This window comes from Micromonospora sp. NPDC049900 (assembly GCF_044461025.1).
In the GTDB taxonomy this organism is placed as follows: Bacteria; Actinomycetota; Actinomycetes; order Mycobacteriales; family Micromonosporaceae; genus Micromonospora.
In genome coordinates this window covers 1-55,203 of sequence record NZ_JBITKM010000023.1, presented here as the reverse complement: position 1 = coordinate 55,203, position 55,203 = coordinate 1, and the positions used below count along the sequence as shown (strand labels likewise).

Below are 55,203 nucleotides of genomic sequence, written 5' to 3'. Positions count from 1 at the left end.
CCACCAACCCAAAAGTTGGCACGGGGCATCATAAAACAATTTGGCACTGGCTTATCAAGCACCCTGTTGAGTTCTCAAAGAACAACCACACACCACCAGAACACCCGACCAGCAGGCACCCCTCCGGGGCCGAACCACACTCACCTCGCGGCGAGCACTTTTACTACGTTACCCGGTGGTTTCTACCGTGTCAAACCGGCTTCCGCTGGTTTGTCGCGCTTCAACCCATTTCCGGGCACCACGAATCCGTTTGGCTCGCGCCGCTCGTCTCGTGGCTTCGGCAGGCCGGCCGCTTGCGGTCTCCCGCCAGCTCGCCCGGTTCCCTACCGGTCGTCAACCTTACCCGGTCGGTTCCGCCTCGCCAAATCCGCCTCGCGGCGGATCCGGGGGCACCACCCGGCCTCGGTGTCGGTGAGTGTCTCCACCGTATTCGAGGGGTCGACCAGCGCTCCGGCCTCAGGTCTTTCGACCGTTTCGTCCGTTCCGCGCTGACAGAGAGAAAGTTACGCGCCCGACGGATTGATCGTCAAATCCGCCGGACGCGTCCCGCGTCACACCGCGCTCAGCTCTCCAGTTCGACCCCGGCGAAGGAGCGCTTGCCACGGCGCAGCACCAGGTACCGCCCGTGCAGCAGGTCCCGCGTCGTGGGTACGGCGTCGACCTCGGTCACCCGCTCGTTGTTGAGGTAGGCGCCGCCCTCGGTGATCACCCGTCGGGCCTCCTTCATGCTCGGCACCAGACCCGACTCCTTGAGGAGGGTGGCCACGTCCGGCAACTGGCCGAGGCGCACCAGGCCGGCCTCGGCGAGCGCGGCGCGTAGCGTCACCGGCGTCAGGTCGGCCAGCGAGCCCCGTCCGAACAGCGCCTGGCTGGCGGCGACCACCTGCGCCATCTCGCGTTCGCCGTGGACCAGGGTGGTCAGCTCCTCGGCCAGGGCCCGCTGCGCGGCCCGCGCCGCCGGGCGCTCCGCGCTCTCCTTCTCCAGCGCCTCCAACTCCTCGCGCGAGCGGAAGCTGAAGTAGCGCAGGTAACGGCCGATGTCCCGGTCGTCGACGTTGATCCAGAACTGGTAGAAGGCGTACGGGCTGGTCATCTCCGGGTCGAGCCAGACCGCGCCGCCCTCGGTCTTGCCGAACTTCGTGCCGTCCGACCTGGTGACCAGCGGGGTGGTGAAGGCATGGACGGGGCCCAACCCGCGACGGCGTACGTAGTCCACCCCGGCGGTGATGTTGCCCCACTGGTCCGAGCCGCCGAACTGGAGCCGGCAGCCGTACCGACGGTGCAGCTCGAAGAAGTCGTTGGCCTGCAGGAGCTGGTAGCTGAACTCGGTGAAGCTGATGCCGCTCTCCAGCCGGGCGCGGACCACCTCCCGGGCCAGCATCTTGTTGACCGGGAAGTGCTTGCCGACGTCGCGGAGGAACTCGACGACCGACATCTCGCCGGTCCAGTCCAGGTTGTTGACCAGTTCGGCGGCGTTGTCCCCGGTGTACGAGACGAACGGGGCGAGTTGCTCGCGGATGCGACCGACCCATCCGGCCACCACCTCGGGGGCGTTGAGGGTCCGCTCCGCGCTCTCCTTCGGGTCGCCGATCTGCCCGGTCGCGCCGCCGACCAGCAGGAGCGGTCGGTGGCCGGCGAGCTGGAGGCGGCGGGCGGTGGTGACCTGCATGAGGTGGCCGGCGTGCAGGCTCGGAGCGGTCGGGTCGAAGCCGACATAGAACGCGGCTCCGCTGCCGTCGAGCAGCGCGCGCAGCTCGTCGGGGTCGGTGGAGTCCTGGATCAGGCCGCGCCACCGCAGGTCATCGGTCAGGGAGTCCCGCCGGGGCGGCGGGAGGCTGCTGTCGGTCACGGTCACCGATTCTCCCCCATCGGCCGGGTTCGGCCCTACCGGGTCAGCGCGTGCCGGTGCTCCGGCTACGCTGACGACGCCAAGATCGAGGAGGCTGCCGTGGAGTTCCCGGACGTGTCGAGCGGCTTCGCCGGGCTGCTCGGGCTGGAGTTCGACGAGATGAGCGGCGACCGGGTGACGATCCGCTGGCGGGTACGCCCGGAGTTGCACCAGCCGTACGGGCTTCAACACGGCGGGGTGTACTGCGCGGTAGTGGAGACGGCGGCCAGCGTGGGCGGCGGCGTGTGGCTGGGTGAGCGCGGGCAGGTGGTCGGCGTCTCCAACCAGACGGACTTCCTGCGGCCGGTGCGTGACGGCGAGTTGACCGCGGTGGGCACGCCGGTGCACCGGGGACGCAGCCAGCAGCTCTGGCAGGTGGAGATCACCGACGCCGACGGGCGGCTGGTGGCCCGTGGCCAGGTGCGGTTACAGAACCTCTACCCGAACGCCTGAGCTCCGACCCGCCGCCGGTGCCGCGGCTCGGAGGCGGGGTCGACCGGACGTGGGTACGGCTGAGCCCGGCAGCGGATGCCGGTTTTGCGGAGAATTGACGCGCTAACGGCGATATCGTCGCGTCGATGACCACGCCCGCCCCGCCGCCGACGTGAGGAAGCTGCTCGCCGCCACGCTCGGCATCCTGTCCGCGGTCGGTGGCTTCGTGGACATCGGTGACCTGGTCGCCGCCGGGCAGGCCGGTGCGCGGTTCGGCATGGCGCACACCTGGGTGCTGTTGCTCGGGGTGGTGGCCATCTGCGCGTACGCCGAGATGGCCGGACGGATCGCGGCGGTGACCGGGCGGGCGGTCTTCGACCTCGTCCGGGAACGGCTCGGCGCGCGGGTGGCCCTGGTCAACCTGGTGGCGTCGTACCTGGTCACGGTGATCACGCTGGCCGCCGAACTGGGCGGGGTGGCGCTGGCGCTGCGGCTGGCCACCGGGGTGCCGTACCTGGTGTGGGTGCCGATCGCCGGGGCCGCCGTCTGGCTGGTGCTGTGGCGGATGCGCTTCCCGCTGATGGAGCGGGTGTTCGGACTCGCCGGGCTGTCCCTGGTGGTCTTCGCGGTGGCGCTGTTCTGGCTGCCCACCGACTGGACAGAGCTCGGCCGCAGCGCGATCTCGCCGAGCGACTCCGGACAGGGTTGGGGCGCCTACTGGTTCGTGGCAGTGGCGTTGTTCGCCTCCACGGTCAGCCCGTACGAGGTGTTCTTCTTCTCCTCCGGCGGGGTGGAGGAACGCTGGAGCGCGTCCGACCTGGCCGACGCCCGGTTCAGTGTGCTGGTCGGGTTCCCGATCGGCGGGTTCCTCGCGTTGTCGCTGATCGCCACCGCCGCAGTGGTGCTGCGTCCGGCCGGGGTGACGGTGAGCAGCCTGGACGAGGTCGCCCACCCGGTGGTGCTGGCCTTCGGCGCGGTCGGCCTGGCGGTCGCGGCGCTGGCGTTCTTCGCGGTCACCTTCGGCGCCGCGCTGGAGACCGGGCTGTCCGCCGCGTACGCCGCCGCGCAGTACTTCGGGTGGCAGTGGGGCAAGCGGGTCAGCCCGCGCGAGGCGGCCCGGTTCCACACCGTGCTGCTGGTCAGCGTGCTGCTCGGGGTCCTGCTGCTGCTCACCACGATCGACCCGGTGACGCTCACCGAGTACATGCTGATCATCAGCGCGGTGGCGTTGCCGCTGACGTACCTGCCGATCCTGGTGGTCGCCAACGACCGCACCTACCTCGGCGACCGGGTCAACGGGCGGGTGCTCAACCTGCTCGGCGCGGTGATCCTGCTGGTCATCGTCGCTGCGGCGATCGTCGCCGTACCGCTGGCCGTGGGCACGAGGATGGGACAGTGAGGATCGAGGTGAGTCGCCAGTTGCTGGACCGCCAGCTCGTCGACGTGGCGGGACGGCTGATCGGCAAGGTGGACGACGTGGAGTTCGCGTTCGACGTGGACGGCGTGCCGTACCTGCGGACGCTGCTCACCGGGCCCGGCGCGCTCGGCGCACGGGTGGGCGGACGGCTGGGACGGATGCTGGTGCTCGCCGCCGAACGCTTCGTCACGGACCGGCCGGTCGCGCCGCTGCGCATCCCGTACGACCTGGTCGCCCGGATCGACAGCGCGGTGTGGTTGCGGGTGTCGGCCGAGGAACTGGCCCCCGCGCCGGTGGAGGAGTGGCTACGGCGCAGGTTGATCGCGCGTATCCCCGGGTCCGGCCGTGCGAGCGGGTGAGCTGCTCGGCCGGACCGTGTACGACGAGCGGGGTCGGCGGCTGGGGCGGGTGGTGGACCTGGTGGTGCGGGGCGGTCCGGCGGGGCCGCTGCGGTTGACCGACCTGGTGGTGACCCGTCACTGGTACGGCCGGGTGAGTGGACGGCTGATCGGGCCGGAGCGGCATCCGTCCGGCCCGTGGGCGATCCGCGCGGTGGCCCGGCTACTCGGTCGCAGCACCGTCCAGGTGTCGCTGCGCCGGGTCCGGCTGGACCCGCCGCTGCCGGAACCACCGCCCGGCGACGACGCGCCGCCGCACTGACTCAGCGCGGTGTCCCGTCCAGCACGGTCCGCTCCTGCGGCGTCGGCTCGGTCCGCGCCCCACCCGCTCGGCCGGTCGCCGAGGGGCTCGTCGAGTCCACCGGGCCACCGTCGGACGGGGCCGAGTCTCCCGCCTCCGCCGGAGCGGGGTCGGCCGGGGGCTGTTCGGCGCGGTCGGTCGGGGTGTCCGCCGTCTCCGGGGAGTCCGGGCGGCACAGCCGTACGCCGTGGATGGCCCGGGTGTCGACCTCGGTGACCTCCAGCAGCCAGCCGTCGACGGTCACGTGCTCCCCCTGGGTGGGGATGCGTCCCAGGGCGGCGAGTACCAGGCCGGCGATGGTGGTGTAGTCGCCCTCCGGGCGGCTCGGCAGCTCCACGTCGATGTCCGGCAGGTCGTGCACCGGGAAGGTGCCGGGCAGCAGCAGCGACCCGTCCGGTCCGGTGCGTACCGAGTGCACGTCCCGATCGGTCTCGTCGTAGATCTCGCCGACGATCTCCTCCAGGATGTCCTCCAGCGTGACGATGCCGTCCACGGCGCCCCGCTCGTCCACCACCAGCGCCATGTGCTGACGCTCCGCCTTGAACTGCCGCAGCGCGTCGACCACCGGCACCGAGTCGGGCAGCAGCATCGGCGGGCGGACGTACTCGTCGACCGGCCGGTCGTCGCGGACGCCGACCAGGTCACGCAGGTGGATGACGCCGACCGCCTCGTCCAGCCCGCCGTGCCGCACCACCGGTGCCCGGGAGTGCCCGGACGCGGCGAGCACCAGCCGGGCGTCCTCGGCGGTGGTGCCGCTGTCCAGGCAGAAGACCCGCAGCCGGGGCACCAGTACGGCGCGCAGCCGACGATCCGCGATCTCCACCGCCCCGGCGATGATGGTCTGCTGCTCCTTGGTGAAGCCGTGGTGGCCGGAGACGATGTCCCGCAGCTCGTCGGGGCTGATCTCGTCCGGTTCCGGCTTGGGGTCGAGCCCGAACAGTCGGACCACCATGTCGCTGGTGGCGCCGAGCACCCAGACCGCCGGCCGGGTGAGGGCGGCGAGCAGGTCGAGCGGGCGGGCGACCAGCAGCGCCCAGCGCTCCGGCACCTGCATCGCGATCCGCTTCGGGGCCAGCTCGCCGAAGACCAGCGTGACGAAGGTCAGCACCAGCGTGACCAGGACGACCGCGACCATCTCGGCGGCCCGGCCGAAGACGTCGTCCAGTAGTGGCACCAACGGGCGGGCCAACGAGACCGCGGCGGCGGCCGAGGCGAGGAACCCGGCCAGGGTGATGCCGATCTGGATGGTGGCCAGGAACCGGTTCGGGTCCCGGGCCAGCCGGGCCAGCACCTGTCCGGCCCGGCCGGTACGCTCCAGCCGCTGGACCTGGCTGTCCCGCAGCGACACCAGGGCCAGTTCACTGCCGGCGAAGATCGCGTTGATCACGATCAGGACTCCGACCAGGGCCAGCTGGCTCCAGTAGCTCTGCACGCCCGGTTCTCTCCCTCACTGGACCACGCCGGGTGGCGTCGCCGACGGAGGCCCCGCGGCGTAGCGGTGCCAGTTCCCCGTCGCCCCGGCGCCGAATCCTGCTATCGGGACGAGGCCTGCGACCGGGTACGACCGTCGCGCGGACGGTCAGCCCAGCGACACCGTCGGTGCCGGCAGGTCCAGCACGAACGAGTCGCCCTCGCGGCGGAATCCGAGCCGGTGGTAGTACGCGCCGACCATCCCCGGTGGGCTCACCACCCGGCGGAAACCACGGTCGGTGAAGAGGCTGCTGCGCCGGTAGACGAACTCGCCGGGGGTGAAGTCGCGGAACGCCGGGGTGACGTAGTCGAGGTCGATCTGGGCGACGCCGTCGCCGATGTCCCGGGCCAGCACCACGCCGACCACCTCGTCGGCGCGTACCACCAGGAAGGCCGCGCGGCCGGCCACCCGCCCGGGGTGGAAGCCGGGGTTGAACCGGGCGATGTCGGCGGCGTGCACCCGCAGCGTGTGGGCCAGGAAGGCGTCGTCGGCACCCACCTCGACCACCTGGTAGGTCTGCTCGTCGTGCCGGGTGGTGAGCAGCCCGCGCAGGTACCACACGTTGATCACGGCCAGCACGACGTTGAGCCCGACCATGGGCCACACCTGCACGGCGGCGTTGTAGCCGATCAACACGAAGCAGCCGACCAGGTTGAGGGCGCGCAGCCGCAGGATGCGCGTCTGCAGCAGCGACCAGACCAGCAACGCGGAGCCGGCCCAGCCGACGAGTTCCAGCCAGTTCACCCCGCGAGGGTAGTCGCCGCCCTGGTCAGCGGCCCGGCGGGGCGGTCAGGCGGGCAGTTCCAGGACGTACTCGTCGACCTCGTGGCCCCGGGCCGGAGCGAAGGCCCGGTCGGTGCCGCGCACGACGAAGCCGCAGCGCCGCAGCACGGTCAGCGAGGCGGCGTTGTCGACCGCCGCGCGCGCGTGCAGCGGCCGTCGGGTCACCTCCGCGAGCAGCGCGCCGAGCGCGCGCGTGGCGTGGCCCCGACCCCACCGGGCCGGGTCGATCCAGTAGCTGACCTCGATGCGGTCGCCGACGGGGAAGGCGAGCACGTAGCCGACCACCGTCTCGTCGACGGTCACCGTGCGGGCCAGGGTGTCCGGGTCGGTCAGGATCCGGACCCAGCGCGCGGCGAACACGCGCGGGTCGGCCGGGTCCGCCGGACCGAAGGCGGCCATCCGGCTGGCCTCCGGGTCGAGCTGGTGGGCGTAGAACTCCGGCAGGTCGTCCTCGCCGACGGGCCGCAGCCGCAGGTCGTCCGTCACCCCCCGACTCTACGCAGCGGTGGTCGGGGTGGGCAGGGCCGTTGGTCCCGGGCCACGCGGGCGGATCGCCCCTGCCGGTGTGCGCCGGAGCGGACCAGGCTGGCATCGGGAGAGCCGTCGGCGGGACGGCCCCGGCACAGGGCGGAGCGGACGTTGGCCGGACAGGTCCAGGTCATCGGCGAGAGACAGGCGGCGCGCACCGGCGTGGTCGCGAAGGCGGCACCGGACGGCACGACGGGTGCCCGCACCGAGAGACGGTGGGCGGTACGCCACGCGGTCATCCCGGGCGGCGTCCGCCTCGACGTGACCGGCACCGGGTACGCCCCGTACGGCGGTGTCCACCGCGACGGCACACCGGTGGCCGTACCGGACGAGCTGCGTCGGCTGGCGCGGGCCGGGCTGCTCTGCTCCGACGCCGCGGTGGCCCCGCCGGACGCCCACCGGCCGGACTGGTACCCCGTCGGCGACCCGGTTCAGGCGGCGCTGGTGACCTTCGCGGCCCGCTGCGGGCTGGACCCGGTGCGCACCCGGACCGCCTGGCCCCGGATCGCCGTACACCCCTTCGACCGGCGGCTGGGCCGGACGACCACGGTGCACCGCTGCTGCGACCGCCGGTACCTGGTGGTCTGTTCCGGGGTGCCGGAGGGGGTGCTGCGGATGCCGCTGCTCGACGCCGTGGACGGGGACGTGACCGCGCTGAGCGCCGCCGCGCAGCGGATGGCGAGCACCGGACTGCGGGTGCTGGCGCTGGCGGCGGCCCTGGTCGGGACGGCACCGGTCGACACCGCCCACCCGGTCGGGTTGCGCCCGCTGGGCCTGGTCGCGGTCGGTGTGTCGGGGCCGGCCCACCGTTGACCCGGCCCCGACAATGGGCAGAGGCGAATCTGGAGGGCCGATGAACCGACCTGTCGTGGTGGGGGTGGACGGATCACCGCCGAGTCTGGTGGCCGCGGAACACGCGGCGCAGGCGGCGGTCTGGCGGTCCCGCCCCCTGCACCTGGTGCACGGTTACCTGCACCCGCTCGGCTACGGGGTGCCGATCAACCCGTACGAGGTGGGGTTGCCGGCGCCGACCGAGGACGGCCGGAAGATGCTCGAACAGACCGCCGCCGAACTGGGAGACCGGTGGCCGGGGCTCACCGTCGAGGTGCGCCAGGTGGCCGGTGGTCCGGGCGCGACGCTGGTCGAGGAGTCCCGGCGGGCGGAACTGGTCGTGGTGGGCAGCCGGGGACTCGGCGGCTTCGCGGGACTGCTGCTCGGGTCCGTCGGCACCCAGGTCGCCGCGCACGGCCACTGTCCGGTGCTGGTGGTCCGGCCGCCGGACCGTCCGCTGCCGACCGAGGGGGCGGTGCTGGTCGGGGTGGACGGCTCCGAGTCGGCCGAACTGGCCGTCGGGTACGGCGCCGAGGAGGCGGTCCGACGCGGCGGCACGTTGGTGCTGGCGCACGTCGCCGACGAACGGCACGCCGACGACGGCGGGGAGGCGGCGGCGCTGCTGGCCACGGCGGCGGCCTCGGCCCGGGGCAGCCATCCGGGGCTGACCGTCGAGGAACGGTCGATCACCTCGGCGAAGCCGGACCAGGCGCTGATCGAGGCGACCTCGGACGCGGCCCTGGTGGTGGCGGGCTCCCGGGGGCGGGGCGGCTTCGCCGGGCTGCTGCTCGGCTCGGTCAGCCAGGCGCTGGTGCAGCACGCCCGCTGCCCGGTGCTGGTCGCCCACCCGCACGAACCGGCGCTCTGAGTCGCCGACGCCCTCGCCGTGATCACGGCGAGGGCGTTCGCGTCGTACGGTCAGGCGTCGCCGCGCAGCAGCCGCTCGAAGTCGGTGCCGAGCGCGAACGGGTCGGCCGGTCCGCGCGACGGGGCGGCGCGGTGCACCTGCTCGGCGAGTTCCCGGGCGGCACGGGTGATCCGGGACCGCAGCGCCCCCTCGGCCGTACCGCCGGACCAGTCCTCGGAGGCGGCGAAGACCGCCGTCGGCGTCACCACCGACCGTAGGTAGGTGAACATCGGACGGAGCGCGTGCTCCAGGGCGAGTGAGTGCCGGGCGGTGCCGCCGGTGGCCCCGATCAGCACCGGCCGTCCGCCCAGCGCGTCGGCGTCGAGCAGGTCGAAGAACGACTTGAACAGGCCGCTGTACGAGGCGTTGAAGATCGGTGTGACCGCGATCAGTCCGTCCGCGCCGGTTACCCGGTCGAGCACCTGCCGCAGCGGGTCCGGGGCGAAGCCGGTGAGCAGGTGGTTGACGATGTCGTGGGCGTACTCGCGCAGCTCGACGTGGTGCAGCTCGACCTGCTCGCCGCGCCCGACCAGCTCGTCGCGGGTGGCCGCGGCGAGCTGGTCGGCGAGCAGTCGGGTCGACGACGGCTGGCTGAGGCCGGCCGAGACGACGGCGATCGCCCGTCCGGTCACCGCTTACCCTCCGCCGACGCCGCGCCGGCCGGCTCCGCGTCGCCGGAGGCGGCCCGCTCGGCGGCGGCACGCAGCGAGGCGTGCGTCGGTGCCGCCGGTACGTGGGCCGGACGCAGCGACTCGAACTCCTTGCGCAGCACCGGTACGACCTCCTCGCCGAGCAGGTCGAGCTGCTCCAGCACCGTCTTCAGTGGCAGCCCGGCGTGGTCGACCAGGAAGAGCTGACGCTGGTAGTCGCCCACGTAGTCCCGGAACCCGAGGGTCCGGTCGATCACCTGCTGCGGGCTGCCCACGGTCAGCGGCGTCTGCGAGGTGAACTCCTCCAGCGACGGGCCGTGCCCGTAGACCGGCGCGTTGTCGAAGTAGGGCCGGAACTCGCGGACCGCGTCCTGGGAGTTGCGCCGCACGAAGACCTGCCCGCCGAGGCCGACGATGGCCTGGTCGGCGGAGCCGTGGCCGTAGTGCGCGAAGCGCTGCCGGTAGAGGCCCACCATCCGGCGGGTGTGCTCGGCCGGCCAGAAGATGTGGTTGGCGAAGAACCCGTCGCCGTAGTACGCGGCCTGCTCGGCGATCTCCGGGCTGCGGATCGAGCCGTGCCAGACGAACGGCGGCACGCCGTCGAGCGGTCGCGGCGTCGAGGTGAAGGACTGCAACGGGGTACGGAACTTGCCCGACCAGTCGACGACGTCCTCGCGCCAGAGCCGACGCAGCAGGTCGTAGTTCTCGATGGCCAGCGGGATGCCGTTGCGGATGTCCTGCCCGAACCAGGGGTAGACCGGCCCGGTGTTGCCGCGCCCCATCATCAGGTCGACCCGGCCGTCGGCCAGGTGCTGGAGCATCGCGTAGTCCTCGGCGATCTTCACCGGGTCGTTGGTGGTGATCAGCGTGGTCGCGGTGGACAGCAGCAGCCGCTCGGTGCGGGCCGCGATGTAGCCCAGCATGGTGGTGGGCGATGAGGGCACGAACGGCGGGTTGTGGTGCTCGCCGGTGGCGAAGACGTCGAGACCGACCTCCTCGGCCTTGAGCGCGATGGCCACCATCGCCTTGATCCGCTCCGCCTCGGTCGGCTCACGACCGGTGGTCGGGTCGACCGTGACGTCGCCGACGGTGAAGACTCCGAACTGCATGACAGCTCCTCGTGTCGTCCGACCCGGGCGGTTCGTACCCGGCGTCGCGAACAACATATTTGACTCGTCAACTATTCCGTAGGCCCGGCCCCCTCCAGTGTCCCCCGTCACGCCGCGCTCATCCCCGGCCGGGGTCGCCGCCGGGAGGCCCGGGGTCGCCGCCGGAACGCTACGGAACCGTCGGGTTCGCCGTCTGGCGCCGGTGGTGCCGGGACACCCGGGCACGGTTGCCGCAGGACGGCTTGCACCACGCCCGCAGCGGTTCGGCCTGCTCCCGGAGCCAGGTTCGATCGGCAACCAGGCGGCGATCGCGCCGGTGGACGTCGCGCACCAGACCTCGACGGATCGGGCGTCCCGTACTCCTCCTGGCCGCCTGTCGAGCTGAACCAGCGGCGCTATCGCCGCACCAGGTGCGGGCTCGGGGCGAGGTCCGATCCGCTGCTGCGGTCAGCTCGACAGGGCGCCGACCAGAGTGGGGAGCCGCAGGCGCAGCAGCCGACTAGGACTTGGGACTGGGACCGAAACGGTTCGGACCGGGCTGACCGTCCTGCACGAAGAACACGATCAGCACGATCCACCCGACGATCGGGATCAGCCCGATCAGGAGCCACCAGCCGGAACGGCCCAGATCGTGCAGGCGGCGCACGGAGACCGCCGGCGACGGCAGCAGGAACGCGACGCTGATGCCAGCAGCGTACGAGGTCGTGTCACCCGATCCGGCCGACCGTCGTCACCCCGACGTGGACGGCCCGGCCGGTCTCGACCGGGCCGGGCCGTCACGCCTCAGCGGGGTACGACCTGCTCCGCCGCCCACTCCCGCCAACCGGCCAGCCGGTCGGCGGCGGTGGCGAGCTGGTCGGCGACCGGGCCGGGACCGGTCGAGCCGGGCGTGGTCCGGGCGGCCAGCGCCGAACGGACCGACAGCACGTCCCGGACGCTCGGGTCGAGGTGCTCGCTGACCGTGGCCAGGTCGTCGTCGGAGACCTCGTCCAGGGCGCAGTCCCGGGCCGCGCAGAGCGCCACCAGCTTGCCGGTGATCTCGTGCGCGTCGCGGAACGGCACGCCCTTGCGGACCAGCCAGTCGGCCACCTCGGTGGCCAGCGAGAAGCCCACCGGCGCGGCGGCGACCAGGCGGTCGACGCGTACCGTCATGGTGGAGATCATCCCGGCCAGGGCCGGCAGCAGCAGTTCCAGGGTGTCGACCGCGTCGAAGGCCGGTTCCTTGTCCTCCTGCATGTCCCGGTCGTACGTCATGGGCAGGCCCTTGAGCATGGTCAGCACCGCGACCAGCCCACCCACCAGCCGTCCCGACTTGCCCCGGGCCAGCTCGGCGATGTCCGCGTTCTTCTTCTGCGGCATGATCGAGGACCCGGTGGCGAAGGCGTCGTCCAGCTCGACCCAGCCGAACTCCTGCGACGTCCAGAGCACCACCTCCTCGCCGAGACGGGACAGGTGCACGCCGACCATCGCGGTGATGAAGAGGAACTCGGCGACGAAGTCCCGGTCCGCCACCGCGTCCATCGAGTTGGCGAACGAGGTGCGGAAACCGAGCTCCTTGGAGACCGCCACCGGGTCCAGCGGCAGCCCCGAACCGGCCAGCGCGCCCGCGCCGAGCGGGCTCACGGCGGCGCGGTGGTCCCAGTCGCGCAGTCGCTCCAGGTCCCGCAGCAGCGGCTGCACGTGGGCGAGCAGCCAGTGGCCGAAGGTGACCGGCTGGGCGTGCTGCAGGTGCGTCATCCCGGGCGCGGCGGTGTCCACGTGCCGCTCGGCCTGCTCCACCAACGCCTCGGCCAGCTCGACCAGCCGCGAGGCCACCCCCCGGGCGTGGTCGCGCAGGTACAGCCGCAGGTCGGTGGCGACCTGGTCGTTGCGGGACCGGCCGGCGCGCAGCTTGCCGCCGAGGCTGCCGAGCCGCTCCAGCAGCCCCCGTTCCAGGGCGGTGTGCACGTCCTCGTCGTCGACCGTGGGCCGGAACGCGCCCGAGGCGCAGGCCGCCTCCAGGTCGTCCAGGGCGGCGAGGATACGGCCCAGTTCGTCCGGGTCGAGCAGGCCGGCGCCGGCCAGCACCCGGGCGTGGGCCCGGGAACCGGCGATGTCGTACGGGGCCAGCCGCCAGTCGAACTGGACGCTCACCGACAGCCGGGCGAGCGCCTCCGACGGGCCACCGGCGAACCGGCCACCCCACAGGCTCGTACGGTTGGCGGGCGCGCTGTTCTCGGTCAGGCTCTTGTCGTCCACCTGGTCCATTCTGGTGGTCACCACCGCGCCGCTCCGCACCGGGCGTCCCGCCCGAGGTTCCGCTCGGTCATGGTGCTGTGTTCCCTTCGGTGTACTCGTCGCGGCGGGCCCAGCCGGCGAGCCGTTCGCCGAGCGCGGCACCGCCGTCGGATTCCCGGGCCACCACGAGGATGGTGTCGTCACCGGCGATGGTGCCGACCACCTCCGGCAGGCCCGCCCGGTCCAACGCGCTGGCCAGGTACTGTGCCGCCCCCGGTGGGGTGCGCAGCACGGCGATGTTGCCGCTGGAGTCGACCTCGTTGAGCAGTTCCCGCAGCAGCCGTACCAGCCGGGCCGGTGCCGCCTCGGCGTCGCGCAGCGGCCGGTGGCCGTCCTCCGGGATGACGTACACGGCCCGGCCGTCACCGCCCCGGGCGGTGACCGCACCGAGTTCCTTCAGGTCCCGCGAGAGCGTCGCCTGGGTGACCTGGACGCCCTCGTCGCCGAGGAACTCGGCCAGCTCGGTCTGCGAGCGGACGGCCCGGTCGCGGATCAGCTCGACGATGCGGGCGTGCCGGGCGGCACGGGTCAACGGTGCGCTCACGTCTCCTCCCCCAGCAGGAACGCCAGCAACGCCTTCTGGGCGTGCAACCGATTCTCCGCCTGGTCGAAGACGGCGCTGCGCGGGCCGTCCAGCACCTCGTCGGTGATCTCCTCGCCGCGGTGCGCCGGCAGGCAGTGCAGCACGATCACCGTCGGTGCGGCGTGCCCGAGCAGATCCTCGTTGACCTGGTAGGGCAGGAACGGGGTGGCGCGGTCCAGCCCGTCGCCCTCCTGCCCCATCGAGACCCAGGTGTCGGTGGCGACCACGTCGGCGTCCCGGACCGCGGCGACCGGGTCGACGAACACCTGGACGCTGCCGCCGGTCTGCGCGGCGATCGCCTCGGCGCGGGCCACCACGTCGGCGTCGGGCGCGAACCCCTCCGGGCCGGCGACGCGGACGTGCATCCCGGCGGTCGCGCCGGCCAGCAGGTACGAGTGGGACATGTTGTTCGCCGCGTCGCCGACGTACGCCAGGATGCGCCCGGCGGTGTCGCCGAAGCGTTCCCGCACGGTCAGCAGGTCGGCCAGGAGCTGGCAGGGGTGGAAGCCGTCGGTCAGCGCGTTGACGACCGGCACGGTCGCCCCCTCGGCCACCTCGGCGATGCGGTCGTCGCCGTGCGTGCGCAGCACGATCGCGGCCACGTAGCGGGACAACACCCGCCCCGCGTCGGCCAGCGTCTCCCCCCGCCCGAAGTGGGTGACCTGGGTGTCCACCACCAGCGGATGCCCACCGAGCTCGGCGATGCCGGCGTCGAACGAGATCCGGGTCCGCAGGCTCTGCTTGTCGAACAGCACCGCCACCGACCGGGGCCCGGCGAGCGGCGCGTACGCGAACCGGTCGGCCTTCATCCGGGCGGCCAGGTCGAGCACGGCGGCCTGCTCGGCGGGCGACAGGTCGTCGTCACGCAGGAAGTGCCGGGTCATGCGTTGGCCTCCGTCGGGTCGAGGTCACCGGCCGGGCCGGGGGCGGGCGTCACCGCGTCGAGGGCGACGGGCAGTGCGGCCAGGAACGCGTCGGCCTGGTCGGCGGTGAGGATGAGCGGCGGGGCCAACCGGAGCACGTCCGGCTGGATCGGGTTGACCAGGAAACCGGCGGTACGCAGCGTCTCGGCGGCGGCGGCCGACACCGGCGCGGTCAGTGTCACGCCGAGCAGCAGCCCGGCGCCCCGCACCCCGCCGACCAGCGGGTGCCCGAGCCCCTCGACGCCCCGGCGCAGCCGTTCCCCGATCCGCTTCACGTGGTCGAGCAGCCCCTCGTGGGCGATGGTGGAGATCACCGCGAGCGCGGCGGCGCAGCTCACCGGGTTGCCGCCGAAGGTGCTGCCGTGCGAGCCGGCGCCCAGCAGGTCGGCGGCCGGGCCGAAGGCCAGGGTGGCACCGATCGGCAGTCCACCGCCGAGCCCCTTGGCCAGGGTCACCACGTCCGGCTCGACGCCCTCGGCCTGGTGCGCGTACCAGTGCCCGGTGCGACCGACGCCGGTCTGCACCTCGTCGATCACCAGCAGCGCGCCGTGCCGGGCGGTGATCCGGCGGGCCGCGGCGAGGTAGCCGGCCGGTGGCACCACCACGCCGTTCTCGCCCTGGATCGGCTCCAGGATCACCATCGCGGTCGCGTCGGTCACCGCCGCCTCCAGCGCGGCGACGTCACCGTACGGGACGTGGTCGACCTCGCCGGGCAGTGGACGGAACGGGTCGGCCTTGGCCGGCTGACCGGTCAACGCCAGCGCGCCCATGGTCCGGCCGTGGAAGCCACCGACGGTGGCGACGGCGTGGGTGCGGCCGGTCCGCCGGGACAGCTTGAACGCCGCCTCGTTCGCCTCCGCGCCGGAGTTGGCGAAGAACACCCGACCCGGGCGTCCGGCCAGGGCCAGCAACAGCTCCGCCAGGGCCACCGGGGGTTCGGCGACGTACAGGTTGGAGACGTGCCCGAGCGTGGCGACCTGCTTCGACACGGCGGCCACCACGGCCGGGTGCGCGTGACCGAGGGAGTTGACGGCGATGCCACCGAGCAGGTCCACGTACTCCCGGCCGGCCTCGTCGGTCACCACCGCGCCGGAACCGGACACCAGGGCCAACGGTGGCGTGCCGTAGTTGTCCATCATCGACTGCCGCCACCGCTCGATGAGCGTACTCATGAGGGGATCACCATCGTTCCGAAGCCTTCCGAGGTGAAAACTTCCAACAGGGTGGAGTGCGCGACCCGGCCGTCGACCACGTGGGCCGCGGGTACGCCGCCGGTGACCGCACGCAGGCAGGCCTCCATCTTGGGCACCATGCCCGACTCCAGCGACGGCAGCAGCTCGGCCAGCTCGGCGGTGCCGATCTCGCTGACCAGGCTGGAGGTGTCCGGCCAGTTGGCGTACAGGCCGGGCACGTCGGTGAGCACGACCAGCTTGCGGGCGCGCAGCGCCACCGCCAGCGCGGCGGCGGCGGTGTCCGCGTTGAGGTTGTGCAGCACCCCGTCCACGTCCGGGGCCACCGTCGAGATCACCGGGATCCGACCGGCCCCGATCAGGTCGTCGACCGCCGAGACGTCCACCGACTCGACGTCGCCGACCTGACCCACGTCGACGGCTTCCCCGTCCACGTACGCGTGCCGACGCACCGCGGTGAACAGCCCGGCGTCCTCACCGGAGAGCCCGACCGCGAACGGACCGTGCGCGTTGATCAGCCCGACCAGTTCCCGGCCGACCTGCCCGACCAGCACCATCCGGACCACGTCCATCGCCTCCGGGGTGGTCACCCGCAGGCCGCCCCGGAACTCGCTGTCGATGCCGAGCCGACCGAGCATCGCCGAGATCTGCGGTCCCCCGCCGTGCACCACCACCGGCTTGAGCCCGACGTAGCGCAGGAACACCATGTCGGCGGCGAAGGCGCGCTGCAACTCGGGGTCGACCATGGCGTTGCCGCCGTACTTGACCACGACCGTGGAGCCGGAGAAACGGGCCAGCCACGGCAGCGCCTCGATCAGGGTGGCGGCCTTCTCCTGGGCGCGGGTCAGATCCGAGGTCAGGGTCACCGGACCGGCCTTCCGTGAAAGATCATGCTGCTGACCTTCTGTTCGCGACTGCGGGACTCCGCTTCGCTGCGTTCCTCGCGCTCACGTCGAATATGCCGAGTTCTCGTGCACGTACCCGTGCGACAGGTCGTTGGTCCACACCGTCGCCTCGGCGGCACCGGCGTGCAGGTCGATCCGGATGGTGACGTCCCGTCCGGTCAGGTCGACCCGGGACCGGTCCTCGGCGGCGGCACCGGACCGGCAGATCCAGACGCCGTTGACCGCCACGTCGATCTCGTCCGGCTCGAACGCGGCGGTGGTGGTGCCGACGGCGGCGAGGATCCGCCCCCAGTTCGGGTCGTTGCCGAACAGCGCGGTCTTCACCAGGTTGTTGCGGGCCACCGAACGGCCCACCTCGACCGCCTCGTCCTCGCCTGCCGCGCCGACCACCTCGATGGCGATCTCCTTCGTGGCGCCCTCGGCGTCGGCCAGCAACTGCTGCGCCAGGTCGTGGCAGGCGGCGGTGACCGCGCCGGTCAGCTCCGCCTCGCTCGGCGTGACCCCGGAGGCGCCGCTGGCCAGCAGCAGCACGGTGTCGTTCGTCGACATGCAGCCGTCCGAGTCGACCCGGTCGAAGGTGACCCGGGTGGCGGCCCGCAGCGCGACGCCGAGCGTCTCCGGCGTGGCCACCGCATCGGTGGTCAGGACGCAGAGCATGGTGGCCATGCCGGGGGCCAGCATGCCGGCGCCCTTGGCCATGCCGCCGACGGTCCAGCCGTCGCCGCGCGTCACGGCGGTCTTCGGGCGACTGTCGGTGGTCATGATCGCCTCGGCGGCGGCGTCACCGCCGTCACCGGTCAGGGCCCGCACCGCCGCGCCCACTCCCGGCAGGAGCTTGTCCATCGGCAGCCGTTCACCGATCAGGCCGGTGGAGCAGACGGCCACCTCACCGGCGCCGTACTCCCGGCCGGTGACCGCGCTGAGTTCGGCGGCGGTGTGTTCGGCGGTGGCGTGGGTGTCCTGAAAGCCGGCCGGGCCGGTGCAGGCGTTCGCGCCGCCGGAGTTGAGCACCACCACCCGGACCCGGCCGCCGTGGACCACCTGCTGGGTCCAGATCACCGGCGCGGCCTTGACCCGGTTGCTGGTGAAGACCGCGGCGACCCCGGCGTCCGGGCCGTCGTTGACCACCAGGGCCACGTCGGAGGCGCCGCTGGTCTTGAGGCCGGCGGCGACCCCGGCCGCCCGGAACCCCGCCGGGGTGGTGACGGTCATGGCGCGACTCCGAAGCAGGACAGGCCCGTGGTCTCGGGCAGACCGAACATCAGGTTGGCGTTCTGCACCGCCTGGCCGGCGGCACCCTTGCCGAGGTTGTCCAGGGCGGCGACCACGATCAGCCGACCGGAGTCGACGTCGACGGTGGCCTGGAGGTGGCAGGCGTTGCCGCCGAGGGTGGCGGCGGTGTGCGGCCACCGCCCCTCGGGCAGCAGGTGCACGAAGGGCGCGTCCGCGTACGCCGGTGCCAGCACCGCGCGGGGGTCCACCTCTCCGGTCGGCCGCGCGGTGACGGTGGCCAGGATGCCGCGCGGCATCGGCGCCAGCACCGGCGTGAACGACAGCCCGGTCGCGCCGGTGGCCTGCTTGATCTCGGGCACGTGCTGGTGCGCGCCGACCTTGTACGGCGACAGGTCGCCTGCCACCTCGCTGGCCAGCAGGTGGGTCTTGGCGGCCCGGCCCGCGCCGGAGGTGCCGCTGGCGGCGACGACCACCACGTCGGCCGGGTCGGCGGCTCCGGCGGCGATCAGCGGTGCCAGCGCCAGCACGATGGTGGCCGCGTAACAGCCGGTGTTGGCCACCCGCGTGGCGGTGGCGATGCGCTCCCGTTGGCCGGGCAGCTCGGGCAGCCCGTAGGTCCACGCCCCGGCGTGGGTGCCGCCGTAGTAGCGCGTCCAGGCGTCCCCGTCGACCAGGCGGTGGTCCGCGCCGAGGTCCACCACCCGCACCTGCGCGGGCAGCCGGGCCGCGAGCGCCGCCGACTCACCGTGCGGCAGGGCGAGGAACACCAGGTCGGCGTCGGCCAGGACGTCCACGGTGGTCGCCGCGAAGGTCAGGTCCAGACCGGTGAGCTGCGGGTGCACGCTGTCCAGCGGCTGTCCCGCCTGGCGGTGCGCGGTGGCGGCGACCAGGTCGAACTCGGGGTGCCCGGTCAGCAGGCGCAGCAGCTCACCTCCGGCGTATCCACTCGCCCCGGCGACTGCGACCCGAATTCCCATACCTACCTCCGCATGACTATGCAGAAGAGGTTAGCAGCGGCCGGTGACTGACCGCAAGGTCATGCATACCACTGCATGGTGATGTCACCGGGCTCTCGTCGGGGACGGTCAGAGCCGCCCCTCGGCCACCGCCCGGGTCACCCACGGGATCACCTCGTCGAGCATCTCGTCCAAGGAGGTGGTGGCCGTGAAGCCGAGCACCTCGGCGGCCTTGGTGATGTCCGGCACACGCTTGCGCACGTCGTACTCGAAGGGATCGTCGCTGACGTGCCGGAACGGCACGTCCGGCCCCTTGATCTTGTGCCAGATCAGCTCGGCCAACTCCAGGACCGTCGTCGACCGCGCGGTGGAGAGGTTGAAGTCCTCGTTGCGCGCGGCCGGATGCTCGACGGCGAGCGCGATGCCCCGCGCCAGGTCACCGCCGTAGGTGTAGTGCCGCACCTGGTCGCCCTCGCCGAGGATGTGCAGCGGGTCCTGGCCCTTGACGATCTTCTGCACCAGGTCGGGCACCACGTGCGACATGGCCAGCTTCACGTTGCCGGAGAGCACCTCGGCCTGGCCGAGGGCCCGCCCCTCCCCCACCCCCACGCAGTTGAACGGCCGCACGATCGTGTACGGCAACCGGTACTGCTCCCAGGCGGCCCGGGCGTAGTACTCCACCGCCAGCTTCTGGAAGCCGTACGAGGACAGCGGCGGTGGGATACGTCGCTCGTCGCCCTCCCGGCTCGGCCAGTGCGCGGTCGACTCGTACACCATCGAGGAGGAGAGGTAGGTGACCTTGGCGAGCCCACCCTCGCGATGGGCCCGGATCGCCGCGTCGCAGGTGGCCGCCATGATCCGTTCGTTGGTGGCGAGCAGGTCGTAGGCGTACGCGTGGAAGTAGGAGATCCCGCCGATCATCGCCGCACCGGCGACCAGATGGTCACAGCCGTCGAGCAGGTCGGTGAGCAGGTCGACGTCGCGCGCGTCGCCCTCGACGAACCGGAAGCGCGGGTGCGCGTCGTAGCTGTGCGTGACCGGCCCGTACTTCGAGAAGTCGTCGACCCCGACCACCTCGTGCCCGCGATCGAGCAACTCGGCGACCAGGTAGCCGCCGATGAAGCCGGCCGATCCGGTTACCAGGACCTTCGCCACGTGCGCTCCTCAGCCGTCTTCTCGTACTCGGGGCCGCGCTTGTCGTACCCGGGGGCGCACGGGACCGTCACGACCGCCGGACCACGCCGGGCGGCCAGCTTCTCCCGGCTCAGCCGTCGACCGTAGGAGAAGAAGTACCACCGCAGGTAGCCCGGCAGGAACCGCCCGAGGTCGAAGTGGGACTCGCCGAGCGGCCGGTCCAGCCAGATCGTCGGGATCTCCGCCACCGGCAGCCGCAGCCGGGTCGCCTTGGCGGTCAACTCCAACCCGATCTCGAAGCCGGTCCGCGACTCGATGCCGACCTCCCGCACGAACGCCGTGTCGTACGCCTTGAAGCTGTTGGTGGCGTCCCGGGTGCCGACCCGGGCGAAGGTGTAGAGGCTCCGGCCCGCCCAACGGGACATGATCCGCTTCAACCGTGGACCGCCGACCTGCTGGCCGCCCGGCATGTAGCGGGACGCCGCCGCGACCACCACCCCCCGGTCCACCAGCCGGGCCAGCTCGTCGATCTGCCGGGGATCGTCACAGCCGTCGGCCATCGTCACCACCGCGACCGGCGCCCGGGCCGCGTCGATGCCGAACCGGATCGCGTTGGCCGGGCCCCGGCCGTAGGTGTTCAACACCGCCCGCACCCGGGGATCGGTCCGCGCGACCTGCTCGACGTACGGCACCGTGGTGTCCTCGGGCTGGTCGTGCACGACGAGCACCTCGGCGGGGAGCATCAACTCCCGCAGCATCCGTTCCAGGCAGCGGACGACCGCCTCGCCCTCGTCGTAGACCGGCACGATCACCGAGACGCGCGGGTTCACACCCGCACCCCCTGCCCGGTCAGGCCCCACATGTCGATCACCGGCCGGTCGGTGTCGAGGCGGGCGTACTGCTCGTGCGGTGCCGCGATCACCAGGAGATCCGACCGGCGCAGCACCTCGTCCAGGTCGAGAAACCGCTCGTCGACCACGTACGGGTCGGTGCAGAGCGTCTCCCGGGTCTTCAACGCCAGGATCTTGCGCAGCTTGTACGCCAGGCTCTCCCGGGGGTCGTCGCTGCCGCCCTTGAACGCCATGCCGAGAATGCCCACGGTAGAGGAGGCCAGGTCGAAGCGGTCCTCCAACCGGGACACCAGGTACAGCGGCAGCCCCTCGTTGATCAGCATGGCCGAGTGGCCGAGCACGAAGTTGTTCCGGTTGAACGCGGCCAACTGCATGGTGTCCTTGAACAGGCACGGCCCGGCGGCGAACCCCGGCATCGGCAGATCCGCCGCGCGCGGGTAGTCGTACGCCACCGCGTGCCGGATCCGGGCGAAGTCGAGCCCGACGTCGTTGGCCATCATCCAGAACTGGTTGGCGGTGGCGAACTTGACGTAGCGCCACGTGTTGGTGAACAACTTCGCCAGCTCCGCCTCCTCCGGCTGCAACGGCACGATCCGGTCGGTGAGGTGCCGGAACAGCCGCTCCGCCCGAGCCTGTGCCTCCGGCGTACGCGCGGCCACGATCTGCGGCAGCGCGAACAGTTCGGTCATCGCGTGGCCCTCGGCGATACGCTCCGGACAGAAGGCGACGTCGGCGTGCACCCCCTTGGCCGCCAGCAGCTTCTCGGTCAGCGCGGTCACGCCCGGATAGACGGTGCTGCGCAGCACCACGAGCTGACCGTCCCGCAGGTACTCGGCGCACCGCTCCAGAGCCCGGGGCACGGCACCGAGATCCGGGTTGAGGTGCTCGTCGACCGGGGTCCCCACGACGACCACCAGATGCGCGGAGACGCCCACCGCCGCCGGGTCGGTGGTGGCCCGGAGACGACCGGTGGCGACCGCCTCGGCCAGCGGTGCGGCGGCACCCGCCTCGACGAACGGCAACGTGGCGGCGTTGACGGTGTCCACCGCGTCGGCGTTGATGTCGTACAGCACGACGGAGAGCCCACGGGCGGCGAAGGCGATGCCCAGCGGCAGGCCGACCCGGCCACAACCACCGACGATGCAGACGTCGACCGCGGAGGGGGGCTCGTCGGACATGAGGGGACTCCCGTGGGGTGGCGGGGTGCGATCGGCGGCGGTGCGCGGGATCCCAGCAGGCTAACCGCTCGGACGTGACTCGCGGGTAACCAAACAGCTATCGATGCCAGCCTTTCGGCCGATCTCCGCCCGGAGGTAAGGAAGGGTCCCCTGCTATGCACGAGGCGTTAGCAGGGGACCCTTCCTTACATCCGCGTCAGGCGCCGCGCAGGGTCGCCTGGAAGCGCTCGGCGGCACGGGCCACCGCGGCGTCGCGGGCGGCCACCGCCTCCTCGACGGTCAGCGTCCGGTCGGGTGCGCGGAAGGTCAGCTTGTACGCCAACGACTTGCGGCCCGCGCCCAACTGGTCGGAGGCGTACACGTCGAACAGCCGCACCGACTCCAGCAGGTCACCGGCGCCCTCGGTGAGGGCCTGCCGCACCGACTCCGCCGGGACCGACTCGTCCACCACCAGCGCCACGTCGATCAGTGCCGGCGGGAAGCCGGACACCGTCGGCGCGAGCGCCACCGGCGCCTCCGGCAACGCGTCCAGGTCCAGCTCCATGGCACTGGTCCGACGGGGCAGTTCCAGCGTGGCGAGCACCGTCGGGTGCAGTTCACCGGCGTGGCCGACCACCGTGCCGTCCACCAGCAACGCGGCGCACCGGCCGGGATGCCAGGGGGCGTACTCGGCGGCCCGCACCTCGACGGAACCCTGCGGCACCCCGGCGGCGGCGAGCACCGCCCGACCCGCCTCGACGGCGTCGGCCCAGCCGGCGGCCCGACCCGCGCCCCACCAGCCGGCCGGCTCGACGTCGCCGGTCAGTACGACCGCGACGTGCCGGGGCTGGTCCGGGACGACCGCGTCGGCGGCGGCGAACTCCTCGTCGGTGGGACGCCGGTCGACGCCCATGACCGGCGGCCGTCCGGCACCCGGACGCGCGCGGAAGACCGTGCCGGTCTCGAAGATCGCCAGGTCGCGCAGGCCACGGCCGAGATTGCGGCGGACGATGCCGAGCAGCGGACCGAGCAGCGAGGTCCGCAGCAGCGGCTCCTCCTCGGACAGCGGGTTGGCCAGCCGGACCGCCTGGCGACGCGGGTCGTCGTCGGGCAGCCCGAGCTGGTCGGCCAGCTCGGTGGAGACGAACGGGTGCGCCAGCACCTCGACGAAGCCGCGTTCGGCGAGCGAGCGGCACACGGCGCGGTGGCGGCGCTGCCGCGCGGTCAACCCTCGCCCGGGCGGCGCGGTCGGCAGCACCGACGGCACCTTGTCGTACCCGTCGAGGCGCGCCACCTCCTCGACCAGGTCGGCCGGATCGGTCAGGTCGGGTCGCCAGGTGGGCGGGACGACGCTGAGCGCCTCGGCACCGGCGACGGTCCCCACCTCGCCCGCGTCCTCGGCGAGCCGGTCGGCGCCCCGGGCCACGGTGCACCCGACCTGCTCCAGCAGGGCCACCACCCGGGCCGGTGGATACTCCACGCCGACCCGTCGGGTGGGCAGGTCCACCGGCAGCACGATCGGCGTACGCGGTGCGACGTGGTCGATGTCCAACACCTCGTCGGCGACGGTGCCGCCCGCGTACTCGGTGAGCAGCCGTACCGCCCGCTCCAGCGCGACCAGCGGCAGGGCCGGGTCCACGCCCCGCTCCCAGCGCTTCGCGGCCTCGCTGAACAGCTTGTGCCGGCGGGCGGTGCGCCCGACCATCACCGGGTCCCAGTGCGCGGCCTCGAACAGCACGTTGACGGTGCCGGGCACCACCTCGCTGGTCTCGCCGCCCATCACGGCCGCGAGCGAGATCGGCACGCCCTCACCGCCGACCGGGTTCGGCGCTCCGGTGTCGCAGATGACCATGTCCTCCGGGGCCAGCGCCCGGGTCACCCCGTCGAGCGTGGTCAGCTTCTCGCCCACCTCGGCCCGTCGGACCACCAGCGCGCCGGTGATCCGGTCCGCGTCGAAGGCGTGCATCGGCTGGCCGAGTTCCAGCATCACGTAGTTGGTGATGTCGACCGGCAGCGAGATGGTGCGGATGCCGGCGACGGTGAGCCGCCGCTGCATCCACTCGGGGCTCGGTGCGGTCGGGTCCACGCCGCGCACCAGCCGGGCCGCGAACCGGTCGCAGCCGACCGTGTCCCGGACCTCGACCGGGTACGCCGGTACGTCGGTGCCGGTCGGCGCGGGGGCCAGACCGGGGTCCCGGAAGCCGACCCCGAGGGCGAGCGCCAACTCGCGGGCCAGCCCCCGCAGCGACATCTGGTAGCCCCGGTCCGGGGTGATCTCCACCTCCACCACGACGTCGTCGAGGCCGACCACCGGTCGGGCGTCGTCGCCGGGTTTGGCGGCGGTGCCCTCGGGCAGCACCACGATGCCGTCGTGGTCGTCGCCGAGGCCCAGCTCGCGCTCCGAGCAGATCATGCCGTTGGAGTTGCGCCCGTACGTCTTGCGGGCACCGATGGCGAAGCCACCCGGCAGGACACCGCCGGGCAGGATCACCACCACCCGGTCGCCCGGGGCGAAGTTGCGCGCCCCGCAGACGATCTCCTGCGGCTCGCCGGTGCCGTTGGCGGCGCCGACGTCGACCCGGCAGAACCGGATCGGCTTCTTGAAACCGGTCAGTTCCTCGATCTCGAGGACCTCACCGACCACCAGCGCCCCCTGGACCGTGTCGGCCAGGTCCACGATCGACTCGACCTCGATTCCGAGGTCGACCAGGGCCCGCTCCAGGTCGGCGGCGGGCAGGTCGGCCGGGAGGTCGACGTACTCCCGCAGCCAACTGACAGAAACTCGCATGACTTGTGACCACCGTCTCCGTGACTCGTACCCGTCGCCCTACACCCCGGCCCCGAAGGCGCGGGTGAACCGCACGTCGCCTTCGGCCATGTCCCGCATGTCGCTGACCCCGTGCCGGAACATCACCGTGCGGTCGATGCCCATGCCGAAGGCGAACCCCGAGTAGACCTCCGGGTCGATGCCGCAGGCGCGCAGCACCCGCGGGTTGACCATGCCGCAGCCGCCCCACTCCACCCAGCGAGGTCCGTCGCGGTGCTCCGGGAACCAGACGTCGAACTCGGCCGACGGCTCGGTGAACGGGAAGTAGTGCGGCCGGAAGCGGGTCCGCGCCCCCGCCCCGAACATCGCCCGGGCGAAGTGGTCGAGGGTGCCGCGCAGGTGCGCCATGGTGATGCCCTTGTCCACCACCAGGCCCTCGACCTGGTGGAAGACGGGCGCGTGGGTGGCGTCCAGTTCGTCGGTGCGGTAGACCCGGCCGGGCACGACCACATAGATCGGCGGCTTGCGGGTCAGCATGGTCCGCGCCTGCACCGGCGAGGTGTGGGTCCGCAGGACCAGCCCGGACTCCTCGGCGGGTGCGATGTGGAAGGTGTCCATCAGGCCGCGCGCCGGGTGGTCCGGCCCGATGTTCAGCGCGTCGAAGTTGGTCCACTCCAACTCGACCTCGGGTCCCTCGGCCACCTCGTAGCCCATCCCGACGAACAGATCGCTGATCTGCTCGGTCAGCACGCTGATCGGGTGCCGGGAGCCGCGCGGCCGCCGGTCGTAGGGCAACGTCACGTCGACGCGCTCCTCCACCAGCACCCGCTCGGCCTGTTCGCGCTCCAGCACCTCGGCGCGGGCGGCGTGGGCCTGCTCGATGGCGCGGCGGGCCTCGTTGACCCGCTTACCGGCGTCGGACTTGGCGGCCGGCGGCAGCGCGCCGATCTCCCGGCGGGCCAGCGAGACTGGGGCGCGGTCCCCGAGGTGCGCCGGTCGCACCACGGCCAGCGCGTCGGGGTCACCGGCGGCGGCGAACGCCTTCTCGGCCTCGGACACGGCCTCGGCCAGGGCGGCCGGGTCGAGCAGGGCGACCTGCTTCGGGTCGTACGGATCGTTGCGGTAGCTCATGGCGTACGGGCACTCCCTCACGGCGGTGCCGGCCCTCACGGGCGGCGAAGCGAGTCTACGGACGCGCGGCTGCGCCGCAGCCCGCCGGTGGGAGTCGCGTGGGGAGCAGGTCAGGCCCGCCGCCCGCCGACACCGGCGGGCTGGCTAAAGGAACGCCGTATCGCGTTCACCATGGGGGCCGCTCTCCCTGTGGGGTGTGAGGTCAGCGCTGCGCTTTCGCTGAAGCGTACAGGCAGACCGCCGCAGCCGCAGCCAGGTTGAGGCTCTCGGCACGCCCGTGCAGCGGCACCCGGACCCGGGCGTCGGCGGCCTCGACCAGTTCGGTGGGCAGGCCGTGCGCCTCGGAGCCGAACAGCCAGGCGGTGGGCGCGGCGAGCCGGCCGGCGTCGGCCAGGTCGTCGAGGTCGTCGGCGCCGTGCCCGGTGGCGGCGAGCACGGTCAGCCCGGCGGACCGGGCCGCGACGAGCACCTCGGCGGGGTCGGGTTCGCGAACCACGTCGACGTGGAACAGGCTGCCGGCCGAGGACCGGACACACTTGCCGTTGTACGGGTCGACGGCCTCGCCGGCGAAGACCACCGTGGCGGCCCCGGCCGCGTCGGCGGTCCGCAGCACGGTGCCGGCGTTGCCCGGGTCACGGATGCCGGCGAGTACGGCGACCAGGCGCGGGCGGCGGGCCAGTGCGGTCTCCAGCGGTACGTCGACGTGCTCGCAGACGGCGACCAGTCCCTGCGGTGCGACGGTCTCGGCGAGCGCGGCGAGCGCCTCCCCGGTCACCTCGGAGACGGGTACGTCGTCCCGGGCGGCGGCTGCCGCGAGGTCGGCGTACCGGTCGAGGGCGGCCGGCGTGCCGAACAGCTCCCGCACCGTACGCGGGCGGGCCAGGGCCTCGCGGACCGCCTGCGGCCCCTCGGCCAGGAACCGGCCGGTGGCCTCGCGCTCCCGGCGGCGGTGGAGCCGACGGGCGGCGACCACCCGGGGCGTACGCGGAGTGAAGGTCATGTCGTCCTCACCACACACGCGCGAGGCGCCCCCGGTCGTGGGGACGCCTCACTGCGTTGTGCGGGGATCAGGCGGCCTGAGCCGGCGCGCCGCCGGTGCCCTCGGCCTTGACCGCGGCCCGGGCCAGCTCGACGATCGCCGCGAACGCCGGAGCGTCGTGGACCGCCATGTCGGCCAGGATCTTGCGGTCGACCTCGATGCCGGCCAGGCGCAGGCCCTGGATCAGGCGGTTGTAGGTCATCCCGTTGGCACGGGCACCCGCGTTGATCCGCTGGATCCACAGCTGCCGGAAGTCGCCCTTGCGGTCGCGACGGTCCCGGTAGGCGTACTGCATCGAGTGCAGCACCTGCTCCTTGGCCTTGCGGTACAGCCGGGAGCGCTGACCGCGGTAGCCACTCGCGGTCTCCAGCAGGGTACGACGCTTCTTCTGGGCGTTCACAGCCCGCTTGACGCGTGCCATCTCAACTCCTTCTTGGACTCAGGTTGGCGCGCGTCAGCGGCCGAGCAGCTTCTTGAGGCGCTTGACGTCGGACTTGGCGACCTCGACCAGGCCCGTCAGCCGCCGGGTACGGGTGGAGGGCTTCTTCTCCAGGTTGTGGCGCAGACCGGCCTGCTGCTTCACGATCTTGCCCTTACCGGTCACGCGGACCCGCTTGCCCGTCCCCGTGTGGCTCTTCATCTTCGGCATGTGGAACGTCTTCTCCCCTGTTACTCGCCGCTGTTGTCGGCGACGGTGCCGGTGTCACCGGCTGCTGCGGTCTCGCCGGCCTCCGGCGCGGCGGAATCCTCCGCTGCCCGGTCCCGGGGCGCCCCGCCCCGGGAGGCGACCGCGGCGACTGCGGCGGCCTTGGTGGCGCGGTGCGGCGCGAGCACCATGATCATGTTTCGACCGTCCTGCTTCGGAGCGGCCTCGACGTACCCCAGCTCCGAGATCTCGCTCTCCAGCCGACGCAGGAGCCGGTAACCCAGCTCCGGGCGACTCTGCTCGCGACCGCGGAACATGATCGTCACCTTGACCTTGTCGCCGGCCTTGAGGAACCGCACCACGTGACCCTTCTTGGTCTCGTAGTCGTGCGGATCGATCTTCGGCCGGAGCTTCATCTCCTTGATGACGGTCTGCTGCTGGTTACGCCGCGCTTCGCGCGCCTTGAGTGCGCTCTCGTACTTGAACTTGCCGAAGTCCATGAGCTTGCACACCGGCGGGCGCGCCATCGGCGCAACCTCGACCAGGTCCAGATCGACGTCCGCGGCCAGCTGAAGGGCGCGCTCCAGCGGGACGATGCCCACCTGCTCACCCTCGGGGCCGACCAGTCGGACCTCACGTGCCCGGATCTGCTCGTTCACGCGTGGTTCGACGCTGATGGGGCCTCCTCGAGTCGGATCTTCATAGGCGGCCGACCCTGCGGCTCCCGGTTGGGAGCCGACCCGGAAAGCAGAAGGCCCCGGCGCATGCCAGGGCCCGCTCGACCGGTCGGCACGATCACAGGATCGCGCATCCCGACCCGGGACATGCCCGGAACCGGAGACCGGACCCGGCCGCCGCAGTCGGCGACTCGGGTGGGAGCAGGCGCCCCACTTTCATGGCCGCCCGCTCAACGCGGACAGCCTGGTCGACTCGACCACACTACACCCTCGGTAACCACCGCCCCAAACCGACCCGCCCTATCCCGGTCCGCCCGCGCTGATCCACCCGCCCGCACCGGGTCTGTCGTCCGGTGCGACGGGTCTGTCGTCCGGGTGCGACGGGTGGTGGTTCGGGCCGGGCCCTGTCGATTCGGGCCGGGCCCTGTCGAGCTGAACCGTCGGCGCCATCACCGAGGGCCGAACCCGTGGCGATCCATTCGTGCCGTCAGCTCGACAGGCCGCCGACCACACGGTGGAGTGCAGCGGCGAAGGCGACTGAGCGTGACGACCGGTCGCGCGGGAGATTCCAGTGCGGGAAGTACCCCGTGCGCCACGGACGCTCAGCGCCACGGGCAGTGAGCCGGCCCGGACGAAGTGCCCGGGTGAGGGCGCTCAGCGGGTGGCGCGCTCGGAGACGGCGGTCAGGTGCGCCTGGTGCAGGCGGCGCAGGGCACGGACGCCGTCGACGGCGAGCTGCTTGTCGGCGGCCTGGAGGGCGACCACCGGCAGCAGGTCGTCGTCGTACAGCTCCAGGGCGGCCCACGGCGCGCCGCGGTCGAAGCGGACGCCGCGGACGACCTCCCAGGGCAACTCGTACGAGCCGATGATGTTGCGGACCCGGATGCGGTGGGCGTCCGCCTCGACCCGGGGACGGGTGAACAACAGCGTGCCGAGGGCGAACAGGACACCGAGCCCGATCATGGCGAACTGGTCGCCGCGCTGGAAGGTGCCGTAGCCGTTGCCGGTGGGGCCGGTCAGGGTGGTGGCGATCAGGGCGAACACGACGACCAGCACGGCCGCCGAGATCCAGCAGACCAGCCGGATGCGGCGCGGTCGCAGGTGGATCCGGTCGGTGCCGTTCACCGGCTCGCGTTCGCCCGTGCCGGCACTGGCCTGCGTCGCGTCCCGCCGCTCACTCATGCGCCCAGTTTGCCATCCGACCCCGGCACGTCGTCCGGCGCCACACGGACCGCACCGTCGTCCCCACCGGTCCCGACCTCGGCGACCGGGGGCGTGCGTGGGACCGGGGGTGGGGTGCCGGTGGCCGGGGCGGTGGCGGCGCGCGGTCCACGACCGGCGACCAGCACGGCGAGCAGGGTGAGCACGGCGCCGGCCAGGACCGGCAGCCGGGCGCCGGGGCCCTGCGGCAGCAGCGCGTCCAGCAACAGCGCGCCGACGAGTTGGCCGCCGACCAGGGCCAGGCCGGTACGCAGGACGCCGGCCGCCCGGACGCCGATCACCAGGGCGGCGACGATGCCGACGCCGAGCAGCCCGCCGGTGTAGAGGTGCCACCCGCTCGGCCAACTGATGGACGGGCCGGAGAAGGCGCCCGCCAGCGCGGCGACGAGCAGCACCACCGGCGTACTGACGACGAAGTTGACCGCGACCCCGGCGGCGGCCGAACCGGCGGCGGAGATCCGGCCGTTGAGCGCGGCCTGCAACGCCACGGCGACACCGCCGAGCACGGCCAGCAGGAGCACACCCACGGCCAGGTCACCGATCGGTCGGCCGGTCTGGGCCAGGGCCACCGCAGCCACCCCGAGCAGCGCCCCGGCGATGCGGGGCGCGGTGAGCGGCAGCCGACCCACCGGGGCCAGGCCGGAGCGGTCCGAGGCCAGCCCACCGAGGCTGCTGCCGGCGACCTGGGCGATGGTGAAGACCGCGACGCCGAGCACCGGCACGGCGTAGGCGGCGAGCACCACGATGGCCGCGCCGCCCAGCCCGCCGAGGTACGACCACCAGGGCAGCCGGGCCCGCCGCAACGCGACGAGCCCGGTCCGCATGGACGGCAGCGCCAGCAGCCCGAGCAGGACCAGCAGGCAGCCGCCGAGGTTGTTGACGACCGCGCCCACGGTGGCGTTGCCGGTCCGCTGGCCCAGCTCGGCGTTGACCGCGCCCTGCGCCGCCGACGCGACACCGCCGAGGGTGACCAGAGCCAGCGCGAGCGCCGCCGGGCGCGGCCTCACAGCCGGCAGGCGTGGATGTTGGTGACCAGGATCGCCCGGGCGCCGAGGTCGTAGAGCTCGTCCATGATCTGGTGCACGTCGTCGCGCAGCACCATGGCCTGCACCGCCACCCAGCCCTCGCGGTGCAGTGGGGAGACGGTCGGCGACTCGATGCCGGGGGTCAGCGAGCTGGCCCGGTCCAGCAGTCCGGCCGGTACGTCGTAGGCGAGCATCACGTAGCGGCGGGCCACCAGCACCCCGTGCAGCCGGCGCAGCAACTGCTCGGCCTGCGGGTGGGCGTCGGCACCGACGCGGCGGACCAGCACCGCCGACGAGCGCAGCAGCGGCTCACCGAAGACCACCAGCCCGGCCTGGCGCAGCGTGGCACCGGTCTCGACCACGTCGGCGACCACGTCGGCGACACCGAGCCGGATGGCGTTCTCCACCGCGCCGTCGAGCCGGATCACGTCGGCCTTGACGCCCAGCTCGGTCAGGTGCCGCTCGACCAGCCCCGGGTACGCGGTGGCGATCCGGTGCCCGCCGAGTTCCCGGACGTCGTCGACGTCGTCCGCGCGGGCGGCGAAGCGGAAGGTGGCCCGGCCGAAGTTCAGGTCGACGATCTCCTCGGCCGGCGCGCCGGAGTCGATCAGCAGGTCCCGGCCGGTGATGCCGACGTCCAGGTCACCGGAGCCGACGTAGGTGGCGATGTCCTTCGGGCGCAGGTAGAAGAACTCGATGTCGTTGGGTTCGTCCCGGCAGACCAGGTCCTTCGGGTCGGTGCGCTGGCGGTAGCCCGCCTCGCGCAGCATCTTGGCGGCCGATTCGGCCAGGGCGCCCTTGTTGGGTACGGCGACACGCAGCATGACGGAGTGCTCCTTCGATCGGGTTGAGGTCGACGGCGGGGCACTCACAGATGTCGGTAGACGTCCTTCAGGTCGAGACCACTGGCCAGCATCAGCACCTGGACCTGGTAGAGCAGTTGGGAGATCTCCTCGGCGGTGCGCTCGGGCCCCTCGTGCTCGGCGGCCATCCACGACTCGGCCGCCTCCTCGACGACCTTCTTGCCGATGAAGTGCACGCCCTTCTCCAGCGCGGCGACCGTGCCGGAGCCCGGGGTGCCGGCGGCGGCCTTGGCCTGCAGCTCGGCGAACAACTCCTCGAACGTCTTCACGGAATCGGATTCTTTCAGTCGCCCTCGGTCGCCGTGAGCACGGGGCCGGTGTCGACCGCTGGGCGGGACCGGAATTCCCTACCGACATGGTGGGACACCCCTTCGACGTCCGCCGATGCAGGTCGTACGCTGTGCGCCATGGTCAGCACTCCTCGCATCCTCGCGCTCGCGGCCGCCGGCTCGGTCCTGCTCGCGGTCAGCGCCTGCGCGCCCGAATCCGCACCCGCCCCCCAGCCCACCGCGTCCGCCGCGTGCGACAAGGAGAGCCTGGTCACCCGTACGCCGGGCAAGCTCACCATCGCCACCGACGAGCCCGCGTACCAGCCGTGGTTCGTCGACGACAAGCCGGACAACGGGGAGGGCTTCGAGTCCGCCGTGGCGTACGCGGTGGCCGAGAAGCTCGGGTACGCCCGCGCGGACGTGGTCTGGACCCGGGTCAAGTTCGAGACCGCCGTCGCGCCCGGGCCGAAGGAGTTCGACTTCGACATCAACCAGTTCTCCATCACCGACGAGCGCAAGCGGGCGGTGGACTTCTCCGCGCCGTACTACCTGGTGCGGCAGTCGGTCATCGCGCTGAAGTCCTCCAAGATCGCGGGGAGGACGTCGCTGGCCGACCTGCGCGACGCCAAGCTCGGCGCCCAGGTCGGCACGACCAGCTACCAGGCGATCACCGACCTGGTGAAGCCGACGGTCGAGCCGCAGGTCTACAACAGCAACGACGACGCCAAGAAGGCGCTGCAGAACGGGCAGATCGACGGGCTGGTGGTGGACCTGCCCACCGCGTTCTACATCACCTCGGCCGAGATCGACGACGCGGTGATCGTCGGGCAGTTCCCCCAGGTGGGTTCGCCGGAGGCGTTCGGGCTGCTGCTGGACAAGGACTCGCCGCTGACCGGCTGCGTCAGCGGTGCGGTCGGTCAGCTCGCCGGTGACGGTGTGCTGAAGCAGTTGGAGCAGCAGTGGCTCGCCCAGGTGGCGGGTGCACCCGAACTCACGTGAGCACCCTCACCCACCATGATCCGTCGCCCGCACAGCGGGCCCGGGACGCGTACCGCCGTCGGCAGACCGTGCTGAGCGTGCTGATCGCCGCCGCCTCCACGGCGGTGATCGGCACGCTGCTGGCGGTCGCGGTGACCGGGGCGCCGGGCTGGGACCGGGTACGCGAGTCGTTCCTCGACCCGGAGATCGCCCGGGACGCGCTGCCCCGGGTGCTCGCCGGGCTCTGGCTCAACGTCCGGCTGCTGGTCTGCTGCGCGATCGGCGCGCTGCTGCTCGGGTTGCTGATCGCCGTCCTGCGGACGCTGCGCGGTCCGGTGTTCTTCCCGATCCGGGCGCTCGCGGCCGGGTACACGTACACGTTCCGCGGCCTGCCGTTGATCATCGTGCTGTACGTGCTCACCCTCGGCGTGCCGGGGCTGCGGTTGCAGGGCATGCCGCCGGTGCTGGTGCTGGGCGGGTTGGCGCTGGTGCTCACCTACGGCGGGTACCTGGCCGAGGTGTTCCGCGCCGGCATCGAGTCGGTGCATCCCAGCCAGCTCGCGGCGGCCCGCTCGCTGGGGCTCACCTATCGGCAGACCATGCGGCACGTGGTGCTGCCGCAGGCGGTCCGGCGGGTGGCGCCGCCGCTGCTCAACGACGTGGTGGCGTTGCAGAAGGACGTCGGGCTGGTCTCCCTGGCCGGCCCCATCGACGCGGTACGGGCCGCGCAGATCGCCACCGCCCAGACGTTCAACTACACGCCGTACATCGTGGCCGGGGTGCTCTTCGTCCTGCTCGCCATCCCGCTGATCGCGGTCACCGACCAGGTGACGTTGCGGGCGGCCCGACGCCAGTCCGGAGGCTGACCGTGGACGTGTTGCGGTGTCGGGGGCTGCGCAAGGAGTTCGGTGGCCGGGTGGTGCTGGACTCGCTCGACCTGACCGTGGCCGAGCACCGGGTGGTGGCGTTGATCGGGGCCTCCGGCTCCGGCAAGTCGACGCTGCTGCGCTGCGTCAACCTGCTGGAGGAGCTGCACGACGGGACGATCGAGCTGGACGGCGAGGAGATCACCGCCCCCGGCGTGGACCCGGACCGGGTACGCCGCCGCATCGGCATGGTCTTCCAGGCGTACAACCTCTTCCCGCATCTGAGCGTGCTGGACAACGTGACGCTGGCTCCGCGTCGAGTGCACGGGCGGTCCCGGGCCGACGCCGAGGCGCACGCCCGGGAGCTGTTGGACCGGGTGGGGCTCGCGGACCGGGCCGACGCGTACCCGGATCGGCTCTCCGGCGGCCAGCAGCAGCGGGTGGCGATCGTGCGGGCGCTGGCCAACTCGCCCCGGCTGCTGCTGCTCGACGAGGTCACCTCGGCGCTCGACCCGGAGCTGGTCGGCGAGGTGCTCACGATGATCCGTGACCTCAAGGCCGACGGCATGACCATGGTGCTGGCCACCCACGAGATGGGCTTCGCCCGGGACGTGGCCGACCAGGTCTGCTTCCTCGACGGCGGCCGGGTGGTCGAGTCCGGCCCGCCGGCCCAGGTGTTCGGCGCGCCCACGCAGCCGCGTACCCGGCAGTTCCTGGCCCGGATCATCGAGGCCGGTCGCCTACCGGGTGCGGTGGGGGGCGATCGTGACGACGGTCACCGTCGCTGACCGGCAGGTTTGTACCCTTGATTGGGTACAAACCGACCATGACGACGTCTGTTGAGGTAGCCGTGCCCCGTTCCGCATCCGACCCGGTCGACGTCGCCCACCTGCGGAAGGTCCTCGACGGGCCGTGGGCCGAGGTCCGCGACGCGCACCGGGACAAACTCGACGACCGTTTCCTCCCCGTCTACGGGGAGAGCGGCCACCAGGCCCGGGAGCGGATCAGTCGACTGCTCACCGAGCTCCCCGCCGAGCTGGGCATGGCGGCGTCCTTCCCCACCGAGTACGGCGGCCGTGCCGACGTCGGTGCCTCGATCGTGGCCAGCGAGATGCTGGCGCAGGTCGACCTCTCGCTGATGGTCAAGGCGGGCGTGCAGTGGGGCCTGTTCGGCGGGGCGGTCCTGGCGCTCGGCACCCGTCGGCACCACGACGCGTACCTGCGCGACATCGTCGCGGGCGATCTGCTCGGCTGCTTCGCGATGACCGAGACCGGGCACGGCTCGGACGTCCAGCAACTCCGCACCACCTGCACGTACGACCCGCAGACGCAGACCTTCGACCTGCACACCCCCCATCAGGCCGCCCGCAAGGACTACATCGGCAACGCCGCCCGGGACGGTCGCATGGCGGTGGTCTTCGCGCAGCTCGTGACCGGCGGGCAGCGGCACGGCGTCCACGCCTGGTTGGTGCCGATCCGCGACGCGGACGGCACCCCGATGCCCGGCGTGACCATCGGCGACGCCGGTCCCAAGGCCGGGCTGCTCGGCGTGGACAACGGGCGGCTCAGCTTCGACCACGTCCGCGTGCCCCGCGACATGCTGCTGGACCGCTACGGCCAGGTCGCCGCGGACGGCACCTACGCCAGCCCGATCGCCGACGACTCCCGGCGCTTCTTCACCATGCTCGGCACCCTGGTCCGGGGCCGGGTCAGCGTGGGTGGCGCGGCGGCGGCGGCGACCAAGTCGGCGCTGACCATCGCGGTCCGCTACGGCGACGTGCGCCGCCAGTTCGGCGCGCCCGACGCCGACCGTGAGGTGCTGCTCAACGACTACCTGGCCCACCAGCGCAAGCTGCTGCCCGCCCTGGCCACCACGTACGCGCTGCACTTCGCCCAGGCCGAGCTGGTCGCCGCGATCCACGAGGTGCAGGGCGGCGACGAGCCGGTCGACGAGCACCGGCAACGGGAGCTGGAGTCGCGGGCCGCCGGCCTCAAGGCCGCGCAGACCTGGCACGCGACCCGGACCATCCAGACCTGCCGCGAGGCGTGCGGCGGTGCCGGCTACCTGGCCGAGAACCGGCTGCCCAGCCTCAAGGCCGACACCGACGTGTTCACCACCTTCGAGGGCGACAACACGGTCCTGCTGCAACTGGTGGCCAAGGGGCTGCTCACCGGCTACAAGGACGAGTTCGGTTCGCTGGACGGCTGGGGGCGGGCGTCCTTCGTCGCCGAGCAGGTCCGCGAGATGGTGTTGGAGCGTACGGCCGCGCGGGCGCTCATCGAACGGCTCGTCAGCGCCGTACCCGGTCGGGGCGAGGAGGTCGCCGTCACCGACCGGGGCTGGCAGCTCAGCGTATTCGAGGACCGCGAGAGGCACCTGCTCGACGGTGCCGTCCGGCGGCTGCGCAACGGCGCGAACACCAAGCGGGACCGACCCTTCGACATCTTCAACGACGTGCAGGACCACGTCCTCACCGTCGCCTCCGCGCACATCGACCGGGTGACGCTGGAAGCGTTCGTCGCCGGCATCGAACGCACCACCGACCCGGCCGTCGCGGCCCTGCTCTCCCGCGTCTGCGACCTGTACGCGCTCAGCGTCATCGAGGCCCACAAGGGATGGTTCCTGGAGCACGGCCGGCTCACCCCGGCCCGCGCCAAGGCGATCACCGCCGTGGTGAACAGCCTGCTCAAGGAGCTGCGCCCGCAGATGCGCACGCTGGTCGACGGCTTCGCCATCCCGGAGGCGTGGCTGCACTGCGCCATCCTGCGCGAGGAGGCCGACCGGCAGGAGGCGATGGCCACTCACGACCGGTACCCGACTGATCGGTAACGGATCGCGGACAGGACGGTCACCGAGGGTGCCCCATCCTGGGGCGACACGCCTCACCGACGGGAGACCTCCTGGTGATCTGGATCATCGAAAGCGAGAGCAAGCTGAGCCGCGAGTTCGCGGCCGACCTCAAGCGCCTGCGGGGCAACGAGGCGGTCGCGGTACACACCGGCCGATCCGTGCTGAACAGCAAGATCGCCGAGATGCGGACCCGGCTCGCGCCCCCGCTCGCGCCCGGCGAGCCGGTGCTGGTCCTCGCCCACTCCGGCTACGCGCTCGACGACCGGCACCACGAGGAGCGGCCCTGGGTCGGCGGGCGCTGGCTGGACGAGTTCGTGCAGGACGTCACGGCGAAGTTCACCCCCGCCGGCATCAGCGGCCGTACGCTCTGGTTCCTCGTCTGCCACACCGGGCACGACGTCGCCACGCTGGGTAACCTGCTGGCCGCCGCCGGGGTGAACGACGTGACGATCTACATGCCGACCGACTTCATGTACATCAGCAAGCAGGGAATCCCGCACGTCCTCATCAGCGAGGCCGACCTCGAATCCGTGAACAAGGACGTCGCGAAGTGGGACGGCGACTACATGAGCATCTCGGGCTCGCAGCCCACCGGGGCCTACTGGGCCGGCTGCACGGTCCGCAACCAGGTGGTCACCACGCTCGGCGCGCGGACGGTCGAGGAGGCCGTCCGGGAGCAGTTCGACCCGGAGGAGGACGAAGCCTGAGCCGCCGACGCCGGGGACCCGGACACGGTCCCCGGCGATCAGGCGACGGCTGGTCTCTGCGAGGGCCGGGTCCCGATTCACGGCGTTCGTCGCGTCACGCCGACAAGCGTCGCCAGTCGCGCGACGTCGGCCGCTGCTGGTGAGCCCCGGGCGATCTCGGCGATCAGCGTACGAGCCAGCGGACGGCACCGGACCTCTGCCGGTGCCGTCCGATGCGCCTCGACCAGCGTGCGGCCGGCCCCCCGCAGGTCACCCGCTTGGAGGTACGCCCGCGTGGCGTCGAGGAGGTAGGCCGCCTGATACTCCCCGGGCAACCGCCGCAGCAACCCCCGTCGCAGGATGTTCTCGTGCCGAAACAGAGCGTCGCCGATATCGCCAAGTTCAGTCGCCACGACCACCCGGGCCATCTCCACTGCCGTCATCCCGAAGGTGACGTGGCAATCCGCACCCCCGTCTCTGATCCGGTTGGCGATTCCAGCAGCCTGCTCGATCGACGCCACCGCACCAGACGTGTCCGAGGCGGCGGCAGCAGCCATCGCGGCTTGCAGCAACAGCGTGCCCCGCACGGACAGATCTCCCGCTCCCGCCTGCCTCTGGTCGACACAGCGTGCCGCAGCGATCGTTGCCGTCATCGCAAGCTGATTCCGGCCTGCGGCCCGCAAGGCTTGACCGAGTGGGATCGCAGCGGTTGCCGCCAGCAACGGATCGAGGTTCGCGACGGTCACTGCCCAGTCTGCCACCAGCCATGCCAGAGCGACCTCGCCGATCTTCACCGACACCAACGAGGTGATCCGGTACGCCTGCACCAGGAGTTCGACTCCTGCCCGGACATCGGACCGATGTGTGTGCTGCACGGACACCAACAGCTCCGGAAGTGTCCGCAACACCTGCGGGTAATGAGCATGGTGATAGGTCAACCAGGCATGCGTGACCTGTCGCCGAACCTCTTCGACACTCCCCGACCGACTCGAAGGGCTGGGCCGGAACACGTCATGGCAGGCGATGACGGCATAGACCTTGTCCAACCCGTCGGCCCTGTCGCTGACCGTCGATGAGAGCCCGTCGACGTTGCGACCAAGCAGCACTGCTGGATCAACCCGCAGGACCCGCGCGATCTCCTCGATCAGGGGGTACCGGTCGAGAGCACGGGCACCTCGCTCCACCTTGTCGACCCAACTCTTCGACTTTCCCAGCCGATCGGCCAGCATCTGCTGGGTCATCCGCCGCCGTACCCGCCACTGCGCCATCCGACGCCCTATCGGCACCTCACTCCGCACGACGACCCCGGCCGACCCGACGCGCGCGGGTCGTCTCCTCGGCCGGTATCCGCTCCGCCTCGGCGAGATCGAGAATCCGCTGCTTTGCGGCCTCCCGCTCGGCCGCCTCGATCTGTTCGCCACGGCTCGCTGATGCCTGATGGTCTCTGCTGCCCATTTTCCCGACCCTTCGACGAGGGCGCGGCGACAAGACGATGGAGGATGAACCCTGCCGCCGTCACCCTCGATCATCCTGGGATCACAGAGAGCAAGTCGAGCGAGTCGCCTCGTCCGCTACGGCATGCCGGACAGGGCGAGTTGGCGGACAGCCGCAATGACCTCGTTGGTCAGCCGTCGAGACGCGGAGGCAACGGCTATCTGATCCGCCGCTGCCAACGTCTCGCCGGCCACTGTCAGGTCGCCAGCCTGCCCCTGCGCGATGGCAAGGTGCACGAGGTTGCGCCCGTGCCAATCCGCTCCGGCCGCCTCCTCGCTCACCCCTGCGACACCCGCCATCAGCAGTTCCAGCGCCCGGTCGTTCGCACGGCTGTCGGTCGCGCCGAGGTAGCGCCACGCGATGCCGTGCTGCACGGCGAAGAACGACGGCGTGTACCAGTAGCCCCACGGGGACAACGGCCCCTCCGCAGCCTGGTCTGCCAACTCGGACGCCTCGGCCAGACAGCTACTCACTTCCGCGGCAGCCGCGCCCGCCATAGCCAATCCTCTAGCCTCCTGACCTGCGCAGTAGGCACGCAGCGCGGCATCGACGCTGTCGTCCCGTCGAGCGGCGCGGGACAGTCCGACCATTGCCGGCAGGTCACCCTGCCACTCCGCTTGGTGGCCCTGAAACGACAGCACAGTGGCGACTAGATTCTTGTTGCCGGCCTCGTTCGCCCATTGCAGAGCCCGCGCGTGCCAGCTAGTCGCCGCACGCGCGTCCCCTCGGGCGATACCCAGCCATCCCGCGAACTGTGCCCACTGAGCAGCCATGTCCACCATCTCGGCTCTCGCCCCCACAGGTGCGTCGCGCAGCAGGGACACCACCGTGTCGAGTTGCACACGGACCGCTCCCATCACGGGTCCGGACCCGATGGCGTCCTCCAGGCGGCGGTAACCCGCGAGGAGATTGCCGAGAGCGTTGACCGCAGCGGAATCGACGCAGTGGGGCCGCAGCGCCGCAAATGCCAGCCGCTCCCCCACTTCCGGAGCCGTCGACACCATTCCGGCCAATGCTCCCTGCGCCTGGAGCGCGCGGTCCAGCCGGGCCGCGATCTCCACCGTGGGTTTGGTCTGCCCCGACTCGAACTGGTGAATCAGGCTCTTGCCGTGGTTGACAACGGCGGCCAACTGTCGCAGGGACAGCCCTCGGTCCTCACGTAGCCGCCGCAGTTCAACGGCGAAACGCGGATCCACAATCGTGCTCGCGCGCGGAGGCATATCCCGGTCCCCTTGTCGTCCGGACCTGTCCTAGGACTTGGCGTCGGGATCCGCCACTTCACCCTGAGACAATTCGCCTCTGCTGGCCGATCTCGAAAGGCCACGTTCCGATCCGCGTAGGTACTCACGAAAGAGAGGAGGAAGCAGTTCCCACCGACATCCTCCACCGATTCATTGATCAATTGAAGCGGCGGCTCGCACTTCTCCACTGCCCGCGTACACCCCTCCGTCGCCGGAGGGGTGCCGGGCGGGTCAGACGCCGAAGCCGACGCGTTGGTTGCCGACGGTGGCGACCTGCCGGACGGCCAGCGCCGCGTCGAGCGCGGCGACGGTGGCCGCCCAGCCCTTGTCCTCGGCGGAGCCGGGCAGACCGGCCCGGTCGCGGGCCTGCTCGATGGTGTCGACGGTGAGCACACCGTGCGCCACCGGTTTGCCCTCGTCCAGCGCGATCCGGGTCAGCCCGTCGGTGACCGAGCGGCAGACGTAGTCGAAGTGCGCGGTCGCGCCACGGATCACCACGCCGAGCGCCACCACCACGTCGCAGCGGCGGGCCAACGCCTGCGCCACCACCGGCAGCTCCACCGAGCCGGCCACCCGGGCCGTCACGGCCCGCGCGCCGCACGCCTGCGCGGCGGCGACCGCCCGCTCCAGCATGTGGTCGGTCAGCTCACCGTGCCACCGTGCGGCGACCACTCCCACGGTCATCCCGGACGCGTCGACCGGGGTCGTGCCCGGCTCGCCGAAACCCGCCATCTCGCCTACGCTCCGATCTCTTTGCCGGCGACCGGGCGGCCCATCGGGGCCTCCGACACCTCGTCCAGGTCCAGCAGGTGCCCCATCCGGTCCCGCTTGGTGCGCAGGTAGCGCACGTTCTCCGGGTGCGGGCGCACCGGCAGGCCCTCGCGGCCGGTCACGGTGAGCCCGTAGCCCTCCAGTCCAGCCCGCTTGGCCGGGTTGTTGGTCAGCAGCCGCATCGTGCGGACCCCGAGGTCGTAGAGGATCTGCGCGCCGGTGCCGTAGTCCCGGGCGTCGGCCGGCAGGCCCAGGTCCAGGTTCGCGTCGACGGTGTCCCGGCCCTGGTCCTGCAACTGGTACGCCTGGAGCTTGTGCAACAGGCCGATGCCGCGCCCCTCGTGACCACGGACGTAGAGGACCACGCCCCGGCCCTCCCGGGCGACCCGCTCCAGCGCGGCGTTGAGCTGCGGCCCGCAGTCGCAGCGCACCGAGGCGAAGACGTCGCCGGTCAGGCACTCGGAGTGCACCCGCACCAGCACGTCGCGCCCGTCGCCGATGTCGCCGATCACCAGCGCCACGTGCTCGGCCGTGTCGTACTCGCTGCGGTAGCCCAACGCCCGGAACACCCCGTGCTCGGTGGGCATCCGCGCGTCGGCGACCAGTTCCACCTGCTTCTCGGTACGCCGCCGGTAGGCGATCAGGTCGGCGATGGTGATCAGGGCCAGCGAGTGCTCGGCGCGGAACTTCTCCAGGTCCGGCAGCCGCATCATGGTGCCGTCGTCGTTGACCAGCTCGCAGAGCACACCGGCCGGACGCAGCCCGGCCAGCCGGGTCAGGTCCACGGCCGCCTCGGTGTGCCCCGGCCGACGCAGCACCCCGCCGGTGCGGGCCCGCAGCGGCACCACGTGCCCGGGTCGGGCCAGGTCGGTCGGGTCGGTGGCCGGGTCGGCGAGCAGCCGGATGGTGTGCGCCCGGTCGGCGGCGGAGATGCCGGTGCTCACGCCCTCGCGGGCGTCCACGGTCACCGTGTACGCGGTCTGCCGCCGGTCCTGGTTGGTGTGGTGCATGGGCGGCAGGTCGAGCCGGTCGCACTCGTCCTCGGTGAGCGGTACGCAGATGAAGCCGGAGGTGTGCCGCACGGTGAACGCGAGCAGCTCCGGGGTGGCCAGTTCGGCGGCGAAGATCAGGTCGCCCTCGTTCTCCCGGTCGGCGTCGTCGACCACGACGACCGGTCGGCCGGCGGCGATCTCCGCCAGCGCGTCCTCCACACTGTCGAAGGTCATGCCGTCACTCCGCTCCGCTCCGTGCCGCCATGAGGCAGCGCCACACCGCACCGATGATTCGCTCGCTGACGCTCGCTCATGCCGTCACCTCCTTGGCGGCGAGCAGGCGCTCGACGTACTTGGCCAGGACGTCGGTCTCCAGGTTGACCGGGTCGCCGACGGTCCGGCCGCCGAGCGTGGTCAGCGACAGCGTGGTGGGGATCAGGCCGACGGAGAACCAGTCGGCACCGACCTCGGCCACGGTCAGCGACACCCCGTCCACGGTGATCGACCCCTTCTCCACCACATACCTGGAGAGCGTGGCGGGCAACCGGAACCGGACCGTCTCCCAGCGCGGCGCCGCTTCCCGGGAGAGCACCTCGCCCACCCCGTCGACGTGCCCCTGCACCAGGTGACCGCCGAGGCGGCTGTTGAGTGCGGCGGCGCGTTCCAGGTTGACCGGGTCACCGGCGCGCAGCGCGCCCAACGCCGTGCGCCGCAGCGTCTCGCCCATCACGTCGGCGGTGAACACCCCGCCGTCGACCTCCACCACGGTCAGGCAGACGCCGTTGACCGCGATCGAGTCGCCGTGTCGGGCGTCGGAGGTGACCAGTGGGCCGCGTACGGCGACCGTGGCCGAGTCCTGTGCCGTCGGGGTGATCCCGACGACCTCGCCCAGTTCCTCGACGATGCCGGTGAACATGCCTAGCCCTCCCTCTTTCGGGGCAGCGCGGTGATCCGCAGGTCGGGACCGATCTGCGTAACGTCGGTGAGTTCCAGGTCGATGGCCTCGGCGATGGTGCTCACCCCGGCGTCGACCAGGGCGGCGGGTCCGGCGCCGAGCAGCCGGGGCGCGAGGTAGCCGACGACCCGGTCGACCAGGCCGGCGGCGAGGAACGCCCCGGCCAGTCGCGGGCCGCCCTCCAGCAGCACGGCGCGTACCCCGCGTCCGTGCAGCGCGGCCATCAGCGCGAACAGGTCCACGCGGCCGTCCGGGCCGGCGCCCACCTCGGCGGTGGTGGCGATCCAGGTCCGGGCCGCGCCGTCGCGGACCGTGGCGTCGGCCGGGGTACGCCCCGACGAGTCCACCACCACCCGCAGCGGCTGTCGGATGGCGAGGGTGCCGTCGCGCAGGTTGCGGACGGTGAGCCGGGGGTCGTCGGCGAGCACGGTGCCGACGCCGACGACCACCGCGTCGACGGTGGCGCGCAACGCGTGCACGTCCATCCGGGCCGCCTCGGAGGTGATCCACATGCTGGTGCCGTCGGCCGCCGCGGAGCGGCCGTCGAGCGTCGCGGCATACTTCCAGATCACGTAGGGCAGGCCCCGGCGCATGGCGGTCAGCCAGGCGATGTTGCCGTTCTCCGCCTCGGTGCCGCGTACCCCCAGGTCGACCCGGACCCCGGCGGCCCGCAGGGTGGCCGCGCCGCCGGTGGCGACCGGGTTGGGGTCCGGTACCGCGATCACCACCCGGGCGACCCCGGCCTGGACCAGGGCGGCGCTACAGGGGCCGGTGCGGCCGGTGTGGTCACAGGGTTCCAGGGTGACGACCGCGGTGCCGCCCTTGGCCCGCCGCCCGGCCTGCGCCAACGCGACGATCTCGGCGTGCGGACCGCCGGCGTACGCGTGGAAGCCCTCGCCGACCACCTCGCCGTCGGCGTCGAGCAGGACACAGCCGACGACCGGGTTCGGACTGGTCGTGCCGAGCCCGCGCGCCGCGAGCTCGATCGCACGACGCATCGCCTCGTCGACGGAGACGCTCGCCATCACCTGGCCCTGCCCTCTCGCTCTGCTCGCGCGGGCAGGAAGATCGACTCGCGAGCAGGCGGCGCACGTCCGGGTACGGCACAGCCGCCCCCGGCAGACGGTGAACACGCCGGGAACCCGGCGAACCACACGCCCGTGCCGTCCCGCGCGCTGTCTCCCATCCGGACTGTCTGGGTGCGGACCTGCCGCCCCCAACCGTCGGCCCCGGATTCTCACCAGGTCCACCGGGCGGACGAACCGCTCCCGGGTCGCGGGCTTACCACGGTCGGACCGTGGATCACCGCCGGTTCGGAATCTCACCGAGTCCCGCCAGCGCGTGGTGGGTACTGAGGGAAGTCTTACACGCTCGGGCGGGTTCTGCGCCACCCCGGCGAGCTACTTCACATGTCGGTGACCGGGATCGGCGACGCCCCGACGGCGGTCCACCGCCACGTACGAGCCGGGTTGGCTCTTGGCCACGGTCTTCATCTCCGAGGCGATGGTCATCGCCTCCAGGGGGTCGGTGAGGCGTTTGTCCCGGTCCGAGACGGAGACCCCGATGGAGAGCGTGACCAGCGCGGCCCGGCGGACGTTGCCGCGTCGGTCCTTCAGCTCCACGTAGCCGCGTTCCCGGTCGGTCGGGTCGTAGAGCGCGTCGGCGGCCTTCTCGAAGTCCGCCGACACCCGGGAGGTGAGCGGCAGAACCTGCTCCGGGGTGCAGACGAAGACGAAGTCGTCGCCGCCGACGTGCCCGAGGAAGGCCGGGGGCAACGCGACCGAGACCACCGCCCGGTGCAGGCTGCGGGCCAACGCGGAGATGAACCCGTCGCCCCGGGAGAAGCCGTACCGGTCGTTGACGCTCTTGAACCGGTCGATGTCGATGTAGCCGACGGCGTAGTCCGAGCCGACCCGGATCCGGTCGGCGATCTCCCGCCGGATGCGGCTGTTGCCGGGCAGCCCGGTCAGCGGGGAGACCTCGCGGAACTCCTTGTTGCGCCGCAGCGTGGAACTGACCCGGGCCACCAGCTCGGCGGTGTCGAACGGCTTGACCAGGTAGTCGTCGGCCCCGGCGCTGAGCCCGTGGACCTTGTCCACGGTCATCCCCTTGGCGGTCAGCATGATCACCGGCAGGGCGGCGGTCATCGGGTCGGCGCGCAACCGGCGGGTCAGCTCCAGCCCGTCCACCCGGGGCATCATCAGGTCCACCACGGCCAGGTCGGGCCGCTGCCGCTCGATCACCTCGAGCGCCTCCTGACCGTCACCGGCGAGCACCACCTCGAAGCCGTGCAGGCGCAGGTTCACCTCGACGAAACGGGCGATGTCCCGGTCGTCGTCGACGACCAGGATCACGTCCTTGTGTTCCCCGGCCGGCTCCACCTCAGGCCCCGGGCGCCGCGCGCTCCGCGAGGGCGCGCAGTCGGCGTACCGCCTCGGCCGGGTCGACGGCGCCGTAGACCGCGGTGCCCGCGACGAAGGCGTCGGCACCGGCCGCGGCGGCCTGCTCGATGGTGTCGGCGGCGATCCCCCCGTCCACCTCGATCCGCAGTTCGAGATGGCCGGCGTCCACGTGCCGCCGCGCGAGCCGGACCTTCTCCAGCAACTGCGGCAGGAACCGCTGTCCCCCGAAGCCGGCCTTGATGGTCATCACCAGCAGCGTGTCGAAGCTCGGCAGCAGGTCGAGATACGGCTCGATCGGGGTGTCCCGGTCGATCGCCAGCCCGGCTTTGGCACCGGCGGCGCGCAGGTCCTTGGCCAGGGCCGCCGGGTCGTCGCACGCCTCGGCGTGGAAGGTCACGTTGTACGCGCCGGCGTCGGCGTAGCCGGGGGCCCACCGCTGCGGGTCCTCGATCATCAGGTGCACGTCGAAGGGCAGCCGGGTGGCGGCCCGCAGGCTCTGCACCACGGGCAGCCCGATCGTCAGGTTCGGCACGAAGTGGTTGTCCATCACGTCGACGTGCAACCAGTCCGCGGCGTCCTCGACGGCGCGGACCTCTTCGGCGAGACGGGCGAAATCGGCGGCGAGGATACTGGGCGCGACGATCGGCGGCGGTACGGTCACTGGGCCAGTGTACGAACGCGGCCGGCGGTCGCGGCAGCGCGCCACCAACGGGGACGCCCGGTGACTCGGGCGTGACCATTGGTGCAGAATGACCCCCTTCGGACTAGTGGAACCGGACGAAGCGGGGACTCGACTGGCCATTAGTCCGAATCGCGGCAACACTCCATCGGGGACGGTGACGGTAACGTGCAGGCCGGTGGGCACGGGATCCGACAGCCGGGCGACGGTTCCCGGAAAGGGCGGACGATGCGACGGTGGCTCGCGGCGCTGGCGCTGGCCGGCGCGGCTGCGATGGTGCTCAGCGGCTGCGTGCGGCCGGGTGGCACGGACGGCGACATCACCAACGGTTGGCCCGCCCTGCGGGCGCCGACGATGTTCGTCCCGGCCACCGACGCCTGCCTGCCCCGGATCACCGCGATCGTGCAGGCGAGCACGTACGAGACGGTGGACTGCGCCCGCAACCACCTCGCCGAGGCGGTCCACGTCGGTGCGTTCACCGGATCGGCGGCGCGGGGACGGCGACCGGAGCCGGGCTCGGCGGCGCTGCGGACCGCGCGGGCCGAGTGCGACCAGCGGGCCCGCCTGGTGCTCGGCGGCGACTGGCACACCGCACGGCTGACGATGAACATCGCGCTGCCCTCGGTCTCCGCCTGGAACAGCGGGGCCCGGTGGTTCCGCTGCGACCTGAGCGAGACCGACAGCATCGACAACACCCGCCCGGTCAACCGCACCGGCAGCCTGCGCGGCGCCCTGATCGGCGACTCGCCGCTGGTGCACCGCTGCTTCGACCCGAAGCTGATCGGCGACAACCTCAACTACATGGCCCCGGTGCTGTGCACCGAACCGCACCGCGCCGAGTTCGTCGGTGTCTACGTCGAGCAGGACATGAGCTGGGAGAAGTTCGTCGCCTCCTCGGCCCAGGCGCACCAGCGGTGCATGGAGCTGATCGCCTCCTTCGCCGACGTGCCGAACAACGCCGACCTGCCGTACCGGGCCGGCTCGATCTTCTACCCGCCGTCGCAACGCGAGTGGGAGGAGGGCGACCGGGGGGTGCGGTGTTTCCTGTGGAGCGACGACCGCAAGCTGACCGGTTCGATGCGCGGCGTCGGCCCACAGGGACTACCCGTCACCTGACCACGGTGCCGTATGCTCCCGCACCGTGGCGTGCCGTGTCCGCGGTCACGCGCGGCAGGAGGTCGACGGGGGATGCGACGGTGGTGGATCGGAGTCGCGCTGGGCGCGGTGACGCTGGCGCTGGCCGCGTGCAGCACCAGACCGGCCGGCGTCGACGGTGACCTGGTCGACGACTGGCCGGTGATGGCCGCGCCGGAGGTCTTCACCCCGGCGGCGCAGACCTGCCACCCGCAGCCGCAGGACGTCGGCTACCTCAGCGGGTACGCGCCGGTGGACTGCGCGCAGCCACACCGGGCCGAGACGCTGCACGTGGGCCGGCTGACCGAGGCGGGTGGGACGACGCCGCCCGAGGAGGGCAGCACCGCGATGCGGACCGCGTACCGCGAGTGCGACCGGGCCGTCCGCGGCGTGCTGGGCGGCGACTGGCGGACCGCCCGGATCGGGCTGACCGTCGTCCTCCCGTCGCCCCGCGCCTGGACCGGCGGGGCGCGCTGGTTCCGCTGCGACGCGCACGAGACGGATGCCCTGGACACCCCGACCCCGGTCCGCCGCACCGCCAGCCTGGCGGGCACGCTGGCCGGGTCGTCGCCGCTGCGGCACCGCTGCTTCCGGGCCGAGACCAAGGGCGACGAGGTCACCGAGATGGTCGCCGTGAAGTGCAGCGCCCGGCACCACGCCGAGTTCGTCGGGGTGTGGAAGTCCCCGGCCAAGAGCTACGCCGCGTTCGAGAAGGACACCGCGCGGGCGCACCGCGGCTGCCTCAGCCTGATCGCCACGTACGCCAAGGTGCCCGACGACGGCAACATGCAGTACCGCGCCGGCACGGTCTACTACCACCCCTCCGAAGCGGAGTGGCGCAACGGCGAGCGTGGGGTGCAGTGCTTCCTGTGGCTCAACGACCGCACCCTGACCAAGTCGGTCAAGGGCGGCGGCAGCCGAGCCCTGCCGATCGGCTGACCGGCGGGCCCGGCGCGCTCAGGTACGGCGCAGCAGCGCCAGGAACATCGCGTCGGTGCCGTGCCGGTGCGGCCAGAGCTGCACGGTCGGCCCGTCACCGAGGCCGGGCATGCCGGCCGGCAGCAGCGGTCGGGCGTCCACGAAGTCCACCGGCGCCCCGCAGCGGCGGGCCGCCTCGGTGACCGTCACGTGTGTCTCCACCACGTGCGGCGAGCAGGTCACGTACGCCACCAGGCCGCCCGGCCGGACCGCCCGGAGCCCGGCGGTGAGCAGCTCGCGCTGCAACCGGGTCAGGGCCGGCAGGTCCGAGGGCTGGCGTCGCCAGCGCGACTCGGGACGGCGGCGCAACGAGCCCAGGCCGGTGCAGGGCGCGTCGACCAGCACCCGGTCGAAGTGCTCCTCCGCAAGTTTCGGCTCGCTGCCCACCAGCCGACCGTCGGTGTTCAGCACGGTCACCGGCAGCCCTCGGGTCGCGTTCTCGACCAGCCGGGCCCGGTGCTCGGCCACCTCCACCGCGGTCACTCGCGCGTTGCGCTGCGCGGCGATCGCGCCGAGCAGCCCCGACTTGCCGCCGGGACCGGCGCACAGGTCGAGCCAGCGGCCGTCCGGCCCGTCCAGCGGCGCGGCGGCCAACGCGTCGGCCACCAACTGGGAGCCCTCGTCCTGGACGTGCGCCCGGCCGTCGGCCACCGCCGCCAGGTCGCCGGGGGCACCGCCGCCCAGATAGACCGCGTACGGCGAGAAGGCACCCGGTGCGCCACCGACCTCGTCGGCGAGGTCGACGGGGTCGGCCAGTCCGGGCCGCGCGCACAGGTGCACCGGCGGACGCTCGTTGTCCTCGATCAGCAGTCGGGTGGTCTCGCCGAGATCGCCGTCGAGCGCCTCGGAGAACGCCCGGACGATCCACTGTGGATGACTGTAGGCGAGGGCGAGGTGACCGATCGGGTCGGTCTCCAGCGGCGGCGCCAACCGGGCCACCCAGGCGTCGCTGTCGCGTGCGGCGACCTCGCGCAGCACGGCGTTGGCGAAGCCGGTGGCCCCGGGACCGACCACCCGGACCAGGTCGACGGTGGACGAGACCGCCGCGTGCGCGGGCACCCGGGTGTGCAGGAGTTGGTAGGCGCCGATCCGCAACGCGTCCCGCACCGGCGGATCGATCCGCTGCACGTCCCGCCCGGCGGCGGCGGTGAGGATCGCGTCGAGCGTGCCGACGTGCCGCAGCGTGCCGTAGGTCAGCTCGGTGGCGAAGGCGGCGTCCCGACCGATCAGTCCCTCGTCGCGCAGGATCGCCGGCAGCACCAGGTTGGCGTACGCGTCGTCCCGGTGCACCGCCGCGACCGCCTCGTACGCGGCGTGGCGGGGCCGGTCCGCGGCGTTGCGCCCGCTGCGGGGCCCTCGGCGCTCGGGCCCCCGACGGGTGCTGGTCTCCCTCACGCCAACTCCTCCCCGGTGGCGACCCGGACACCCCGTGCCCAGTCGGTCGCCGGCATGGCCCGCTTGCCCGCCGCCCGCACCTCGCCGAGGCGGACCGGGACGGTGGCCGTGCCGGCCAGCACCCGCGCCTTCTCCACCAGCAGCTCACCGGGCTTGAGATCGGGCCCGTCGGGTGCCGGGGTGACCGGACCGAGCTTCACCCGCTCGTCCCGGAAGGTCGTCCACGGGCCGGGGGCCGGGGTGCAGGCGCGGATCCGGCGGTCCACCGCGAAGGCCGGATCGGCCCAGCGCACCCGGGCGTCCTCGACGGTCAGCTTCGGGGCCAGCGAGACACCGTCGGCGGGCTGCGGCTCGGCCCGGGCGGTGCCGTCCTCCAGCGCGTCCAGCACCGCCACCAGCAGCCCGGAGCCGCTGTCGGCCAGCCGCTCCAACAGGTCGCCGGAGGTGTCGACGGGTCGGATCTCGTCGGTCAGGGTGCCGTACACCGGCCCGGTGTCCAGCCCCTCCTCCAACTGGAAGACGCTGGCGCCGGTCAGCTCGTCGCCGTGCAGCACGGCGTGCTGCACCGGCGCGGCGCCCCGCCACGCCGGCAGCAGCGAGAAGTGCAGGTTCACCCAGCCGTGCCGGGGGATCTCCAGCGCCACCGGAGGCACCAGCGCGCCGTAGGCGACCACCGGCACGCAGTCCGGGGCCAGCTCGCGGAGCCGGTCCAGGAACTCCGGCTCGCGGGGACGGGCCGGGGTCAGCACCTCGACGCCGTGCTCGTCGGCCCAGGCGCCGACCGGTGAGCGTTGCAGGCCACGACCGCGTCCGGCCGGGGCGTCCGGGCGGGTCACCACGGCCACCAGCTCGTGCCGCGAGGCGGCCACGGCGGCCAGGGCGGGGACGGCGACGGCCGGCGTACCGGCGAAGATCACGCGCACCGGATCACCGACCCAGACCGAAGGGGCTGCCGCCGCCGTGCGGGCTCAGCTTGACGGTGGGCGGGGCGGCGGCGTCGTACCACTCGGCCTGCCGGATCGCCTTCATCGCCTCCTTGCGGCCGGCCTGGTCGAGCCGGTCGATGAAGAGCACCCCGTCCAGGTGGTCCGTCTCGTGCTGCACGCACCGCGACATCAGACCGGTGCCGACGATCTGCATCGGGTCGCCGTGCCCGTTGAAGCCCTTGGCGATCACGTTCTGCCGCCGCTTGGTGTCGAAGTACAGACCGGGGATGGACAGGCAGCCCTCCGGGCCGTCCTGCTCCTCCTCGTCGGGGAACTCCAGCACCGGGTTGACCAGGTGGCCGAGCACGTCGTCGACGTCGAAGGTGAACACCCGCAGGCCCACCCCGAGCTGCGGGGCGGCGAGGCCGGCGCCGTTGCGCTCACGCATGGTGTCGGTCAGGTCGGCGATGAGCGTACGCAGCTCGACGTCGAAGTCGACCACCGGATCGGCCGGCGTGCGCAGCACCGGGTCCCCGAACAGACGGATGGGCTGAACGGTCACGCGGGTCGGCTCCTTAACGGTGGGACGGGAGTGCCGTACCAGTCTACGGAGTGCCCGCGGAGGCACCGGTCGGCGCACCACGATCGGCGTACGGCGCCAGCTCAGGCGACGGTGACCGGCAGGGTGTCGTACCCGCGCAGGGTCAACCGGGTGCGGTGCCGGGGCGTGCCGGCGGGGGCCAGCTTGGGCAGCCGCCGCAGCACGGCGGGGAAGGCCACCTGCGCCTCCAGCCGGGCCAGTCCGGCGCCGAGGCAGTAGTGCGGGCCGGCCCCGAAGGAGAGCGGGCCGAGCTGTGCCCGCCACGGGTCGAACCGCGCCGGGTCCGGATACCTCCGGGGGTCGCGGTTGGCCGCGCCGAGCAGCACCAGCGTCCAGCCTCCGGCAGGCACCTCGACGCCACCGAGGCGGACGGTCGCGGTGCTCGTCCGGGTGGTCAACTGCACCGGCGAGTCGTAACGGAGCAGCTCGTCGACGTAGGCCGGGGCGTGCTCCGGGTGGCGGCGCAGCACCTCGGCCTCCCGCTCGTGCGCCAGCAGCACCGCCAGACCGTTGCCGAGCAGGTTGGTGGTGGTCTCGAAGCCCGCCACGAGCAGCACCACCAGGTTGGCCAGCAGCTCCTCGCCGGAGAGCCGGTCACCGGCATCGTGCGCCTGCACCAGCGCGGTGGTCAGGTCGTCGGCCGGCTGCCGGCGGCGGGCCGCCACCAGCGCGGTGAAGTAGTCGCGCAGTTCGGTGGCGCCCGCGTCGGCCACGGCCAGTTCGGCCGGGGTGATCTCGGGTTCCAGCACCCCGGTCAGGTCCGCCGCCCAGCGCCGGAACAGCGGGCGGTCGGCGGCCGGTACGCCGAGCAGCTCGCAGATCACCGCGACCGGCAGCGGGTAGGCGAACTCGGCCATGAAGTCGACGGCTGCCCCGTCCCGGCCGACCGTCGCCATCGCCGTGATCAGCTCGTCGGCCTGGGCGGCCACCACGTCGCGCATACCCGCGATCCGGCGTGGGGTGAACGCGCCCGCCGCCAGCCGCCGCATCCGGCTGTGGTCCGGCGGGTTGGTCCGCAGCATCGACCGGGCGATCGACGACAGCGCCGGACTCTCCCGCCACTGCGGCAGGACCTGGTCGCGCAGGTCGCCGTCGAGCACCTGGAACCGCGAGTCCCGGAGCAGTTCGTCGGCCTCGGCGTACCCGGTCACCACGTACAGGCCCGGACCGGCCGGGACGACGTGCCCGAAGGCGCGCATCCGCTCGTACGTCGGATAGGGATCGACCCGCCCGGTGGGCGACATGAGTAGCGCGAGCGTGCCGGCGGCGTCCATGGCGGCCTCCTCGGGGTCGGGAGGCTCCATCATGCCCGCGCCGTCACTGCGGTGGTTCAGACCGTGGTGCCGGACTCCCCCGCCAGCACCGCGTCCCCGCCGAGCAGCGCGTGCTCCGGCAGCGGCAGGTGGATGTCGTGGGCGGCCTCCCAGTCGTGGATCAGGCTGGGCCGGACCTGCGCGGCGAAGTAGTCGATCGCACTCATCCCGCCCACCACGGGCTCGTCGACCTCGGCGACCAGTCGGCCGGGCACCAGCCGGAACCCGCCGCGCAGCGCGGCGCTGAGCCGACGGTGCCCGTTGACCACGAAGAAGTACTCACCGGTGTAGCCGATCTCCAACGGCTCCAGGGCGGTCTCACCGGCGGCGACGACCTCGTCGACGGCCGTGGAGTCCCAGAGCCCGCGCAGCTCCGTGACCTCCTCGGTCGGATAGACCCGGCCCGGGTCCAGCAGCAGCAGCGGCGGCGCGGCGCGCAGCACCGCCGGGGCGAGTCGGCCCTCGTACGCGTCGATGATCCGCTCGATCACCTCGTCGGCGGGTGCCCGGGTGGTGTCGCAGACCAGGTCGTAGTTGCGCAGCCGGGCCTTGTCCACGCCGTAGCGGACCACGAACCGGTTGCGCTCGCTCTCGCTGCGTTCCCGCAGCTTGAGCTTTGCCTCCTCCATGGAGGTGTAGCTCTCGGCCGGGCCGGAGGGCCGCAGCAGCACCCGGCGGGCCGCCTCACCCGGCTCGGTGATCATGTGCACCTTGAGCGCGTCGGTGAAGAAGTGCCAGGCCAGCCGGGAGTCCATCACCAGGCTCTCGCCGGAGGCGGCGATGTCGCGCTGGAGTTGGTCGACGTAGCCGTCGACCGCCTGGTCGAGTTCGGCGTGCAGGTTGAGCTGGAGCGCGGTCATCTGACGCTCCTGGGCCATCTGCCGGTACAGGTCACCGACGCTGACCCGGCGCAGGCCGAGCCGCTCGGCGATCACCACCGACACGGTGCTCTTACCGCTGCCGAGGTCACCGTTGAAGACGATCGACTGACGAACGGTCACGACTGGTCCACCCCTGATCACCGGCTGTACTGGATCGTCATCGTTATCGCGCCGGACCGACCCGGTCCCGCCGTCACCACGCCCACCGCGACCGCTCCGGCTCGACGTGCCTGACGCCGCGTCACGACCTGGACTCGTCGTGCGCCCCGGCATGACGGGCGATGCTACCACCTTGACCACGGGACTCCCGCGCGCGCAACTCGGGGACGGCGCGTCGACACCCACCGCGAAGGGCACATCACATGCGGCGACCGGCAGTCACGTAGAGTGATCGGGCGGCGTCAGAACAGCGCGAGCGGGTCGACCTGGAGGCGTACCGGCTCGGCGGCCTTGCGCGCGGTCCGCACCCCCGCCGCCGTATGCAACGCCTCGGCCATCGCCGCCGCCCGTGCCCGGGGCACCCGGACCAGCATCCGTTCCCGGTCGTCGTCGGCCGGCACCGGGCCGAGCACCTCCGCCCCGTCCGGCAGGCGCGCCTGGGCCAGCAGGTCGGCCACCGCCACCGGCAGCCCGGTCACACTGGCCATCCGCACGGCGGGTGGGAACCCCAGCTCCCGCCGTTCGGCCAACTCCCGGGCGGCGAACCAGCCCGGGTCCCAGCGCAGCAGCGCCTGCACCGGCGCGAGCCCGCCGTCGGCGACCACCACCACCCGACCGCCTGCCGCCGCCGGCCGGGCCAGCGCCGCCGCCGCCGTCCAGCGCCGCAGCGCCTCCTCCCCCGCCCGCAGGTCGGCCCGGGTGAGCATGGCCCAGGTGTCCAGCAGCAGCACCGCGCCGTAGCCGCCCTCGGCCACCGGTTCGGCGCCCGGCGTGGCGATCACCAGCCCGGCGCCGCCGGGCACGTCGGCCAGCACCTCCTCCCGCCCGGACGTGCGTACCGGCACTCCCGGGAAGGCCCGACCCAACTCCTCGGCGGTACGCCGGGCACCGGTGACCGAGGCGCGCAGGCGCCGTCCCCCGCAGTGCGGGCAGGCGTACGCGGCGGCGACCCGGCCGCACCAGCGGCAGGCCGGCGGCCGACCGGCGGAGGCCAACGCCAGCGGCCCGGCACAGTGCGGGCAGCGGGCCGGGGTCCGGCAGTCCTGGCAGGCCACCGAGGGCAGATAGCCCCGTCGGGGCACCTGCACCAGCACCGGCAGATCCGCCCGCAACGCCTCCCGGGCGGCCGTCCAGGCCAGGCTCGGCAGCCGCGCGGTCGCCGCGCCCGGATCGCGGGCCAACTGCGGGTCGTCGCCGGTCGGCGCCACCGCCGGGGTACGCGCCCGCAACACCGCCCGGTCCGCGACGACCTCCCGGGCCCAGCCGGTCTCCACCAGCAGTTGCGCCTCGGCGGTACGCGCGAAGCCGCCCACCAGTGCCGCCGCGTCGTCGAGCTGGGCCCGGGTGAGCAGCACCTCCCGGGCGTGCGGGTACGGCGCACGAGGCTCGGCGTGCAGGTCGTCGCCGTCGTCCCAGACGGCGACCAGGCCCAGCCGGGCCACCGGGGCGAACATGGCCGCGCGGGTGCCGATCACCACCGGGGCGGCGGACCGGCGGGCGGTCAGGAAGGCCCGGTAGCGACGGGCCGGACCCAACGCGGCCGACAGGCACACATGCCGCCCGACGCCCAGCGTGGCAGTGAGCGCGGCGTCGAGCCGGTCCAGGTCCCGGCCGTCGGCGACCACCACCAGCGCACCTCGGCCGGAGGCCACGGTGGCGGCGACGGCGGTGGCGTAGCGGGCGGCCCACTCCTCCCCCGGCAACGCCGACCACACCGCCCGGGGAGAGCGCCCCTCGGCCAGGGCGCGCAGCAGCGCCGGTCCGGCCGGGTAGTCCCGCCATCCGCCCGGGTCGGGCGCTCCTTTGCCCGGGGAGGCCTCGGCGGCGCGGGTCGCTTCGGTGGCCGTCGCCGCCACACCGTCGGTCGGTGTCTCGGCAGGTGGAGGCGGCTCGGCAGCCGTCGCTGGCTCGGCGGGCGGAGTGAGGATCTCCTTCTCGACCCGGGCGTGGCGGGGTGGCACGGCGAGGCGCAGCACGTCGGCGAGGCTGCCGGCGTACCGGTCGGCGACGGCACGGGCCAGCCGGGCCACCTCGGGGGCCAGCACCGGCACCGGCGAGACCACCTTGGTCAGGTACAGCGGCTTCGGGTGGTCGGAGCGGTCGGCCCGCGCCAGCACCCAGCCGTCGACGAGTTGACCGGCGAAGCGGACCTTCACCCGGGCGCCGGGGACCGCGTCGTCGGCGAGGTCCGCCGGGACCAGGTAGTCGAAGAGGCGGTCCAGGTGGGGCAGCGGCACGTCGACGCAGACGCGAGCGACCGGCGACCCGTCAGCGGGCCGCCGGTCGTCACTGCCGCCGCCGGTCAGGCTCCCGCAGCCGACTTGAGATCAGCAGCCCGA

At 72.6% G+C, this 55,203-nt stretch carries 55 protein-coding genes and 1 pseudogene; 13 read left to right on the top strand and 43 right to left on the bottom strand.

Going from position 1 to position 55,203, the window contains the following annotated elements; genetic code table 11:
• Window positions 1-562 precede the first annotated feature (562 nt).
• Window positions 563-1,849, bottom strand: coding sequence for a tyrosine--tRNA ligase (tyrS, locus tag ACIBMZ_RS28890; RefSeq protein ID WP_396699195.1), 1,287 nt, complete (start codon window positions 1,847-1,849; stop codon window positions 563-565).
• Window positions 1,850-1,948: 99 nt separating this feature from the next.
• On the opposite strand from tyrS, the gene ACIBMZ_RS28885 reads away from it, so the two are divergent.
• The 4 genes from ACIBMZ_RS28885 (at window position 1,949) to ACIBMZ_RS28870 (ending at window position 4,397) form a co-directional block, all read left to right on the top strand.
• Window positions 1,949-2,341 (top strand): PaaI family thioesterase, encoded by a 393-nt coding sequence (locus ACIBMZ_RS28885; RefSeq protein ID WP_396699184.1) that lies wholly within the window; start codon window positions 1,949-1,951, stop codon window positions 2,339-2,341.
• Between the two features lie 151 nt (window positions 2,342-2,492).
• Window positions 2,493-3,719 (top strand): NRAMP family divalent metal transporter, encoded by a 1,227-nt coding sequence (locus ACIBMZ_RS28880; RefSeq protein WP_396699182.1) that lies wholly within the window; start codon window positions 2,493-2,495, stop codon window positions 3,717-3,719.
• Entirely contained in the window at window positions 3,716-4,096 is a 381-nt protein-coding gene (locus tag ACIBMZ_RS28875) for a hypothetical protein (RefSeq protein WP_396699180.1), read from the top strand. Before ACIBMZ_RS28880 ends, ACIBMZ_RS28875 begins: the two co-directional genes overlap by 4 nt.
• Window positions 4,083-4,397 (top strand): PRC-barrel domain-containing protein, encoded by a 315-nt coding sequence (locus tag ACIBMZ_RS28870; RefSeq protein WP_396699178.1) that lies wholly within the window; start codon window positions 4,083-4,085, stop codon window positions 4,395-4,397. The genes ACIBMZ_RS28875 and ACIBMZ_RS28870 overlap by 14 nt, the downstream gene beginning before the upstream one ends.
• Window position 4,398: 1 nt before the next feature.
• Here ACIBMZ_RS28870 and ACIBMZ_RS28865 read toward each other — a convergent pair whose 3' ends face one another.
• From ACIBMZ_RS28865 to ACIBMZ_RS28855, 3 genes are all read right to left on the bottom strand, one after another.
• Window positions 4,399-5,868 carry a hemolysin family protein gene (locus ACIBMZ_RS28865; protein ID WP_396699176.1) on the bottom strand — a complete coding sequence of 490 codons (1,470 nt, stop codon included), beginning with the start codon at window positions 5,866-5,868 and terminating at the stop codon, window positions 4,399-4,401.
• A 147-nt stretch (window positions 5,869-6,015) separates the two neighbouring features.
• Window positions 6,016-6,651, bottom strand: coding sequence for a hypothetical protein (locus ACIBMZ_RS28860; RefSeq protein WP_396699174.1), 636 nt, complete (start codon window positions 6,649-6,651; stop codon window positions 6,016-6,018).
• Between the two features lie 45 nt (window positions 6,652-6,696).
• Window positions 6,697-7,176: a GNAT family N-acetyltransferase gene (locus tag ACIBMZ_RS28855; protein ID WP_396699171.1), complete on the bottom strand. Its 480-nt coding sequence runs from the start codon at window positions 7,174-7,176 to the stop codon at window positions 6,697-6,699.
• Between the two features lie 153 nt (window positions 7,177-7,329).
• On the opposite strand from ACIBMZ_RS28855, the gene ACIBMZ_RS28850 reads away from it, so the two are divergent.
• Entirely contained in the window at window positions 7,330-8,031 is a 702-nt protein-coding gene (locus tag ACIBMZ_RS28850) for a hypothetical protein (RefSeq protein WP_396699169.1), read from the top strand.
• Between the two features lie 40 nt (window positions 8,032-8,071).
• Window positions 8,072-8,917 (top strand): universal stress protein, encoded by an 846-nt coding sequence (locus ACIBMZ_RS28845; RefSeq protein WP_396699167.1) that lies wholly within the window; start codon window positions 8,072-8,074, stop codon window positions 8,915-8,917.
• A gap of 50 nt (window positions 8,918-8,967) precedes the next feature.
• On the opposite strand, the gene ACIBMZ_RS28840 is transcribed toward ACIBMZ_RS28845, so the two are convergent.
• The 24 genes from ACIBMZ_RS28840 to ACIBMZ_RS28725 all read right to left on the bottom strand — a co-directional run bounded on the left by ACIBMZ_RS28840 (window position 8,968) and on the right by ACIBMZ_RS28725 (window position 31,580).
• A complete protein-coding gene (locus tag ACIBMZ_RS28840; RefSeq protein WP_396699165.1) occupies window positions 8,968-9,588 on the bottom strand; it encodes an FMN reductase in 621 nt (206 codons plus the stop codon).
• Window positions 9,585-10,715, bottom strand: a complete 1,131-nt coding sequence (locus ACIBMZ_RS28835) for an LLM class flavin-dependent oxidoreductase (protein ID WP_396699163.1) — start codon at window positions 10,713-10,715, stop codon at window positions 9,585-9,587. Before ACIBMZ_RS28835 ends, ACIBMZ_RS28840 begins: the two co-directional genes overlap by 4 nt.
• Window positions 10,716-10,884: 169 nt before the next feature.
• Complete coding sequence (locus ACIBMZ_RS28830; protein WP_396699161.1) at window positions 10,885-11,046, bottom strand: hypothetical protein; 162 nt, start codon at window positions 11,044-11,046, stop codon at window positions 10,885-10,887.
• A 168-nt stretch (window positions 11,047-11,214) separates the two neighbouring features.
• On the bottom strand, window positions 11,215-11,400 hold the full coding sequence (locus ACIBMZ_RS28825) for a DUF805 domain-containing protein (protein WP_396699193.1): 186 nt from the start codon (window positions 11,398-11,400) through the stop codon (window positions 11,215-11,217).
• 98 nt (window positions 11,401-11,498) lie between these two features.
• Window positions 11,499-12,962: an argininosuccinate lyase gene (gene argH, locus ACIBMZ_RS28820; RefSeq protein ID WP_396699191.1), complete on the bottom strand. Its 1,464-nt coding sequence runs from the start codon at window positions 12,960-12,962 to the stop codon at window positions 11,499-11,501.
• 58 nt (window positions 12,963-13,020) lie between these two features.
• Window positions 13,021-13,536: an arginine repressor gene (locus tag ACIBMZ_RS28815; protein WP_117230175.1), complete on the bottom strand. Its 516-nt coding sequence runs from the start codon at window positions 13,534-13,536 to the stop codon at window positions 13,021-13,023.
• Window positions 13,533-14,459, bottom strand: coding sequence for an ornithine carbamoyltransferase (argF, locus tag ACIBMZ_RS28810; RefSeq protein ID WP_396699159.1), 927 nt, complete (start codon window positions 14,457-14,459; stop codon window positions 13,533-13,535). The genes ACIBMZ_RS28815 and argF overlap by 4 nt, the downstream gene beginning before the upstream one ends.
• On the bottom strand, window positions 14,456-15,670 hold the full coding sequence (locus ACIBMZ_RS28805; RefSeq protein ID WP_396699157.1) for an acetylornithine transaminase: 1,215 nt from the start codon (window positions 15,668-15,670) through the stop codon (window positions 14,456-14,458). The genes argF and ACIBMZ_RS28805 overlap by 4 nt, the downstream gene beginning before the upstream one ends.
• Window positions 15,667-16,554 (bottom strand): acetylglutamate kinase, encoded by an 888-nt coding sequence (gene argB, locus ACIBMZ_RS28800; protein WP_396699155.1) that lies wholly within the window; start codon window positions 16,552-16,554, stop codon window positions 15,667-15,669. Before argB ends, ACIBMZ_RS28805 begins: the two co-directional genes overlap by 4 nt.
• An 81-nt stretch (window positions 16,555-16,635) precedes the next feature.
• Window positions 16,636-17,805, bottom strand: a complete 1,170-nt coding sequence (argJ, locus tag ACIBMZ_RS28795; RefSeq protein WP_396699153.1) for a bifunctional glutamate N-acetyltransferase/amino-acid acetyltransferase ArgJ — start codon at window positions 17,803-17,805, stop codon at window positions 16,636-16,638.
• Window positions 17,802-18,803 carry an N-acetyl-gamma-glutamyl-phosphate reductase gene (argC, locus tag ACIBMZ_RS28790; protein WP_396699151.1) on the bottom strand — a complete coding sequence of 334 codons (1,002 nt, stop codon included), beginning with the start codon at window positions 18,801-18,803 and terminating at the stop codon, window positions 17,802-17,804. Before argC ends, argJ begins: the two co-directional genes overlap by 4 nt.
• A gap of 108 nt (window positions 18,804-18,911) precedes the next feature.
• The gene (locus ACIBMZ_RS28785; protein WP_396699149.1) at window positions 18,912-19,937 is read right to left on the bottom strand and encodes an NAD-dependent epimerase/dehydratase family protein; all 1,026 of its coding nucleotides are present in this window, start codon (window positions 19,935-19,937) and stop codon (window positions 18,912-18,914) included.
• On the bottom strand, window positions 19,919-20,746 hold the full coding sequence (locus tag ACIBMZ_RS28780) for a glycosyltransferase family 2 protein (protein ID WP_396699147.1): 828 nt from the start codon (window positions 20,744-20,746) through the stop codon (window positions 19,919-19,921). Before ACIBMZ_RS28780 ends, ACIBMZ_RS28785 begins: the two co-directional genes overlap by 19 nt.
• Entirely contained in the window at window positions 20,743-21,945 is a 1,203-nt protein-coding gene (locus ACIBMZ_RS28775) for a nucleotide sugar dehydrogenase (RefSeq protein ID WP_396699145.1), read from the bottom strand. Before ACIBMZ_RS28775 ends, ACIBMZ_RS28780 begins: the two co-directional genes overlap by 4 nt.
• A gap of 196 nt (window positions 21,946-22,141) precedes the next feature.
• Window positions 22,142-24,712, bottom strand: coding sequence for a phenylalanine--tRNA ligase subunit beta (gene pheT, locus ACIBMZ_RS28770; RefSeq protein ID WP_396699143.1), 2,571 nt, complete (start codon window positions 24,710-24,712; stop codon window positions 22,142-22,144).
• Between the two features lie 39 nt (window positions 24,713-24,751).
• Complete coding sequence (pheS, locus tag ACIBMZ_RS28765) at window positions 24,752-25,822, bottom strand: phenylalanine--tRNA ligase subunit alpha (protein ID WP_396699141.1); 1,071 nt, start codon at window positions 25,820-25,822, stop codon at window positions 24,752-24,754.
• Between the two features lie 202 nt (window positions 25,823-26,024).
• The gene (locus ACIBMZ_RS28760) at window positions 26,025-26,822 is read right to left on the bottom strand and encodes a TrmH family RNA methyltransferase (RefSeq protein ID WP_396699139.1); all 798 of its coding nucleotides are present in this window, start codon (window positions 26,820-26,822) and stop codon (window positions 26,025-26,027) included.
• A gap of 67 nt (window positions 26,823-26,889) precedes the next feature.
• Entirely contained in the window at window positions 26,890-27,282 is a 393-nt protein-coding gene (rplT, locus tag ACIBMZ_RS28755) for a 50S ribosomal protein L20 (protein WP_117230164.1), read from the bottom strand.
• 33 nt (window positions 27,283-27,315) lie between these two features.
• Complete coding sequence (rpmI, locus tag ACIBMZ_RS28750; protein ID WP_396699136.1) at window positions 27,316-27,510, bottom strand: 50S ribosomal protein L35; 195 nt, start codon at window positions 27,508-27,510, stop codon at window positions 27,316-27,318.
• A 20-nt stretch (window positions 27,511-27,530) separates the two neighbouring features.
• Window positions 27,531-28,166: a translation initiation factor IF-3 gene (gene infC / locus ACIBMZ_RS28745; protein ID WP_350700095.1), complete on the bottom strand. Its 636-nt coding sequence runs from the start codon at window positions 28,164-28,166 to the stop codon at window positions 27,531-27,533.
• Window positions 28,167-28,838: 672 nt separating this feature from the next.
• Window positions 28,839-29,366 (bottom strand): PH domain-containing protein, encoded by a 528-nt coding sequence (locus ACIBMZ_RS28740; RefSeq protein ID WP_396699134.1) that lies wholly within the window; start codon window positions 29,364-29,366, stop codon window positions 28,839-28,841.
• Window positions 29,363-30,412, bottom strand: coding sequence for a DMT family transporter (locus ACIBMZ_RS28735; protein WP_396699132.1), 1,050 nt, complete (start codon window positions 30,410-30,412; stop codon window positions 29,363-29,365). The genes ACIBMZ_RS28740 and ACIBMZ_RS28735 overlap by 4 nt, the downstream gene beginning before the upstream one ends.
• Window positions 30,409-31,254, bottom strand: coding sequence for an ATP phosphoribosyltransferase (gene hisG / locus ACIBMZ_RS28730; RefSeq protein WP_396699130.1), 846 nt, complete (start codon window positions 31,252-31,254; stop codon window positions 30,409-30,411). The genes ACIBMZ_RS28735 and hisG overlap by 4 nt, the downstream gene beginning before the upstream one ends.
• A gap of 44 nt (window positions 31,255-31,298) precedes the next feature.
• On the bottom strand, window positions 31,299-31,580 hold the full coding sequence (locus tag ACIBMZ_RS28725) for a phosphoribosyl-ATP diphosphatase (RefSeq protein ID WP_396699188.1): 282 nt from the start codon (window positions 31,578-31,580) through the stop codon (window positions 31,299-31,301).
• 120 nt (window positions 31,581-31,700) lie between these two features.
• On the opposite strand from ACIBMZ_RS28725, the gene ACIBMZ_RS28720 reads away from it, so the two are divergent.
• The 5 genes from ACIBMZ_RS28720 to ACIBMZ_RS28700 all read left to right on the top strand — a co-directional run bounded on the left by ACIBMZ_RS28720 (window position 31,701) and on the right by ACIBMZ_RS28700 (window position 36,964).
• Window positions 31,701-32,561: an ABC transporter substrate-binding protein gene (locus ACIBMZ_RS28720; RefSeq protein ID WP_396699128.1), complete on the top strand. Its 861-nt coding sequence runs from the start codon at window positions 31,701-31,703 to the stop codon at window positions 32,559-32,561.
• On the top strand, window positions 32,558-33,406 hold the full coding sequence (locus tag ACIBMZ_RS28715) for an amino acid ABC transporter permease (protein ID WP_396699126.1): 849 nt from the start codon (window positions 32,558-32,560) through the stop codon (window positions 33,404-33,406). Before ACIBMZ_RS28720 ends, ACIBMZ_RS28715 begins: the two co-directional genes overlap by 4 nt.
• Window positions 33,407-33,408: 2 nt before the next feature.
• Window positions 33,409-34,194 carry an amino acid ABC transporter ATP-binding protein gene (locus ACIBMZ_RS28710; protein ID WP_396699124.1) on the top strand — a complete coding sequence of 262 codons (786 nt, stop codon included), beginning with the start codon at window positions 33,409-33,411 and terminating at the stop codon, window positions 34,192-34,194.
• 38 nt (window positions 34,195-34,232) lie between these two features.
• Window positions 34,233-36,236 (top strand): acyl-CoA dehydrogenase, encoded by a 2,004-nt coding sequence (locus tag ACIBMZ_RS28705; protein WP_396699122.1) that lies wholly within the window; start codon window positions 34,233-34,235, stop codon window positions 36,234-36,236.
• Window positions 36,237-36,310: 74 nt separating this feature from the next.
• Window positions 36,311-36,964, top strand: a complete 654-nt coding sequence (locus ACIBMZ_RS28700) for a hypothetical protein (protein WP_396699120.1) — start codon at window positions 36,311-36,313, stop codon at window positions 36,962-36,964.
• Window positions 36,965-37,041: 77 nt separating this feature from the next.
• Here ACIBMZ_RS28700 and ACIBMZ_RS28695 read toward each other — a convergent pair whose 3' ends face one another.
• The 9 genes from ACIBMZ_RS28695 to rpe form a co-directional block, all read right to left on the bottom strand.
• Entirely contained in the window at window positions 37,042-38,211 is a 1,170-nt protein-coding gene (locus ACIBMZ_RS28695) for a helix-turn-helix domain-containing protein (RefSeq protein WP_396699118.1), read from the bottom strand.
• A gap of 19 nt (window positions 38,212-38,230) precedes the next feature.
• Complete coding sequence (locus ACIBMZ_RS28690) at window positions 38,231-38,398, bottom strand: hypothetical protein (RefSeq protein WP_396699116.1); 168 nt, start codon at window positions 38,396-38,398, stop codon at window positions 38,231-38,233.
• A gap of 116 nt (window positions 38,399-38,514) precedes the next feature.
• Window positions 38,515-39,657 carry a multiprotein-bridging factor 1 family protein gene (locus tag ACIBMZ_RS28685; protein ID WP_396699114.1) on the bottom strand — a complete coding sequence of 381 codons (1,143 nt, stop codon included), beginning with the start codon at window positions 39,655-39,657 and terminating at the stop codon, window positions 38,515-38,517.
• 252 nt (window positions 39,658-39,909) lie between these two features.
• Window positions 39,910-40,410, bottom strand: coding sequence for a 6,7-dimethyl-8-ribityllumazine synthase (ribH, locus tag ACIBMZ_RS28680; RefSeq protein WP_396699112.1), 501 nt, complete (start codon window positions 40,408-40,410; stop codon window positions 39,910-39,912).
• A gap of 5 nt (window positions 40,411-40,415) precedes the next feature.
• Complete coding sequence (locus ACIBMZ_RS28675; RefSeq protein WP_396699110.1) at window positions 40,416-41,675, bottom strand: bifunctional 3,4-dihydroxy-2-butanone-4-phosphate synthase/GTP cyclohydrolase II; 1,260 nt, start codon at window positions 41,673-41,675, stop codon at window positions 40,416-40,418.
• A 76-nt stretch (window positions 41,676-41,751) separates the two neighbouring features.
• Window positions 41,752-42,357 carry a riboflavin synthase gene (locus tag ACIBMZ_RS28670; protein ID WP_396699108.1) on the bottom strand — a complete coding sequence of 202 codons (606 nt, stop codon included), beginning with the start codon at window positions 42,355-42,357 and terminating at the stop codon, window positions 41,752-41,754.
• A gap of 2 nt (window positions 42,358-42,359) precedes the next feature.
• Window positions 42,360-43,421 (bottom strand): bifunctional diaminohydroxyphosphoribosylaminopyrimidine deaminase/5-amino-6-(5-phosphoribosylamino)uracil reductase RibD, encoded by a 1,062-nt coding sequence (ribD, locus tag ACIBMZ_RS28665; RefSeq protein WP_396699106.1) that lies wholly within the window; start codon window positions 43,419-43,421, stop codon window positions 42,360-42,362.
• Window positions 43,422-43,796: 375 nt separating this feature from the next.
• The gene (locus ACIBMZ_RS28660; RefSeq protein ID WP_396699104.1) at window positions 43,797-44,777 is read right to left on the bottom strand and encodes a response regulator; all 981 of its coding nucleotides are present in this window, start codon (window positions 44,775-44,777) and stop codon (window positions 43,797-43,799) included.
• Window position 44,778: 1 nt separating this feature from the next.
• On the bottom strand, window positions 44,779-45,459 hold the full coding sequence (gene rpe, locus ACIBMZ_RS28655; protein ID WP_396699102.1) for a ribulose-phosphate 3-epimerase: 681 nt from the start codon (window positions 45,457-45,459) through the stop codon (window positions 44,779-44,781).
• A gap of 246 nt (window positions 45,460-45,705) precedes the next feature.
• Here rpe and ACIBMZ_RS28650 point away from each other — a divergent pair, with 246 nt between their 5' ends.
• Window positions 45,706-46,593, top strand: a complete 888-nt coding sequence (locus ACIBMZ_RS28650) for a septum formation family protein (RefSeq protein ID WP_396699100.1) — start codon at window positions 45,706-45,708, stop codon at window positions 46,591-46,593.
• 72 nt (window positions 46,594-46,665) lie between these two features.
• Window positions 46,666-47,550, top strand: a complete 885-nt coding sequence (locus ACIBMZ_RS28645) for a septum formation family protein (protein WP_396699098.1) — start codon at window positions 46,666-46,668, stop codon at window positions 47,548-47,550.
• Between the two features lie 18 nt (window positions 47,551-47,568).
• Here the strand turns inward: ACIBMZ_RS28645 and ACIBMZ_RS28640 are convergent, their stop codons facing one another.
• From ACIBMZ_RS28640 to ACIBMZ_RS28615, 6 genes and pseudogenes are all read right to left on the bottom strand, one after another.
• Window positions 47,569-49,026, bottom strand: coding sequence for an RsmB/NOP family class I SAM-dependent RNA methyltransferase (locus tag ACIBMZ_RS28640; protein ID WP_396699186.1), 1,458 nt, complete (start codon window positions 49,024-49,026; stop codon window positions 47,569-47,571).
• Window positions 48,981-49,907 carry a methionyl-tRNA formyltransferase gene (gene fmt / locus ACIBMZ_RS28635; protein WP_396699096.1) on the bottom strand — a complete coding sequence of 309 codons (927 nt, stop codon included), beginning with the start codon at window positions 49,905-49,907 and terminating at the stop codon, window positions 48,981-48,983. Before fmt ends, ACIBMZ_RS28640 begins: the two co-directional genes overlap by 46 nt.
• A 4-nt stretch (window positions 49,908-49,911) precedes the next feature.
• Entirely contained in the window at window positions 49,912-50,472 is a 561-nt protein-coding gene (gene def, locus ACIBMZ_RS28630) for a peptide deformylase (protein WP_396699094.1), read from the bottom strand.
• A 43-nt stretch (window positions 50,473-50,515) separates the two neighbouring features.
• A pseudogene (locus tag ACIBMZ_RS28625) lies at window positions 50,516-51,785 on the bottom strand (cytochrome P450).
• Between the two features lie 56 nt (window positions 51,786-51,841).
• Complete coding sequence (locus tag ACIBMZ_RS28620; RefSeq protein ID WP_396699092.1) at window positions 51,842-52,825, bottom strand: AAA family ATPase; 984 nt, start codon at window positions 52,823-52,825, stop codon at window positions 51,842-51,844.
• A gap of 281 nt (window positions 52,826-53,106) precedes the next feature.
• Window positions 53,107-55,101, bottom strand: a complete 1,995-nt coding sequence (locus tag ACIBMZ_RS28615) for a primosomal protein N' (RefSeq protein ID WP_396699090.1) — start codon at window positions 55,099-55,101, stop codon at window positions 53,107-53,109.
• Window positions 55,102-55,203: the final 102 nt, after the last annotated feature.

What these genes read in the sequence shown, in the direction of transcription:
- ACIBMZ_RS28845 (WP_396699167.1), top strand. Translation starts at nt 8,072, where the DNA reads ATGAACCGACCTGTCGTGGTGGGGGTGGACGGATCACCGCCGAGTCTG.
- ACIBMZ_RS28835 (WP_396699163.1), bottom strand. Translation starts at nt 10,715, where the DNA reads ATGCAGTTCGGAGTCTTCACCGTCGGCGACGTCACGGTCGACCCGACC.
- argH (WP_396699191.1), bottom strand. Translation starts at nt 12,962, where the DNA reads ATGGACCAGGTGGACGACAAGAGCCTGACCGAGAACAGCGCGCCCGCC.
- argF (WP_396699159.1), bottom strand. Translation starts at nt 14,459, where the DNA reads ATGACCCGGCACTTCCTGCGTGACGACGACCTGTCGCCCGCCGAGCAG.
- ACIBMZ_RS28805 (WP_396699157.1), bottom strand. Translation starts at nt 15,670, where the DNA reads ATGAGTACGCTCATCGAGCGGTGGCGGCAGTCGATGATGGACAACTAC.
- argJ (WP_396699153.1), bottom strand. Translation starts at nt 17,805, where the DNA reads ATGACCGTCACCACCCCGGCGGGGTTCCGGGCGGCCGGGGTCGCCGCC.
- argC (WP_396699151.1), bottom strand. Translation starts at nt 18,803, where the DNA reads ATGGGAATTCGGGTCGCAGTCGCCGGGGCGAGTGGATACGCCGGAGGT.
- ACIBMZ_RS28775 (WP_396699145.1), bottom strand. Translation starts at nt 21,945, where the DNA reads ATGTCCGACGAGCCCCCCTCCGCGGTCGACGTCTGCATCGTCGGTGGT.
- pheT (WP_396699143.1), bottom strand. Translation starts at nt 24,712, where the DNA reads ATGCGAGTTTCTGTCAGTTGGCTGCGGGAGTACGTCGACCTCCCGGCC.
- pheS (WP_396699141.1), bottom strand. Translation starts at nt 25,822, where the DNA reads ATGAGCTACCGCAACGATCCGTACGACCCGAAGCAGGTCGCCCTGCTC.
- ACIBMZ_RS28760 (WP_396699139.1), bottom strand. Translation starts at nt 26,822, where the DNA reads ATGACCTTCACTCCGCGTACGCCCCGGGTGGTCGCCGCCCGTCGGCTC.
- rplT (WP_117230164.1), bottom strand. Translation starts at nt 27,282, where the DNA reads ATGGCACGCGTCAAGCGGGCTGTGAACGCCCAGAAGAAGCGTCGTACC.
- rpmI (WP_396699136.1), bottom strand. Translation starts at nt 27,510, where the DNA reads ATGCCGAAGATGAAGAGCCACACGGGGACGGGCAAGCGGGTCCGCGTG.
- ACIBMZ_RS28740 (WP_396699134.1), bottom strand. Translation starts at nt 29,366, where the DNA reads ATGAGTGAGCGGCGGGACGCGACGCAGGCCAGTGCCGGCACGGGCGAA.
- hisG (WP_396699130.1), bottom strand. Translation starts at nt 31,254, where the DNA reads ATGCTGCGTGTCGCCGTACCCAACAAGGGCGCCCTGGCCGAATCGGCC.
- ACIBMZ_RS28720 (WP_396699128.1), top strand. Translation starts at nt 31,701, where the DNA reads ATGGTCAGCACTCCTCGCATCCTCGCGCTCGCGGCCGCCGGCTCGGTC.
- ACIBMZ_RS28705 (WP_396699122.1), top strand. Translation starts at nt 34,233, where the DNA reads ATGACGACGTCTGTTGAGGTAGCCGTGCCCCGTTCCGCATCCGACCCG.
- ACIBMZ_RS28695 (WP_396699118.1), bottom strand. Translation starts at nt 38,211, where the DNA reads ATGGCGCAGTGGCGGGTACGGCGGCGGATGACCCAGCAGATGCTGGCC.
- ACIBMZ_RS28690 (WP_396699116.1), bottom strand. Translation starts at nt 38,398, where the DNA reads ATGGGCAGCAGAGACCATCAGGCATCAGCGAGCCGTGGCGAACAGATC.
- ACIBMZ_RS28685 (WP_396699114.1), bottom strand. Translation starts at nt 39,657, where the DNA reads ATGCCTCCGCGCGCGAGCACGATTGTGGATCCGCGTTTCGCCGTTGAA.
- ribH (WP_396699112.1), bottom strand. Translation starts at nt 40,410, where the DNA reads ATGGCGGGTTTCGGCGAGCCGGGCACGACCCCGGTCGACGCGTCCGGG.
- ACIBMZ_RS28675 (WP_396699110.1), bottom strand. Translation starts at nt 41,675, where the DNA reads ATGACCTTCGACAGTGTGGAGGACGCGCTGGCGGAGATCGCCGCCGGC.
- ACIBMZ_RS28670 (WP_396699108.1), bottom strand. Translation starts at nt 42,357, where the DNA reads ATGTTCACCGGCATCGTCGAGGAACTGGGCGAGGTCGTCGGGATCACC.
- ribD (WP_396699106.1), bottom strand. Translation starts at nt 43,421, where the DNA reads ATGGCGAGCGTCTCCGTCGACGAGGCGATGCGTCGTGCGATCGAGCTC.
- ACIBMZ_RS28650 (WP_396699100.1), top strand. Translation starts at nt 45,706, where the DNA reads ATGCGACGGTGGCTCGCGGCGCTGGCGCTGGCCGGCGCGGCTGCGATG.
- ACIBMZ_RS28645 (WP_396699098.1), top strand. Translation starts at nt 46,666, where the DNA reads ATGCGACGGTGGTGGATCGGAGTCGCGCTGGGCGCGGTGACGCTGGCG.